Annotated in this window: 34 protein-coding genes; 13 read left to right on the top strand and 21 right to left on the bottom strand. The window is 69.1% G+C overall.

The features are described 5' to 3' along the window. Positions 1-551: 551 nt before the first annotated feature. From C3Y15_RS22390 to C3Y15_RS22375, 4 genes are read right to left on the bottom strand one after another with little or no spacing between them, the layout of a single operon-like run. Positions 552-1,295 (bottom strand): PqiC family protein, encoded by a 744-nt coding sequence (locus tag C3Y15_RS22390; protein WP_011883307.1) that lies wholly within the window; start codon positions 1,293-1,295, stop codon positions 552-554. Then, positions 1,292-2,911, bottom strand: coding sequence for an MlaD family protein (locus tag C3Y15_RS22385; protein WP_011883308.1), 1,620 nt, complete (start codon positions 2,909-2,911; stop codon positions 1,292-1,294). The genes C3Y15_RS22390 and C3Y15_RS22385 overlap by 4 nt, the downstream gene beginning before the upstream one ends. After that, the gene (locus C3Y15_RS22380) at positions 2,904-3,533 is read right to left on the bottom strand and encodes a paraquat-inducible protein A (protein ID WP_011883309.1); all 630 of its coding nucleotides are present in this window, start codon (positions 3,531-3,533) and stop codon (positions 2,904-2,906) included. Before C3Y15_RS22380 ends, C3Y15_RS22385 begins: the two co-directional genes overlap by 8 nt. Next, the gene (locus C3Y15_RS22375; protein WP_011883310.1) at positions 3,530-4,219 is read right to left on the bottom strand and encodes a paraquat-inducible protein A; all 690 of its coding nucleotides are present in this window, start codon (positions 4,217-4,219) and stop codon (positions 3,530-3,532) included. The genes C3Y15_RS22380 and C3Y15_RS22375 overlap by 4 nt, the downstream gene beginning before the upstream one ends. Positions 4,220-4,477: 258 nt before the next feature. Between C3Y15_RS22375 and C3Y15_RS22370 the strand changes: the two genes are divergently transcribed. From C3Y15_RS22370 to C3Y15_RS22360, 3 genes are all read left to right on the top strand, one after another. Next, entirely contained in the window at positions 4,478-5,038 is a 561-nt protein-coding gene (locus tag C3Y15_RS22370) for a cytochrome b (protein ID WP_124260092.1), read from the top strand. Between the two features lie 8 nt (positions 5,039-5,046). Continuing rightward, positions 5,047-5,607 (top strand): YceI family protein, encoded by a 561-nt coding sequence (locus tag C3Y15_RS22365; protein ID WP_011883312.1) that lies wholly within the window; start codon positions 5,047-5,049, stop codon positions 5,605-5,607. Between the two features lie 82 nt (positions 5,608-5,689). After that, on the top strand, positions 5,690-6,268 hold the full coding sequence (locus C3Y15_RS22360; protein ID WP_045578524.1) for a YceI family protein: 579 nt from the start codon (positions 5,690-5,692) through the stop codon (positions 6,266-6,268). On the opposite strand, the gene C3Y15_RS22355 is transcribed toward C3Y15_RS22360, so the two are convergent. Further along, a complete protein-coding gene (locus C3Y15_RS22355) occupies positions 6,258-6,446 on the bottom strand; it encodes a hypothetical protein (protein ID WP_124260091.1) in 189 nt (62 codons plus the stop codon). The genes C3Y15_RS22360 and C3Y15_RS22355 overlap by 11 nt on opposite strands. Between C3Y15_RS22355 and C3Y15_RS22350 the strand changes: the two genes are divergently transcribed. Beyond that, a complete protein-coding gene (locus tag C3Y15_RS22350; protein ID WP_034194441.1) occupies positions 6,433-7,710 on the top strand; it encodes an MFS transporter in 1,278 nt (425 codons plus the stop codon). The genes C3Y15_RS22355 and C3Y15_RS22350 overlap by 14 nt on opposite strands. Positions 7,711-7,717: 7 nt before the next feature. On the opposite strand, the gene C3Y15_RS22345 is transcribed toward C3Y15_RS22350, so the two are convergent. The 6 genes from C3Y15_RS22345 to queA form a co-directional block, all read right to left on the bottom strand. Then, positions 7,718-9,136, bottom strand: coding sequence for a S41 family peptidase (locus C3Y15_RS22345; protein WP_059694046.1), 1,419 nt, complete (start codon positions 9,134-9,136; stop codon positions 7,718-7,720). 359 nt (positions 9,137-9,495) lie between these two features. Then, entirely contained in the window at positions 9,496-10,446 is a 951-nt protein-coding gene (gene secF, locus C3Y15_RS22340) for a protein translocase subunit SecF (RefSeq protein ID WP_011883316.1), read from the bottom strand. An 18-nt stretch (positions 10,447-10,464) separates the two neighbouring features. Next, entirely contained in the window at positions 10,465-12,486 is a 2,022-nt protein-coding gene (gene secD / locus C3Y15_RS22335; protein ID WP_059474733.1) for a protein translocase subunit SecD, read from the bottom strand. A 106-nt stretch (positions 12,487-12,592) separates the two neighbouring features. Further along, positions 12,593-12,916, bottom strand: coding sequence for a preprotein translocase subunit YajC (gene yajC / locus C3Y15_RS22330; RefSeq protein WP_011883318.1), 324 nt, complete (start codon positions 12,914-12,916; stop codon positions 12,593-12,595). A 271-nt stretch (positions 12,917-13,187) separates the two neighbouring features. Continuing rightward, positions 13,188-14,381, bottom strand: a complete 1,194-nt coding sequence (tgt, locus tag C3Y15_RS22325) for a tRNA guanosine(34) transglycosylase Tgt (RefSeq protein WP_034194442.1) — start codon at positions 14,379-14,381, stop codon at positions 13,188-13,190. Positions 14,382-14,538: 157 nt separating this feature from the next. Then, positions 14,539-15,600, bottom strand: a complete 1,062-nt coding sequence (queA, locus tag C3Y15_RS22320) for a tRNA preQ1(34) S-adenosylmethionine ribosyltransferase-isomerase QueA (RefSeq protein WP_059888942.1) — start codon at positions 15,598-15,600, stop codon at positions 14,539-14,541. Positions 15,601-15,767: 167 nt separating this feature from the next. Here queA and recG point away from each other — a divergent pair, with 167 nt between their 5' ends. The 6 genes from recG (at position 15,768) to ubiA (ending at position 24,027) form a co-directional block, all read left to right on the top strand. Next, positions 15,768-18,119, top strand: coding sequence for an ATP-dependent DNA helicase RecG (gene recG / locus C3Y15_RS22315; protein WP_059624060.1), 2,352 nt, complete (start codon positions 15,768-15,770; stop codon positions 18,117-18,119). A 137-nt stretch (positions 18,120-18,256) separates the two neighbouring features. After that, positions 18,257-19,216 carry a LysR substrate-binding domain-containing protein gene (locus C3Y15_RS22310; protein ID WP_011883322.1) on the top strand — a complete coding sequence of 320 codons (960 nt, stop codon included), beginning with the start codon at positions 18,257-18,259 and terminating at the stop codon, positions 19,214-19,216. A gap of 492 nt (positions 19,217-19,708) precedes the next feature. Continuing rightward, positions 19,709-21,895 carry a catalase/peroxidase HPI gene (katG, locus tag C3Y15_RS22305; RefSeq protein WP_011883323.1) on the top strand — a complete coding sequence of 729 codons (2,187 nt, stop codon included), beginning with the start codon at positions 19,709-19,711 and terminating at the stop codon, positions 21,893-21,895. A 108-nt stretch (positions 21,896-22,003) separates the two neighbouring features. Continuing rightward, on the top strand, positions 22,004-22,153 hold the full coding sequence (locus C3Y15_RS31830; protein WP_011883324.1) for a hypothetical protein: 150 nt from the start codon (positions 22,004-22,006) through the stop codon (positions 22,151-22,153). Between the two features lie 123 nt (positions 22,154-22,276). Then, positions 22,277-22,765, top strand: a complete 489-nt coding sequence (gene dpsA / locus C3Y15_RS22300) for a non-specific DNA-binding protein DpsA (RefSeq protein ID WP_011883325.1) — start codon at positions 22,277-22,279, stop codon at positions 22,763-22,765. A gap of 389 nt (positions 22,766-23,154) precedes the next feature. After that, positions 23,155-24,027: a 4-hydroxybenzoate octaprenyltransferase gene (gene ubiA / locus C3Y15_RS22295; protein ID WP_059474730.1), complete on the top strand. Its 873-nt coding sequence runs from the start codon at positions 23,155-23,157 to the stop codon at positions 24,025-24,027. A gap of 123 nt (positions 24,028-24,150) precedes the next feature. Here the strand turns inward: ubiA and proC are convergent, their stop codons facing one another. From proC to C3Y15_RS22265, 6 genes are all read right to left on the bottom strand, one after another. Further along, positions 24,151-24,963 (bottom strand): pyrroline-5-carboxylate reductase, encoded by an 813-nt coding sequence (proC, locus tag C3Y15_RS22290; protein ID WP_014722473.1) that lies wholly within the window; start codon positions 24,961-24,963, stop codon positions 24,151-24,153. Positions 24,964-25,008: 45 nt separating this feature from the next. After that, positions 25,009-25,707: a YggS family pyridoxal phosphate-dependent enzyme gene (locus tag C3Y15_RS22285; RefSeq protein WP_011883328.1), complete on the bottom strand. Its 699-nt coding sequence runs from the start codon at positions 25,705-25,707 to the stop codon at positions 25,009-25,011. A gap of 142 nt (positions 25,708-25,849) precedes the next feature. After that, positions 25,850-27,076 (bottom strand): glycolate oxidase subunit GlcF, encoded by a 1,227-nt coding sequence (gene glcF, locus C3Y15_RS22280; protein WP_034194445.1) that lies wholly within the window; start codon positions 27,074-27,076, stop codon positions 25,850-25,852. Between the two features lies 1 nt (position 27,077). Continuing rightward, positions 27,078-28,166, bottom strand: a complete 1,089-nt coding sequence (gene glcE, locus C3Y15_RS22275) for a glycolate oxidase subunit GlcE (RefSeq protein WP_059736013.1) — start codon at positions 28,164-28,166, stop codon at positions 27,078-27,080. Positions 28,167-28,284: 118 nt separating this feature from the next. Further along, positions 28,285-29,778 carry an FAD-linked oxidase C-terminal domain-containing protein gene (locus C3Y15_RS22270; protein ID WP_011883331.1) on the bottom strand — a complete coding sequence of 498 codons (1,494 nt, stop codon included), beginning with the start codon at positions 29,776-29,778 and terminating at the stop codon, positions 28,285-28,287. Between the two features lie 37 nt (positions 29,779-29,815). Then, entirely contained in the window at positions 29,816-31,225 is a 1,410-nt protein-coding gene (locus tag C3Y15_RS22265; protein ID WP_014722475.1) for an FAD-linked oxidase C-terminal domain-containing protein, read from the bottom strand. A 140-nt stretch (positions 31,226-31,365) separates the two neighbouring features. On the opposite strand from C3Y15_RS22265, the gene C3Y15_RS22260 reads away from it, so the two are divergent. Then, positions 31,366-31,917, top strand: coding sequence for a cob(I)yrinic acid a,c-diamide adenosyltransferase (locus C3Y15_RS22260; RefSeq protein WP_011883333.1), 552 nt, complete (start codon positions 31,366-31,368; stop codon positions 31,915-31,917). An 89-nt stretch (positions 31,918-32,006) separates the two neighbouring features. Beyond that, a complete protein-coding gene (hmpA, locus tag C3Y15_RS22255; RefSeq protein ID WP_011883334.1) occupies positions 32,007-33,215 on the top strand; it encodes an NO-inducible flavohemoprotein in 1,209 nt (402 codons plus the stop codon). A 126-nt stretch (positions 33,216-33,341) separates the two neighbouring features. On the opposite strand, the gene aroG is transcribed toward hmpA, so the two are convergent. The 4 genes from aroG to C3Y15_RS22230 form a co-directional block, all read right to left on the bottom strand. Further along, complete coding sequence (gene aroG / locus C3Y15_RS22250; RefSeq protein ID WP_011883337.1) at positions 33,342-34,415, bottom strand: 3-deoxy-7-phosphoheptulonate synthase AroG; 1,074 nt, start codon at positions 34,413-34,415, stop codon at positions 33,342-33,344. A gap of 395 nt (positions 34,416-34,810) precedes the next feature. After that, a complete protein-coding gene (gene tldD / locus C3Y15_RS22240) occupies positions 34,811-36,277 on the bottom strand; it encodes a metalloprotease TldD (protein ID WP_011883338.1) in 1,467 nt (488 codons plus the stop codon). An 86-nt stretch (positions 36,278-36,363) separates the two neighbouring features. After that, a complete protein-coding gene (locus C3Y15_RS22235) occupies positions 36,364-37,191 on the bottom strand; it encodes a carbon-nitrogen hydrolase family protein (protein WP_011883340.1) in 828 nt (275 codons plus the stop codon). 51 nt (positions 37,192-37,242) lie between these two features. After that, positions 37,243-41,454, bottom strand: coding sequence for an AsmA-like C-terminal region-containing protein (locus tag C3Y15_RS22230; protein ID WP_069246142.1), 4,212 nt, complete (start codon positions 41,452-41,454; stop codon positions 37,243-37,245). 234 nt (positions 41,455-41,688) lie between these two features. On the opposite strand from C3Y15_RS22230, the gene glnE reads away from it, so the two are divergent. Continuing rightward, positions 41,689-44,458 (top strand): bifunctional [glutamate--ammonia ligase]-adenylyl-L-tyrosine phosphorylase/[glutamate--ammonia-ligase] adenylyltransferase (glnE, locus tag C3Y15_RS22225; RefSeq protein WP_134206866.1); only part of this gene is annotated, 2,770 nt, incomplete at its 3' end.

The following is a 44,458-nucleotide window of genomic DNA, read 5'->3' as shown; positions in this document are numbered from 1 at the left end:
GGTTCGGGATGCCGGCCGGAAACGCGGCGCGGCGCCGAGGGCAACGGTGACGCGGGTCGGGCAAGCCGGACGATGGGCGGACGGTCGCCACGCGCCGTGCGTGGGCCGTCGCGGGCCTGCGCTCGCGCGGCGGTCGGTCGGACCGGGGCGGTGCGCCATCGGCTGGCCCGCACGACAGGCGGCGCGGGTCGGGGACAGCGTAGGATCGTCAATTGGCCGCGAAAAGGCAAGCTGACCGCGTTGCGTGACGCCGGTTTTTGCCGATTTCGACGAGCGAGGCGAGGCGGGCGATGGCAGAGATCGGGCGTGGGCGGTGCGGCCGGCGGTCGTGATCGGTGATGCTGCTGGAACGGGTTACCGGGTCAGGTGGGCCGGACGAGTTACAGGGGACGCGCGGACCAGACGGGTTACGCAGTGAGCGACACGGGCGATATGGACTCCGCGAGCTTCACGAACGACACGAACGACGCGGCTACACACCCCATACGTCCATACGAGCCACGCACCCACACCCCCCATGCGCTCGCATCCACGCGCACCCCGCCGCCGGCTTACGCGCCCGACTTGCCGGTCGCGCCTGCGTCGCCGCCGGGCGCCGGATTGGCCGGGCAGGGCACGACCGGCACGGCCGTCGCGGCGACCGTCGTCTTGCCGCCTGCCACCGCGCTCGCTCCACTCGCCGCCACCCCACGCCGCGCGGCGATCGCGCGCACGCCGGCCGCGGCCTGCGAGGCAATCGCGTCGAGGGCGCGCCGATGGCCGGCCACCAGCGCATCGAAGCCGCCGGCGACCGGCTCCGCGACGCTCGTGCGGCACGTCATCACCGTCTGCGTGCCGACCGCGCGCACGCTCCACACGGCGTCGATCGCCGCCCGCTTGCCGGGCCACGACTCGAAGCGCTGCACGTTCACGCTGATCCGATACACCGGCACGCCGGCCGGATACGCGGAATTCGCGACGTCGATCGTGCCGAGCTGCGCGGCGAGATCGTCCGACAGCGCGCGGCGGATCTCGTCGGCCGGCGGCGCGGCCCAGCGCTCCTGCTCGAGCACGTCGACCTGCGCGGCGTTGCGCTGCACGACGAACTGGTTCCTCGCGACCTGCTCCGGTACGCCCACCGACGGCACCTCGATCAGGAATGCCGGATTGGCGGGCGCGGTGCGCACGGGCGCGGCGGCGTCGGCCGGGCTCAGCGTGTAGAAGCGCGCGGGCGGCGAGCTGCACGCGCCGAGCGCGAGCACGGCGAACAGCGCGGCTGCGCCGCTCGCGAGCACGTTCACGCGTGTCGTGGTCATGGTTGATCTCCTGGCTTGCCCTTGAGCAGCGATTCGGGATGGCGCTCGAGATAGTCGGCGAGCGCGTTCAGCGATTGCAGCGTGCGCGTGAGCTCCTTCAGCGCGCCGCGCACGTCGGACTGCAGCGGCGAATCCTGCTGCAGCGTCGCCTCGGCGGTCGAGAAGGTCTGCTTGGCGGCCGACAGCGTGTCGCGCGCTTCCGGTGCGACCTGCGTGTCGAGCTGCTTGAACAGCTTGTCGGCGTTCGTGAGCGCGCTGTTCAGGTTCGCGCCGATCTGGTCGAACGGCACCTTGTCGAGCTTCTTCGCGATGTCGGCGACCTGCAGCTGCAGCTCGTCGAGCGTGTTGGGCACGGTCGGCAGCTCGAGCGGCTGGCGCGTCGTGTCCATCTTCACGGCCGCCGCCTTCGGGAAGAAGTCGAGCGCGACGTACAGCTGGCTCGTCAGCAGATTGCCGGTGCGCAGCTGGCCGCGCAGCCCGTGCCTGACGAGGCGCTCGACGATCTCGCGACGGGCCGACTCGCCCTTGTTGCCGATCGTTTCGCGGAAGCGCGGGCCGAGCCGCTCCGGATACACGTTCATCGTGACCGGCATCAGGAAGTTCTTGGTCTTCGGATCGAAGTCGATGCCGATGTTCGTCACTTCGCCGAGCACGATGCCGCGGAAGTCGACCGGCGCGCCCACCGCGAGCCCGCGCAGCGACTGGTTGAAGTTCATCACGACCTGCAGCGGCTCGCCGTCCGGATCGCGCATCGCGTCGCCTTCGTCGGAGCCGAGGCGGAACGTCGTGTTGTTCGGCGCGGTCGCGCCGGTGCGCTGGTTCGGCGGCGTCTGGAATGCGATGCCGCCGAGGATCACCGTCGCGAGCGATTGCGTGTTCAGCTTCAGGCCGCTCGAATCGAGCCGCAGGTCGACGCCGCTCGCCTGCCACCAGCGCGAATTCATGCCGACGTACTGGTCGTACGGCGCATTGACGAACACGTTGAAGGTGACGCCCGTGCCGTCCTTGTCGAGCGAGAAGCCGACCACCTGGCCGACCTGCACGCGACGGTAATAGACCGGCGAGCCGATGTCGACCGAGCCGAGCGAATCGCCGCGCAGCACGTACTGCGTGCCTTTCTGGTCGCGGGTCACGGCGGGCGGCGACTCGAGGCCGATGAAGTCGCTCTGCGCGTCCGGGCCGCGCCCGGCGTCGACGCCGATGTATGCGCCGGACAGCAGCGTGCCGAGCCCCGACACGCCGGTCGTGCCCACGCGCGGCCGCACGATCCAGAAGCGCGAGCCCTTGATCGCGAAGTCCTCGGCCTCCTTCTTCAACTGCACCTGGACGAGCACGCGCGTGAGGTCTTTCGACAGCGTGATCGTCTTGACCGTGCCGATCTCGACGTCCTTGTACTTGACCTGCGTCTTGCCCGGCTCGAGCCCTTCCGCGCTGTGGAAGCTGATCGTGATTTCCGGGCCGCGCTCGCGCACGGACTTGATCACGAGGCCGATACCGATCAGCGCGGCGAGCAGCGGCACGAGCCAGACGAGCGACGGCAGCCAGCCGCCTTTCGTCGAGATTGCCGGGTCGGGCGGCCGGGGCGCGTCGTGCTGCGGGCCTTGCGGACTATTCATGGTGTTTCCCTGAGGTTTCGACTGGATCCCAGATCAGGCGGGGATCGAACTGCATCGACGCGAGCATCGTCAGGATCACGACCGAACCGAACGCGAGCGCGCCGGGACCGGCCGTGATGACGGCGAGCGAACGGAAATGGACGAGCGCGACGGTGAGCGTCACGACGAAGATGTCGAGCATCGACCAGCGGCCGATCCGCTCGACGATCCGGTACAGCAGCGTGCGCTGCAGCGGCCGCCACGTCGCGCGGCGCTGCGCGCTGGTCGCGAGCAGCGTCAGCACGCCGAGCTTGAGCATCGGCACGAGAATGCTCGCGACGAACACGATCACCGCGAGCGGCCAGTCGCCGGAGGTCCAGAAATAGATGACGCCGCTCATGATCGTGTCTTCCTGCGAGCCGACGATCGACGACGTGCGCATGATCGGCAGCAGGTTCGCCGGAATGTACAGGATCACGGCCGCGATCAGCAGCGCCCAGGTGCGCATGACGCTGTCCGGCGTGCGGAAATGCAGCGTGCTGCCGCAGCGCGCGCAATGCGCATGCGCATGGTCGAGCGTCTGCACGAGCCCGCAGGCGTGGCAGCTGGCGTAACCCTCGCGGGCGGCGGTCGGCGTCGTCATCGGCGCGGCGCCTCCGGCAGCGCGGCCGGGTCGGCGGCGGCGGGAGTAGCAGGAGCGGCGGGGGCGCCCGGCGAGCGGCCGGCGCGCAGGTCGTCGGCGATGTCCCACACGGTGCGCGGGTCGAACATCAGCACGACCGCGATCATCAGCGTGAGCGCGCCGAACGCGAACAGCGCCGCGTCGGGCACCACGCGCGCGAGGCTGACCATCTTCACGATCGTCACGACGATCCCGAGCATGAAGACCTCGATCATCCCCCACGGCCGCACGAGCTGGATCGTCCGCAGCACGAGGTTCAGGCCGGGCGGCACGACGCCGCGCCGGATCGGCAGCAGCACGTAGAGCAGCGCGGCCATCTCGACGAGCGGGAACAGCACGGTCGAGCAGAACACCATCACGCCGACGATCGCCATGTCCTGATGCCACAGCGCGTCGATCGCGCCGATCAGCGTCGTCTGCACGCGCGTGCCGTTCAGGTCCATTTCGAGGATCGGGAACGTCTGCGCGATGACGAACGTGACGAGCGCGGCGACCGCGAGCGCGGTGATGCGCTCGATCTGCGTGGTGCTGTTGCGATAGAGCAGCGCGTCGCAACGCGGGCAGCGCGCGATCTGGCGGCCGCTCAGACGCGGTTTATGCAACAGTGCGTCGCATTCGTGACAGGCAATCAGGTCGTATCGTTGCATGGAAAAGGCGGTGTTGCGACGGCTGGGCGGCGCGTCGACGGGGCCGGAACCCGCGCCAATCTTACCAAATCGGTTTTTCGGCGGTGTCAATGCCCGGGCGCGCGGTGACCGGCCGGTAACATGGCGCGAACGTGACAGCCGGCTGGCGTGCCTGTCCTCAGAGTCCGCGCGTCGAGAAAGGTTGCGGTAGCATGGCGCCCTTGACAAGCGTCGGACGAATATACCGGCGCGGCCGTTCGCTCACCTGAGGAACCCACGATGGCATCGAACTCGCTGCCGGCCACCCCGGTACGTTACACGCAAACCGCGATCGCGCTCCATTGGCTGATCGCGGTATTGATCGTCGGCGGCTTCGCGCTCGGCTGGGTGATGACCGACATCCCCGGCTTCACGCCGGCCAAGCTGAAGTACTACTCGTGGCACAAGTGGATCGGCGTGACCGTGTTCGCGCTGGCGCTGATGCGGCTGCTGTGGCGCGCGACCCACGCGGCGCCCGCGCTGCCCGGCGCTACGCCCGCCTGGCAGCGCGCCGCGTCGCACGGCGTCCACATGCTGCTATACGCGCTGATGCTCGCGATCCCCGTCACCGGCTATCTGTACAGCTCCGCGTCGAACATCCCGGTCGTCTACCTCGGCATCGTGCCGCTGCCGCGCCTGATCGACCCCGATCCGGTGCTGAAGGAGACGCTGAAGACGCTCCACGTGGCGTTGAATTACATTCTGCTTGCGCTGGTGTCGCTGCACGTGCTGGCGGCGCTCAAGCATCAGGTGCTGGACCGCGACAGGCTGCTGTCGCGCATGCTTCCCTTTGCCAAATGAAGGAACCCATGAAAGTGACTTTCTCCCGCTCCGTGCTGACCGCATTCGCCGCGGCGTCGCTCGCCGCGTCGGCCGCCGCGCACGCCGACGTCGACCTCGCGAAGAGCAAGGTGTCCGCCGTGTCGAAGCAGATGAACGTGCCGACCGAAGGCGCGTTCCGGAAGTTCTCCGCGCAGGTGAAGTTCGACCCGGCGAAAGCCGCGCAGGGCAGCGCGCAGGTGACGATCGACATCGCGAGCTTCGACCTCGGCGACAAGATGTACAACGACCAGGTCGCCGGCAAGGACTGGTTCGACGCCAAAACGTATCCGCAGGCGACCTTCGCGTCGAGCGCGATCGCGCCGGCCGGCGGCAACAAGTACAACGTGACCGGCAAGCTGACGATCAAGGGCAAGTCGGAGAACGTCACGGTGCCCGTGACGGTCACCCAGAGCGGCGCGACGCAGACCTTCGACGGCGTGCTGCCGATCAAGCGCTCCGCGTTCAACGTCGGCACCGGCGAATGGAAGGACACGTCGATCGTCGCCGACGAAGTGCAGATCAAGTTCCATCTCGTCGCGACGAAGTAAGCGGCGGGGTCCCGCATCACCCGTATCACGTGCCTCACCCGAATGCCGCGCAAGCGCGCGGCGCCGTTCCAAGGAGAAAAAGTTGAAAAAGCATCTGATCATCGCCGCGGGCGCGCTGGCAGCCTCGCTGTCGTTCTCGGCCTTCGCCGAAAGCGCGACTTACCAGTTCGACCCGAGCCACACGTACCCGAGCTTCGAGGCCGACCACTTCGGCGGCCTGTCGGTCTGGCGCGGCAAGTTCGACAAGTCGAGCGGCACCGTGACGCTCGACCGCGCGGCGAAGACGGGTACGGTCGACGTGACGACCGAAATCGCGTCGATCCACACCGGCAGCGCGAAGCTCGACGAGCACCTGCAGACGGCCGATTTCTTCGATGCGGCCAAGTTCCCGCAGGCGGTCTACAAGGGCGCGATCAAGTTCGACGGCGACAAGCCGGTGTCGGTGGTCGGCAACCTGACGCTGCACGGCGTGACGAAGCCGCTGACGCTGAAGATCGACTCGTTCAAGTGCATGCCGCATCCGATGCTCAAGCGTGAAGTGTGCGGCGTCGATGCCGTCGGCGAATTCAACCGCGACGAGTTCGGCCTCGATTACGGCAAGCAGTACGGCTTCAAGATGGCGACCAAGCTGCTGATCACGGCCGAAGCCGTCAAGCAGTAACGAGTAACGCGACCGCGGCCTTCGCGCCGCGCGCCGCCTGCGAGCCGCCGCGTTCCCGTTGCCGGGCGCGGCGGCTTTTTTGCGCGCCTATAATCGGCGGCATCGCGCGGCGCGGCCCCGCCCCGCACGCGTCGAATACGACGTAGAACGACAGGAGATCGCCGATGGATGCCGTCACGCAGTCCCGCTCCATTGCTTCGTCGCCGCGCGTGTGGCGCGCGGTGGTCGCCGCGTCGATCGGCAATGCGCTCGAGTGGTTCGATCTGGTGGTCTACGGCTTCTTCGCGGTGACGATCTCGCGCCTGTTCTTTCCCGCCGGCAACGACACCGTGTCGCTGCTGCTCACGCTCGGCACCTTCGGCGTGTCGTTCTTCATGCGCCCGCTCGGCGCGATCGTGCTCGGCGCGTACGCCGACCGCGCGGGCCGCAAGGCCGCGCTCACGCTGTCGATCCTGCTGATGATGGCCGGCACGTTCGTGATCGCGGTGCTGCCGACCTACCGGACGATCGGCGTCGCCGCGCCGTTGATCCTCGTCGCCGCGCGGCTGATCCAGGGCTTCTCGGCGGGCGGCGAATTCGGCAGCGCGACCGCGTTCCTGGCCGAGCACGTGCCCGGCCGGCGCGGCTTCTTCGCGAGCTGGCAGGTCGCGAGCCAGGGGCTCACGACGCTGCTCGCCGCCGCCTTCGGCACCGTGCTGAACGCGCAGCTCACCGCCGCGCAGATGGCCGCATGGGGCTGGCGCGTGCCGTTCTTCTTCGGGCTGCTGCTCGGGCCGGTCGCGTACTACATCCGCGCGAAGGTCGACGAGACGCCCGAATTCCTCGCGGCCGACGTCACGGCGAACCCGCTGCGCGACACGTTCGCGTCGCACAAGGCGCGGCTCGTCGCCGCGATCGGCGCGGTCGTGCTCGGCACCGTCGCGACCTATCTCGTGCTGTTCATGCCGACCTATGGCGTGAAGCAGCTCGGCCTCGCGCCGTCGGCCGCGTTCGCGGCGATCCTCGTCGTCGGCGTGATCCAGATGGCGTTCGCGCCGCTCGTCGGCCACTGGTCGGATCGCTATGGCCGCGTGCGCGTGATGCTGGCGCCGGCCATCGGCTTTCTCGTGCTGATCTATCCGGCGTTCGCGTATCTGGTCGCGCATCCGGGCTTCGGCACGCTGATCGCGCTGCAGGTGCTGCTCGCGTTCCTGATGACCGGCTATTTCGCGGCGCTGCCCGGGCTGCTGTCCGAAGTGTTTCCGGTGCAGACGCGCACGACCGGCATGTCGCTCGCGTACAACGTCGCGGTCACCGTGTTCGGCGGCTTCGGGCCGTTCATCATCGCGTGGCTGATCCGCGCGACCGGGACCAACACCGCGCCGAGCTTCTACCTGATGTTCGCGGCCGTGCTGAGCATCGCGGCGCTGGTCGTGTTGAGGCGGCGCTTCGGGTTTCGCTGAGCGCGCGTCAGTCGTCGCGGCGCTCGCATACCGGCTGGGCCGGCATCAGCTGCGCGGGCGCGGCGACGGTCTGCACCGGCCGCCCGGCGAGCGCGGCCAGCGCCTGGCGCAGCTGCCAGTCCGCGGCCGTGCCGAATTCGCGCTGCGGCAGCGCCGCGCTCTTCGACATCTCGACCTTCGCGCGCACGCGCGCGTCGCGCAGCTTGCGCCGGGCGTCGCGCACCGTGGCGAACGGATCGGGCGCGAGCCGGTCCGCATACGGCGCACGCGCGAGATCGACCTCGCGGTACCACAGCAGCACGCCGTCGACGTCCGAGTCGCGGCGCGGCGGGACGAGCCAGTCGGGCACGACGCCGTAGCCGTCCATCGGGCAGCCGTTCGGCCGCAGGTTGCGCGCGAACGTCAGATTGAGCCGCGTGCCGTCGATCAGATCGACGCCCGTCTGCGCGAGCCCCTTGCCGTAGGTCGGCATGCCGAGCAGCCGCGCGCGCCCGAGATCGCGCAGCGCGGCCGCGGTCGCTTCGGCCGCCGACGCGCTCTGGCCGTCGACGAGCACGACGAGCGGCACGGTGCGCCACCAGTCGTCGGCCTGCAGCGGCGCGAGCGGATCCTGACCGTGCATCACCGGCAGTTCGTAGTCCGGCCAGTTGGTCGTGATGCGGCGGCGGTTCCTGCCGTCGCGTTCGAGCGTCACCATCGCGGTGCGCTCGCGCCCGGCGAACAGCGCGGTGATGCCGATCGCCGCATTCAGCGCGCCGCCGCCATTGATGCGCAGATCGAGGATCACGCCTTTCACCGGCGGACCATTGCGGCGCGCGGCCTCGACCGCGTCGATGTAGTTGCCGACCGCGGGCTCGGGGAAGCTCGACAGCCGCGTGTACAGGATGTCGCCGGCGAGCCGCTTCGCGCTCGCCGGGTGCGGGCGGACGATCGCGCGCACCGGCGCGACGACGAGCGTCGCCTGCCCGGGGCCGCGCCGTATCGTCAGCTTCAGCGGCACGCCCGCGTCGCCTTTCGCGAGCTTCACGACGTCGGCGCTGTCGAGCCCGACCACGCTCTGGTCGTTCATCGCGACGACGAGATCGTCGGGCCGCACGCCGGCCTTCTCCGCGGGCGCGTCGGGAATCACGTCGATGATGTGCAGGCCGTCGGGCCGCGTCTCGAACACGATGCCGATGCCCGGCGTGCCGTCGCGCGCGCGACGCTCGTCGTCGAGCTGCTGCCGGCGCTCGGCCGCGTTGAAGAAGCGCGCGTACGGCAGCGTCTTGATCCCGGCGTGCACGGTCGCGTCGAGCAGCGCGCCGATGTCGACGTCGGTCAGATGCTGCTTCTTCAGCACTTCGATCGCCGATTTCAGTTCGCAGAGCTGCGCTTCCCAGTCGGGCGGACACGGTGACGGTAGCGGCGCGGCGGCGGGCGCGGGCATGGCGGTGGTTGCGGTAGTGGCGCTGGCCGGGACGGTTTGCGCGAGCGCCGCGGGCGCTAATTCGAATGCAAATGCAATGAACACCGCCGCGGTGATCGCACCGGTGCGCGACGCGACGACGCGACGAATGGCAGGCATGACGGGGTTCATGAGGAGCGCGGCTTCGGCGAGTGGGGGACGGGGCGGGGCGGTGTCGCGATTGTAGCCGACGCCCGCGCGGCGGCATCGCGATAGGCGACAGGCGGCAAGCGGCAAACCGCACGCCGATAAAAAAAGGCCGGTCCCTGAGGAACCGGCCTTTCGCTACTTCGGAAAGCGGCCGAAAAAGCCGCCGAAAAAGCCCCCAAACGCCGCGCCGCTCAAACCTGCGCGCCCGCGTTCGGATCGTCCGGATCGTGGGCCGTCTTCTTTTCCTTGACGAGGTCTTCGCGCTTGATGCCGAGCCACATCGCGAGCGAGCCCGCGACGAACACCGACGAGTAGATGCCGAACATGATGCCGACCGTCAGCGCGAGTGCGAAGTAGTGCAGCGTCGGGCCGCCGAAGAAGAACATCGACAGCACCATCATTTCCGTCGACGTGTGCGTGATGATCGTACGCGACATGGTGGTCGTGATCGCGTGGTTGATCACTTCCTGCACGCTCATCTTGCGTTCGCGGCGGAACGTCTCGCGGATCCGGTCGAAAATGACCACCGATTCGTTGACCGAGTAGCCGAGCACCGCGAGGATCGCCGCGAGCACCGCCAGCGAGAACTCCCACTGGAAGAACGCGAAGAAGCCGAGAATGATCACGACGTCGTGCAGGTTGGCGATGATGCCGGCGACCGCGTACTTCCATTCGAAGCGGAACGACAGGTAGATCACGATGCCGATCACGACGCACGCGAGCGCGAGCAGCCCGTCGGTCGCGAGCTCGCGGCCGACCTGCGGGCCGACGAACTCGACGCGCTGCAGCGTCACGTCGGGGCTCTGCGCCTTCAGCGCGGCCATCACCTGGTCGCTCTGCTGCGCGGACGTGAGACCTTGCTTGAGCTGCAGGCGGATCAGCACGTTGCGCGACGTGCCGAAGTTCTGCACCTGCGCATCGGCGTAGCCGAGCTTGCCGAGCGTGTCGCGCACGGGTTCGAGCTGCGCGGCCTGCTGGTACTGGACCTCGATCACCGTGCCGCCGGTGAATTCGACGGACAGGTGCAGCCCTCGGTGGAACAGGAAGAACACGGCGGCGATGAACGTGACCAGCGAGATCACGTTGAACACCAGCGCGTGCCGCATGAACGGAATGTCTTTACGGATGCGGAAAAATTCCATGGCTTCGTCTCCGGCGCCTTATTGGGTCGAGCCCGGTTTCTTCGGCGGCACGCCTGGCTGCGCGCGGTTGCGCAGCTGCGGCTTGCCGGCGCGCGGCCCATTGCCTTTCGCGGGCGCGGCGAGCTTCGCGGCGCGCGCGGTGTCGGTCGATTCGTCGGCTGCCGCGAACGTCGCGCCGGCCGCCGCGCCTTCCGGCTTCCACACCTGGCCGATCGCGAGCGACTTCAGCTTCTTGCGGCCGCCGTACCAGAGGTTGACGATCCCGCGCGAGAAGAACACCGCGGAGAACATCGACGTCAGGATGCCGAGGCAGTGCACGATCGCGAACGCGCGCACCGGGCCCGAGCCGAACGCGAGCAGCGCGAGGCCGGCGATCAGCGTCGTCACGTTGGAGTCGAGAATCGTCGCCCAGGCGTGCGCGTAGCCCGACTGGATCGCGAGCTGCGGCGGCTGGCCGGCGCGCAGTTCTTCACGCACGCGCTCGTTGATCAGCACGTTCGAGTCGATCGCCATGCCGAGCGCGAGCGCGATTGCCGCGATGCCCGGCAGCGTCAGCGTCGCCTGCATCAGCGACAGCACCGCGACGAGCAGCAGCAGGTTCACCGACAGGCCGATCACCGAGATCACGCCGAACAGCATGTAGTACGCGACCATGAACACGGCGATCGCGCAGAAGCCCCAGATCACCGAGTGGACGCCCATCTTGATGTTGTCCGCGCCGAGGCTCGGGCCGATCGTGCGTTCTTCGATGATGTCCATCGGTGCGGCGAGCGAGCCGGCGCGCAGCAGCAGCGCGAGGTCGGCCGCGGCCTGCGGCGTCGGCTGGCCGGTGATCTGGAAGCGGTCGCCGAGTTCGGACTGGATCGTCGCGACCGTCAGCACTTCGCCCTTGCCCTTCTCGAACAGCACCATCGCCATCGGCTTGCCGATGTTCTCGCGCGACACCGCGCGCACCGAGCGGCCGCCCGCCGAGTCGAGACGGATGTTGACCGACGGACGCTGGTGTTCGTCGAAGCCGGCCGACGCGTCGATGATGCGGTCGCCGGTGAAGATCACGTCCTTCTTCAGCAGCACGGGCGCCTGGTTGCCCTGCGTGAACAGTTCCTCGCCCGGCGGCACCGGGTCGTTCGGGTTCGGGTGCGTGTTGATCGGATCGGCGAGGCGCGCCTCGAGCGTCGCGGTGCGGCCGATGATGTCCTTCGCCTTCGCGGTGTCCTGCACGCCCGGCAGCTCGACGACGATGCGGTCGCTGCCTTGCTGCTGCAGGATCGGCTCGGACACGCCGAGCTCGTTCACGCGATTGTGCAGCGTGGTCAGGTTCTGCTTGAGCGCGGCGTCCTCGACGGACTTCTGCACGGCCGGCGTGAAGGTGCCGACCACTTGCGTGCCGCCGCCGCCCGGCTGGGTCGCCCATTGCAGTTCGGTGATCGACGCGGCGAGCGCCTTGAGCGCGTCTTCGGCCGTCTGCGCGTCGCTGAAATTCACGACGACGGACTGATCGACGCGGCTCACGCCGCCGTCGCGGATGTTCTTGTCGCGCAGCAAGGCGCGCGCGTCGGTCGCGTCGGAGTCGAGCTTCTTCGTCAGCGCGCCGGTCATGTCGACCTGCAGCAGGAAGTGGACGCCGCCGCGCAGGTCGAGGCCGAGGTACATCGGCAGCGCGTGGATGGCCGTCAGCCAGCGCGGCGACGCGCTCTGCAGGTTCAGCGCGACGACGTACTGCGGATCGTTCGGGTCGGTATTCAGCGACTTCTGCAGCAGGTCCTTGACGCGCAGCTGCGTATCGGTGTCCTTCAGGCGCACGCGGATGTTCGCGTTGGTCGCCGTGTTCTCGAAGGTCACGTCGTCCGGCTTGATCTGTGCGGACGCGAGCGCGGCTTCGACCTGGGTCAGCGTGGCCGAGTCGAGCTTGACCGTGGCCTTGCCGCTCGACACCTGCACCGCCGGCGCTTCGCCGAAGAAGTTGGGCAATGTGTACAGAAAGCCGATGGCGAGCGCCACGACCATCACGACATATTTCCAGATTGGATAACGATTCATGAGGGGGCCGAACGGATGGTTGGCGTGAAAGCGTCGCGTCCGGCGCCGCGCCGGCCCGCGCTGTCAGGCGGGCACGACGCGGGGAGCCGGACGCTCGTTGAAAGCCTTACAGCGACTTGATCGTGCCCTTCGGCAGAATGGTCGTGACCGCAGACTTCTGCACGGTGATTTCGGTGCCTTCGGCGATCTCGACGCCGATGTAGCCTTCGGAAACCTTCGTCACCTTGCCGACGAGGCCGCCGCTCGTGACGACTTCGTCGCCCTTCGCCATGGCCGCGAGCATGTTGCGGTGCTCCTTCTGGCGCTTCATCTGCGGACGGATCATGATGAAGTACAGCACCGCGAACATCAGGATGAGCGGCAGGAAGCTCATCAGGCTCGATTCGGCGCCACCGGCACCTTGCGCGAAGGCATTGGAAATGAACGGCACGTTGGTCTCTCCGTAGGGGAAGATCGAAAAATAAGCCGGTTATTCTACCACCGGCCCCAAGCGCAAACGGCGCAGCAAATGCGCTTTCGGATCAAGCTGTTAAAGCACGAACCGGCACCGCTGTCGCGCGTCTGGAAAGCTGATTGTAATATTCGCCGGCCGCGACTGCCGGTTGCGGCGCGCGAAACGGGTTGCGATACGGGCTGCGATACGGGCTGTTATGCCGGTCGTGATACGGGCCGCGCGCATGCACGGCCGGCGCGCCGTCCGTTCAGTCGACCCCGGTCGCGCGATCCTGCGCGAAGCGCTGGCGGAACGCGTCGAACGTATGCGTTTCGATCGCTTCGCGAATCTCGCTCATCAGCTGCAGGTAGTAGTGCAGGTTGTGGATCGTGTTCAGCTGCGCGCCGAGGATTTCGCCGACGCGATGCAGATGGTGCAGATAGCCGCGCGAGAAGTTCCGGCACGTGTAGCAGCTGCAGGTCGGATCGAGCGGCTTCAGCGAATTCTTGTGCGTCGCGTTGCGGATCTTCACGTCGCCGAAGCGCGTGAACAGCCAGCCGTTGCGCGCGTTGCGGGTCGGCATCACGCAGTCGAACATGTCGATGCCGTTCGCGACGCCGTCGACCAGGTCTTCCGGCGTGCCGACGCCCATCAGGTAGTGCGGCTTGTCGGCCGGCAGCTTCGGGCCGACGTGCCGCAGCACGCGCATCATGTCTTCCTTCGGCTCGCCGACCGACAGCCCGCCGATCGCGAGGCCGTGAAAGCCGAGCTCCGACAGGCCCGCGAGCGATTCGTCGCGCAGATCCTCGAACATCCCGCCCTGGACGATCCCGAACAGCGCGTTCGGATTGCCGAGCCGGTCGAATTCGTCGAGCGAGCGCTTCGCCCAGCGCAGCGACATGCGCATCGAATCGGCCGCTTCCTTGTGCGTGGTCGGCACGCCGTTGGTCGCGTACGGCGTGCACTCGTCGAACTGCATCACGATGTCGGAGTTCAGCACCTTCTGGATCTGCATCGACACTTCCGGCGACAGGAACAGCTTGTCGCCGTTGATCGGCGACGCGAACGTGACGCCGTCCTCGGTGATCTTGCGCAGGTCGCCGAGCGAGAACACCTGGAAGCCGCCCGAGTCGGTCAGGATCGGCTTGTTCCAGCCCATGAAGCGGTGCAGCCCGCCGTGCGCGTCGATGGTGTCGAGGCCGGGGCGCAGCCACAGGTGGAAGGTGTTGCCGAGGATGATCTGCGCGTTGATCTCGTGCAGCTCGCGCGGCTGGATCGCCTTGACCGTGCCGTACGTGCCGACCGGCATGAAGATCGGCGTCTCGACCACGCCGTGGTTGAGCTTGACGCGGCCGCGGCGCGCGTGGCCGTCGGTGGTCAGCAGCTCGAATTCGAGCCCGTTGGCCGGGCGTTCGTGCACGTCGGCGCTCGCGTGCGTGTCGTGGGATGAACCTTCGGTCATCGCGTGATTCTCCTTGCTACCGGAAAACAGTCCGGCGCATGTTGCGAAACGCCGCCCGGAAAGGGCGGCGGGAAAAAAGCGGTCGCGGCGGCGCGTGGCGCGCGCGGCGGTGAAACAGCGGTGAAACGGCGGTGAAGCGATGGCGAAGCGGCCGCGCTTACGCGTGCTCCGGCGTGTCGCGCCGTGTGAGCAGCATCGCGTCGCCGTAGCTGAAGAACCGGTAGCGCTCGTCGATCGCGTGCCGGTACGCGGCGCGGATCGTCTCGACGCCCGCGAACGCGGACACCAGCATCAGCAGCGTCGATTTCGGCAGGTGGAAATTCGTCACCAGCCGGTCGACGACGCGAAAACGGTAGCCGGGCGTGATGAAGATGTCGGTTTCGTCCTGGGTTGCCGCGAGCGGCCGGCCGGCGGCTTCGGCGCTGCGCGCCGCGGCTTCGAGCGCGCGCATCGACGTCGTGCCGACCGCGATCACGTTGCCGCCGCGCGCGCGGGTCGCGGCGATCTTGTCGACCAGCGACTGCGGCAGGTCGTACCACTCGCTGTGCATTCGGTGCTCGGCGATGTTCTCGACGCGCACCGGCTGGAACGTGCCGGCGCCCACGTGCAGCGTCAGCGTCGCGCGCTCGACGCCCATCGCGTCGAGCTTCTCCAGCAGCGGCTGGTCGAAATGGAGGCCGGCCGTCGGTGCGGCGACCGCGCCCGGGTTGCTCGCATAGACGGTCTGATAGCGCGTCTCGTCGGTCGCGTCGGCGTCGTGCTCGATGTACGGCGGCAGCGGCAGCCGGCCGTACTGCTCGATCAGCGTGAGGCACGGCTGCGGGAAGTGCAGCGTGAAGAACGGCTCGACGCGTTCGCCGACCGTCACGTCGAACGCGTCGGCCAGCCGCAGCGTCGTGCCGGCGCCCGGCGACTTGCTCGCGCGGATCTGCGCGAGCGCCGTGTGCGTGCCGGTCACGCGCTCGATCAGCACCTCGATCTTGCCGCCGCTGGCCTTCTGGCCGAAGAAGCGCGCCTTCAGCACCTTGGTATCGTTGAACACGAGCAGGTCGCCGCGCGCGATGCACGACGGCAGCTCGGCGAAGCGGCGATCGACGAGGCGCGCGGGCGCCACGGTGCCGTCGACCTCGAGCAGGCGGCTCGCGGTGCGCTCGGGCAGCGCGGTTTGGGCAATCAGCTCGGGCGGCAGATTGAAATCGAAATCGGAGAGCGTGAACATGCGGGCTGGTTCGGAACGGCCGGCGGGCGCCGCCGACAAGGCGGAAATGCGTGAATGGCGCGCGCGAGCCGCTATGATGGCGGGGTCCGCGGCCTGGCCGGCGTCGTTCGTTCGGACGACGTGAAAGCCGCTATTGTACTTGCCTTGTGAAGCACCCTGACGATCCGATGCCTGTGTCACCACGCCGTAGCGCCGCCACCGTTGCCGATTCAGCCGATCCCGCCGATCCGTTCGACGCGGACACCGCCGCGTCGCCCGGCCCGGGCGGCCAGCCGGAAGGTGCGCCGGCGCGCCGCGCGAGCCCGCGGCGCCGCGCCGACGGGCGGCTCGCGCAGCCGGCCGCCGCGCAGCAGGCCGATGCCGATGCCGCAGCGGCCGGCGACGGCGACGCAGCCGGCGCGGCCGCCACCGGCGCCGCAGCTCCGAAGCGCAAGAAGAAGCCGGCCGCCGACAAGCCCGTGAAGACGGCCGACAAGCTCGCCAAGCTCGGCCTTACCCGCTCGATCGACCTCGTGCTGCATCTGCCGATGCGCTACGAGGACGAAACCACGCTCACGCCGATCGACGAGCTGCTGCCGGGCGGCATCGCGCAGACCGAAGGCGTCGTGTTCGACAACGAAGTCGCATATCGGCCGCGCCGCCAGCTGGTCGTGAAGATCCGCGACGACGACGGCGCGCAGCTCGTGCTGCGCTTCCTGAATTTCTACGGCTCGCAGGTCAAGCAGATGGCCGTCGGCCAGCGGTTGCGCGTGCGCGGCGACGTGCGCGGCGGCTTCTTCGGGATGGAGATGGTGCATCCGGTCGTGCGCGTGGTCGAAGCCGATGCGCCGCTGCCGCAGGTGCTCACGCCCGTTTATCCGAGCACGGCCGGCGTGTCGCAGGCGTATCTGCGCAAGGCGATCGAAAACGCGGTCGAGCGCACGCCGCTGCCGGAGCTGCTGCCGCCCGAGATCGAGCGCGACTACCTGAAGCCGCTCGGCGTGCCGACGCTCGCGCAGGCCGTGCGCATCCTGCATCACCCCGGCGTCGATTCCGACGAGGCGGCGCTGATGGACGGCTCGCACCCGGCCTGGACGCGCATCAAGTTCGAGGAGCTGCTCGCGCAGCAGCTGTCGCTCAAGCGCGCGCACGAGGAGCGCCGCACGCGCTCGGCGCCGGCGATGCCGCGCCGCGCCGCGGACGACGCCGGCTCGCTGACCACCCGTCTGTACGCGGCGCTGCCGTTCACGCTGACCGGCGCGCAGTCGCGCGTCGTCGACGAGATCGCGCACGACCTGACGCTGCCGCACCCGATGCAGCGGCTGCTGCAGGGCGACGTCGGCAGCGGCAAGACGGTCGTCGCCGCGCTGGCCGCGACGCAGGCGATCGACGCCGGTTACCAGGCCGCGCTGATGGCGCCGACCGAAATCCTCGCGGAACAGCATGCGCGCAAACTGCGCGCATGGCTCGAGCCGCTCGGCGTCTCGGTCGCCTGGCTCGCGGGCAGCCTGAAGGCGAAGGAGAAGCGCGCGGCGATCGAAGCCGCGGCGCTCGGCACCGCGCAGCTCGTGATCGGCACGCACGCGATCATCCAGGACACCGTCGAGTTCGCGCGGCTCGGGCTCGTGATCGTCGACGAGCAGCATCGCTTCGGCGTCGAGCAGCGTCTCGCGCTGCGCGCGAAGGCGGCGAACGCGGCCAACGGCGCGCGCGACTTCCAGCCGCACCAGCTGATGATGTCGGCCACGCCGATCCCTCGCACGCTCGCGATGACGTACTACGCCGATCTCGAAGTGTCGACGATCGACGAGCTGCCGCCGGGCCGCACGCCGGTGCTCACGCGGCTCGTCGCCGACGCGCGGCGCGGCGAGGTGATCGCGCGCGTGCGCGAGGCCGCGCTGACCGGGCGTCAGGTCTACTGGGTGTGTCCGCTGATCGAGGAGAGCGAGACGCTGCAGCTGCAGACGGCCGTCGAGACCTACGAGACGCTCGCCGCGGCGCTGCCCGAGCTGAAGGTCGGGCTCGTGCACGGCCGGCTGTCGCCCGCCGACAAGGCGGCCGTGATGGACGCGTTCACGCGCAACGACGTGCAGCTGCTGGTCGCGACGACCGTGATCGAAGTCGGCGTCGACGTGCCGAACGCGTCGCTGATGGTGATCGAGCACGCGGAGCGCTTCGGCCTCGCGCAGCTGCACCAGCTGCGCGGCCGGGTCGGGCGCGGCACCGCGGCGTCGGTGTGCGTGCTGCTGTACTCGGGGCCGCTGTCGCTCGCCGGCCGCGAGCGGCTCAAGACGATGCGCGAGACGACCGACGGCTTCGAGATCGCGCGGCGTGATCTCGAGATCCGCGGGCCCGGTGAATTCCTCGGCGCCCGCCAGTCGGGCGCGGCGATGCTGCGCTTCGCGAACCTCGAGACCGACGGCTGGCTGATCGATCCGGCGCGCGACGCGGCGGCGCGGCTGATCGCCGCGTATCCGGACGTGGTCACGCAGCATCTCGCGCGCTGGCTCGGCGCGCGCGAACAGTACCTGAAGGCCTGACCGGTCGGCGCGGGGCCGGATCGAAAAGCACGCGTCGGCCCGGCGTCGACGGCCCGCGATACAGAGAAACTTTGCGAACCGGTGCCGGTAGGTGTATAAATTAAACCTATCGCATGCATATCCCTGATTGACCCACAATGACCCTGACTGAACTGAAGTACATCGTCGCGGTGGCGCGCGAGCGGCATTTCGGCCGCGCGGCCGAAGCGTGCTTCGTGAGCCAGCCGACGCTGTCGGTGGCGATCAAGAAGCTGGAAGACGAGCTCAACGTGCAGATCTTCGAGCGCGGCGCGAGCGAAGTGAGCGTGACGCCGATCGGCGACCAGATCGTCACGCAGGCGCAGCGCGTGCTCGAGCAGACCTTCGCGATCAAGGAGATCGCGAAGCAGGGCAAGGACCCGCTGGTCGGCCCGTTCCGGCTCGGCGTGATCTATACGATCGGGCCGTACCTGCTGCCGACGCTCGTCAAGCAGATGATCCAGCGCGTGCCGCAGATGCCGCTGATGCTGCAGGAGAACTACACGCTGAAGCTGCTCGAGCTGCTCAAGCAGGGCGAGATCGACGCGGCCATCATGGCGCTGCCGTTCCCCGAAACGGGCCTGATGGTCCGGCCGCTGTACGACGAGCCGTTCGTGGTCGCGTTGCCGGCCGGCCATCCGTGGGAGAAGCGCGAGGAAATCGACGCCGAGGACCTGAAGCAGGAAACCATGCTGCTGCTCGGCAACGGCCACTGCTTCCGCGATCACGTGCTCGGCGTGTGCCCGGAGCTGATGCGCTTCTCGCAGACGGCCGACGGGATCCAGAAGACCTTCGAAGGCTCGTCGCTCGAGACGATCCGCCATATGGTCGCGAGCGGCGTCGGCATCACGGTGCTGCCGCGGATGTCGGTCGCCGAGATCGGCCCGCGCGCGAACGGCCCCGACGCCGAGTTGCTGTCGTACGTGCCGTTCCACGAACCGGTGCCGGACCGTCGCGTCGTGCTCGTGTGGCGCAAGAGCTTCACGCGGATGCCGGCGATCGACGCGATCAGCGAGGCGATCGCCGCCTGCGAGCTGCCGGGCGTCGCGAAGCTCGACATGCCGGCGACGATGAACTGAGCACACGTGGCGTACGCCGTGCGCCGGCCGATGAACGGGGTTCCGAGGCCCCGTTTATTTTTCCCTATCGCATAGATAAAAGTTATCAAATTCAAAATGTCGATAGATGAAAATAGAATGGTCGACATGGATGCAGCAGGCCGGTCAAACGCGGTCTGCACGCTGGGTGCAAGGGTCAGGGGAGGATGTCATGATGCGATCGGTATTGGAGCACGCGCGGCGGAACATGCCGTTGCGCGATGAAGTCGTCAATCGTGCGCGGGCCGCGGCCCGCAGCCTGGGCCCGCTCGCGTATGCGTATCTCGCGGACCGCGCGTACGGCGGATGAGAGCCGCCGCGCAGGATCGGCGGGCCAGCCGCGCTGCGGCCACGACGCACGACATCCGATAGCAACACAGGTGTACGAGCCTGTTCCGTCTTATCCCCCGCAATGCTTCACTGACCGCGCCACGGCACGTGGGGGCCTACGAGCAAACAATGGAGAAGAAAAGCATGTCGACCGAATCGAAATGTCCGTTCAACCACACGGCGGCCGGCGGCACGTCGAACCATGACTGGTGGCCGAACCGGCTGAACCTCGAGGTCCTGCACCGGCATTCGGCGCTGTCCGATCCGATGGACGCCGAGTTCGACTACGCGCAGGCGTTCAAGCAGCTCGACCTCGCAGCGGTGAAGCGCGACCTGCATGCGCTGATGACGATGTCGCAGGACTGGTGGCCGGCCGACTTCGGTCACTACGGCGGCCTGTTCGTGCGGATGGCCTGGCATGGCGCGGGCACGTACCGGATCGCCGACGGGCGCGGCGGCGCGGGCGGCGGGCAGCAGCGCTTCGCGCCGCTGAACAGCTGGCCCGACAACGGCAACCTCGACAAGGCGCGCCGCCTGCTGTGGCCGATCAAGCAAAAGTACGGCCGCAACATCTCGTGGGCCGACCTGTTCATCCTGACCGGCAACGTCGCGCTCGAATCGATGGGCTTCAAGACCTTCGGTTACGGCGGCGGCCGTGCCGACACGTGGGAGCCGGACGACGTCTACTGGGGTTCGGAAAAGATCTGGCTGGAACTGAGCGGCGGCCCGAACAGCCGTTACTCGGGCGACCGCGATCTCGAGAATCCGCTCGCGGCCGTGCAGATGGGCCTCATCTACGTGAACCCGGAAGGCCCGGACGGCAAGCCCGATCCGGTGGCGGCCGCGCGCGACATCCGCGACACGTTCGCCCGCATGGCGATGAACGACGAAGAGACGGTCGCGCTGATCGCCGGCGGCCACACGTTCGGCAAGACGCACGGCGCGGGCCCGGCATCGCACGTCGGCGCCGAGCCGGAAGCGGCGGGCATCGAGCAGCAGGGCCTCGGCTGGAAGAGCACCTACGGCTCGGGCAAGGCCGGCGACGCGATCACGAGCGGCCTCGAAGTCACGTGGACGTCGACGCCGACCCAATGGAGCAACGACTTCTTCAAGCACCTGTTCAGCTATGAATGGGAGCTGACCAAGAGCCCGGCCGGCGCGCACCAGTGGGTCGCGAAGGATGCCGAGGCGGTGATTCCCGATGCCTTCGATCCGTCGAAGAAGCATCGCCCGACGATGCTGACGACCGACCTGTCGCTGCGCTTCGATCCGGCCTACGAAAAGATCTCGCGCCGCTTCTACGAGAACCCGGACGAGTTCGCCGACGCGTTTGCGCGTGCGTGGTTCAAGCTCACGCACCGCGACATGGGCCCGCGCTCGCGCTATCTCGGCCCGGAAGTGCCGGCCGAGGAACTGCTGTGGCAGGACCCGATTCCCGCCGTCGACCACCCGCTGATCGATGACGCCGATGCGGCCGCGCTGAAGGCGAAGATCCTCGCGACCGGGCTCACCGTGGCGCAACTCGTGTCGACCGCATGGGCGTCGGCATCGACGTTCCGCGGCTCGGACAAGCGCGGCGGCGCGAACGGCGCACGCATCCGCCTCGCCCCGCAGAAGGACTGGGCGGTGAACCAGCCGGCGGCGCTCGCGGCGGTCCTCGAGACGCTCGAAGGCGTGCAGAAGGCGTTCAACGACGCGCAGACGGGCGGCAAGAAGGTGTCGCTCGCCGACCTGATCGTGCTGGCCGGTGCGGCCGGCGTCGAACAGGCCGCCAAGCAGGCAGGCGTCGCGGTCACGGTGCCGTTCGCCGCGGGCCGGATGGACGCGTCGCAGGAGCAGACGGACGTCGACGCGATGGCCGTGCTCGAGCCGGTCGCCGACGGTTTCCGCAACTACCTGAAGGCCGCGTACAAGACGCCGGCCGAGGCGCTGCTGGTCGACAAGGCGCAGCTGCTGACGCTGACGGCGCCGGAGATGACCGTGCTGATCGGCGGCCTGCGCGTGCTGGGCGCGAACGCGGGCGGCGCGCAGCACGGCGTGTTCACCGATCGTCCGGGCACGCTGTCGAACGACTTCTTCGTGAACCTGCTCGACATGGGCACGGAGTGGAAGCCGGCGTCGGCGGCGAACGACGTGTTCGAAGGGCGCGACCGTGCGAGCGGGCAGCTGAAATGGACCGGCACGCGCGTCGACCTGATCTTCGGCTCGCACTCGCAGCTGCGCGCGCTGGCCGAGGTGTACGGCAGCGCCGACGCGAACGAGAAGTTCGTGCGTGATTTCGTCGCGGCCTGGAACAAGGTGATGAACCTCGACCGCTTCGACCTCGCATGAGCATCGTGACGCGATAGTCCGTCGCGTTGCAACGTGAAGCGGCCGGTCGCACGACCGGCCGTTTTTTCTTCCGATTCACCATCTGGTCTTGTCGAAGGAGAAACGACCATGACGCAAATGATCCTCAACATGCGCGCAGCATATACGCCGGCCGAGCTGGTACGGCGCGTCTTCGGGTTCGCGATCGTCATCGGCGGCGCGGCCGAGCTGGCCACGCAGGCGCTGCACGCGCTCGCGTCGCTCGGGGCGGGACACTGAGCGCAACGATTCGCTCATCGCGCTAGACTGGCAAGTCGCGCCCGGATGCCCGCGACGCGGCATGCGGCATGCGGATTGCGCGCGCTTTCGTCGGTTCAACGTTTCGAACAAGGAGTCTCGAAGATGGCCAAGAAAGGTAACGTCACGCAGATCAACATCGGCATCAGCGACAAGGACCGCAAGAAGATCGCGGACGGCCTGTCGCGTTTGCTCGCCGACACGTTTTCGCTGTACCTGAAGACCCACAACTTCCACTGGAACGTCACGGGTCCGATGTTCAACACGCTGCACCTGATGTTCGAGGAGCAGTACAACGAACTGTGGCTCGCGGTCGATTCGGTCGCCGAGCGCATTCGCACGCTCGGCGTCGTCGCGCCGGGCACGTTCGCCGATTTTGCAAAGCTGTCGTCGGTGCCGGAAGCGAACGGCGTGCCGGCGGCCGAAGAGATGATCCGGCAGCTCGTCGAAGGGCACGAGACCGTCGTGCGCACCGCGCGCGAGATCTTCCCGCTCGCCGATGCGGCGCGCGACGAGCCGACCGCCGACCTGCTGACGCAGCGACTGCAGACGCATGAAAAGACCGCGTGGATGCTGCGGTCGCTGCTCGCGTAAGGTGGTGGGGCGGGGGCCGTCGCCGGTCGGGTGCGGTCGTCGCTTGGTGGTCGCGGCTTACGGTCGGTTTCTGTAAAGCCGCGTGCCTACGGTCCGCCCGGTAGAGTCGGTTGCGTACTGTCGCTCGCGCATGAGCCGCCGCTTACTACCGGCCACGTAACGCGCGGCCGGCCTCGGCATCGTCATCGGCCCGCAGGCTACCCAGCGCCTACCCGCCGCATGCCGACCGGCCTGCGTCCCTGGATCCGGCCCCCGATGACGGCGCCGCGCCGCAACGGCCCGCGCGGCGCCGCCGACCCGCATCCTGCGGCGGCTCGCCGCCCACCGCGACATGACGCGGACCGCCGCTCGGCTCTAAAATGCCGGGATTCCCTACCCGGTGTTTCGCCATGCTTGCCCGCTTTCCCCTGTATCTGCGGCTCGTCCGGATGGACAAGCCGATCGGCAGCCTGCTGCTGCTGTGGCCGACGCTCAACGCGTTGTGGATCGCGTCGGACGGCCGTCCGCGCTGGCCGCTGGTCGCGATCTTCGCGCTCGGCACGCTGCTGATGCGCTCGGCCGGCTGCGCGATGAACGACTATGCCGACCGCGATTTCGATCGTCACGTGAAGCGCACGGCCGATCGGCCGCTGACCTCGGGCAAGATCCGCGCATGGGAGGCCGTCGCGATCGCGGTGGTGCTGTCGTTCGTCGCGTTCCTGCTGATCCTGCCGCTCAATACGCTGACGAAAGAGCTTTCGGTCGTCGCGCTGTTCGTGGCCGGCTCGTATCCGTTCATGAAGCGCTTTTTCGCGATTCCACAGGCGTACCTCGGCATCGCGTTCGGCTTCGGCATCCCGATGGCATTCGCGGCCGTGCAGGGCACGGTACCGGCGCTCGCGTGGGTGATGCTGGTCGCGAACGTGTTCTGGTCGGTGGCGTACGACACCGAATATGCGATGGTCGACCGCGACGACGACATCAAGATCGGGATCCGCACGTCCGCGCTGACGTTCGGCCGCTTCGACGTCGCGGCCATCATGCTCTGCTATGCGGTGACGCTCGGCATCTACGCATGGATCGGCGCGACGCTCGGCTTCGGGCTCGCGTTCTGGGCCGGCTGGGCCGCGGCGCTCGGCTGCGCGCTGTATCACTACACGCTGATCAAGGACCGCGAGCGGATGCCGTGCTTCGCCGCATTCCGGCACAACAACTGGCTTGGCGGCGTGCTGTTCGCCGGGATCGCCGCGCACTATCTGGTGGCCGGTGCGGCCGGTAACTGAACCGGCGTGAACCGGCCCGAACCGGCCTGAGCTGGCAGGCGCCGCGAAGGCGCGATGCAACAAAAAAGCGGCCGAGGCCGCTTTTTTGTTGGCGCACCGGGAAACCGGCGCAGGCTGCAGCGCTTACGCGCGGCCGAGCTCGTCGCCCATTTCCTGCGCGCGCGCGTGCGCAGCGAGCGCGCCGCGCACGATCGCTTCCTTCACCTGCTGCGCGTCGAACGACGCGAGCGCGGCGGCCGTCGTGCCGCCTTTCGACGTCACGCGCTCGCGCAGCACGCTCGCCGGCTCGCCCGACTGCGCGGCCAGCTGCGCGGCGCCGGCGAACGTCGCGACCGCGAGCGCGCGGCCCTGTTCGTCGTTCAGGCCGAGGCGGCGGGCGGCCTCCTGCAGCGCTTCGATGAAATAGAACACGTAGGCCGGCCCGCTGCCCGAGATCGCGGTGACCGCGTCGAGCTGCGCTTCGTCGTCGAACCAGACGATCTCGCCGACCGCGCCGAGCACGCTCGACGCCAGTTCGCGACCGGTCGCGTCGACGCCCGGCAGCGCCGCGAGGCCCGTCACGCCCATGCCGACCAGCGCCGGTGTGTTCGGCATCGTGCGCACGACACGCGTGTAGCCGCCGAGCCAGCGCGCGAGGTCGGCGCCGCGGATGCCGGCCGCGATGCTGATCACCAGCTGCGACTTCAGGTGCGGCGCGAGCGCCTGCGCGACCTCCTTCAGCACCTGCGGCTTCACCGCGAGCACGATCGCGTCGTAATCGGCGAGCGTCGCGTCGACGGCCGCGCCGGTGCGGATCCCGAACTGCTGCGCGGCACGCGCGCGCACGTCCTCGTTGACGTCGATGGCGTACAGGCCGTCGGCGGCGACGCCGCGCTTGACGAGCCCGCCGATCAGGGCCGCGGCCATGTTGCCGCCGCCGATGAATGCGATTTTCATGATGTCGGATTGAGCGAGTGAGTGAACGGAAAGGCGGCGCGGCGCTCAGTGCGAATAGTCGCGCGCGCCGAAGATCGCGGTGCCGACGCGCACGATCGTCGCGCCTTCGAGCACCGCCGCTTCGAGATCCGCGGACATGCCCATCGACAGCGTGTCGAGGGCCAGCCCGTGCGCGCGCAGCGTGTCGAACAGCGCGTGCAGCGCGCGATGCGGCGCGCGTTGCGCATCGGTATCGCCGGCCGGCTCGGGGATCGCCATCAGGCCGCGCAGCCGCAGCGCCGGCAGCGCGGCGACCGCGCGTGCGAGCTCGGCCACGTCGGCCGGCGCGACGCCGCTCTTCGATTCCTCGCCGCTGATGTTGACCTGGATGCACACGTTCAGCGGCGGCAACTGCGGCGGGCGCTGTTCGGACAGGCGTTGCGCGATCTTCAGCCGGTCGACCGAATGAACCCAGTCGAAGCGCTCGGCCACCGCGCGCGTCTTGTTCGACTGCAGCGGCCCGATGAAATGCCATTCGAGCGCGCTGCGCAGGTCGGCGAGCGCGTCGATCTTGTCGATCGATTCCTGGACGTAGTTCTCGCCGAACGCGCGTTGTCCGGCCGCGTGCGCGGCGCGCACGTCGTCGGCGGGGAAGGTCTTCGACACGGCGAGCAGCGAGACGGTCGCGGGATCGCGGCCGGCTGCGCGGGCGGCGTCGGCGATGCGGCGGTGAACGGAGTCGAGGCGGGCGGCGAGATCGGACATGACGGGCACGGAAGCTGGCACTGAAGCGGAGACGGCGCGCTGCGGCACCGCATGCGCCGCAGCAAAGCGCCCATTATACGGACGGCACGCGGACGGACGGCAGGCGGACGGCGCGCCGCGCCGCAGCGGGCCGCCGCTCGCGTCAGCCGTACAGCAGATGCTCGACGAGCTGCACCCAGTGCACGACCGGAATCTGCGTGCCGCTTTGCAGGTGCGCGATGCAGCCGACGTTGCCGGATACGATCATCTGCGGTTCGAGCGCCTGCAGCTTCAGCAGCTTCTGCTTGCGCAGCCGGTACGACAGCGACGGCTGGGTCAGCGAATAGGTGCCGGCCGACCCGCAGCACAGATGGCTGTCGACCGGCAGCCGCACGTCGATGCCGAGCGTCTCGAGCAGGCGCTCGACCTTGCCGCGCGACTGCTGGCCATGCTGCAGCGTGCACGGCGGGTGGTACGCGACGGTATGGATCGCGCGGCGTCGCGCGAGCGTCGCCAGCTCGGCCTCGGACGCGAGCAGCACGTCGGAGATGTCGCGCGTGAGCGCGACGATGCGCTGTGCCTTCTCCGCATAGGCCGGGTCGTCGCGCAGCAGGTGCGCGTATTCGAGCACCGTCGCGCCGCATCCCGATGCGTTCATCACGATCGCCTCGGCGCCTTGCTCGACATGCGGCCACCACGCGTCGATGTTGCGGCGCGCGTCGTCGAGCGCGTCGTCGTGATAGTTCAGGTGCAGCCGGATCGCGCCGCAGCAGCCGGCGTCCGGCGCGACGACCGTCTCGATGCCGAGCGCATCCAGCACGCGTGCGGTCGCGATGTTGATGTTCGGCAGCATCGACGGCTGCACGCAGCCGCCGAGCATCAGCATCTTGCGCGCATGCGGCTGCTGCGGCCACTCGAGCAGCCGCGTGCGCGGCGGCACCTTGTCGCGCAGCCGTTTCGGCAACAGCGGCCGCACGTGCTGGCCGAGCCGCATCATCGGCGAGAACAGCGCCGCGTTCGGCACGACGCTCGCGAGCAGCCGGCGCATCAGCCGCTGCTGCGCCGGGCGCTGCACCTGCGCCTCGACGTGCTTGCGGCCGATTTCGACGAGCCGGCCGTATTGCACGCCCGACGGGCAGGTCGTCTCGCAGCTGCGGCAGGTGAGGCAGCGGTCGAGGTGCTGCTGCGTGCTGCGCGTGACGGGCGCGCCTTCGACCATCTGCTTGATCAGGTAGATGCGGCCGCGCGGGCCGTCGAGTTCGTCGCCGAGCAGCTGGTAGGTCGGACACGTCGCGGTGCAGAAGCCGCAATGCACGCACTTGCGCAGGATCGCGTCGGCCTCGTCGCCGTCGGCCGTGTTGCGGATGAAATCGGCGAGGTTCGTTTGCATCTCAGAGATCGGGGTAGAGCCTGCCGCGGTTGAAGATGCGCGCCGGATCGAACGCGGCCTTCAGCCCGCGGTGGATCTTCATCAGCGGCGCGGGCAGCGGCGTGAACACGCCGGCGCTGCGGTCGTAGGAATCGCCCGCGCGGAACAGCGTCGCGTGGCCGCCGGCCTGCTTCGCGCTCATGCGCACCGTCTGCGCATCGGCGTCGGTGATCCACCAGCGCTGCGCGCCGCCCCATTCCATCAGCTGGTTGCCGGCCAGATGCATCGGCTCGGTGATCGACGGCAGCGACAGGCGCCACAGCGCATAGCCGGGCGGAATGCCGTTGAAGAACGGATCGGTGTGCTCGCGCAGGCCGGCCCAGAAGCGCTCGGCTTCGACCGCATCGACGACTTCGCCGCCGAGCAGCGTTTTCGCCGACTTGACCGCCGCTTCCGCGCCGGACAGCCGCAGCACCAGCGTGCCGTTGCGCCAGCCGCTCGCGCTCACCGGCAGCGGATGGCCGCCCCATTCGTTGAGCTTGCGCACCGCGTCGGTGGCCGTCATCTCGAACTTCAGCGTGACTTCGGCGACCGGCACCGGCAGCAGCTTGATCGACAGCTCGAGCATCAGCCCGAGCGTGCCGAGCGCGCCGGCCATCAGGCGCGACACGTCGTAGCCGGCGACGTTCTTCACGACCTGCCCGCCGAAGCGCAGCACTTCGCCGCGCCCGTTCATCAGCGTGACGCCGAGCACGAAGTCGCGCGGCGCGCCGCAGGCCGCGCGCCGCGGGCCGGCGAGACCGGCCGCGATGCAGCCGCCGACGGTGGCCGCGCGGCCGAAGTGCGGCGGCTCGAACGGCAGCATCTGGCCGCGCTCGGCGAGGACGGCTTCGAGCTGCGCGAGCGGCGTGCCCGCGCGCACCGTGACGACGAGCTCGGCCGGGTCGTACGACACGACGCCTTGAAACGCGCGCGTGTCGAGTATTTCGCCGTCCAGCGTCTGGCCGTACCAGTCCTTGGTGCCGCCGCCGCGGACCCGCAGCGGCCGCCCGTCGGCGCTGGCGGCGCGCACGCGCTCGGCCCATCCGGCGACGATGTCGTCCTCTTCCATGTTCCGTTGCTGCCTCGTTGTTGTCCGGTCGATTGTACCGGGGTGGCGCGAATCCACATCGCGACTATCCCTAACGCCCCGACGCGCGCACGCCGGGCCTCCGCACGGCGCGCGCCGCTCAGAAGCGCGGCAGGTCGGGATGCGGCAGCAGCCCGCCGCGCACGTGCTGACGGCCGTACTCGGCGCAGCGCGCGCGGGTCGGGATGCCCTTGTCGGGGTTGAGCAGCCCGGCCGGATCGAACGCGCGCTTGACCGCGAAGAACGCGTCGCGCTCCTGCGGCGAGAACTGCACGCACATCGAATTGAGCTTTTCGATGCCGACGCCGTGCTCGCCGGTGACGCTGCCGCCGAATTCCACGCAGCATTCGAGGATCTCCGCACCGAACTGCTCGGCGCGGTGCAACTGCTCGGGATCGTTCGCGTTGTAGAGGATCAGCGGATGCATGTTGCCGTCGCCGGCATGGAATACGTTGATGCAGCGCAACCCGTAGCGTGTCTCGAGCTGCTCGATGCGCGCGAGCAGCGGCCCGATCGCGCGGCGCGGCACGGTGCCGTCCATGCAGTAATAGTCGGCCGAGATACGGCCGGCGGCCGGGAACGCGTTCTTGCGGCCCGACCAGAAGCGCAGCCGCTCGCTCTCGTTGCGCGACACCTGGATGCGCGTCGCGCCGTGCTCGCGCAGCACGGCCGTCATGCGGACGATCTCCTCCGCGACTTCCTCGGGCGTGCCGTCGGATTCGCACAGCAGGATCGCCTTCGCGTCGACGTCGTAGCCGGCGTGCGTGAACGCCTCGACCGCCTGCGTGGCCGGCTTGTCCATCATCTCGAGCCCGGCCGGGATGATGCCCGACGCGATGATCGCGGCGACCGCCTCGCCGCCCTTCACGACGTCGTCGAAGCTCGCCATCACGAGCTGCGCGGTCTGCGGCTTCGGGATCAGCTTCACCGTCACTTCGGTGACGATCGCGAACATCCCTTCGCTGCCGATCATCACCGCGAGCAGGTCGAGGCCCGGCGTGTCGAGCCCGAGCGAGCCGAACTCGACGATCTCGCCGTCCATCGTGACCGCGCGCACGCGCATCACGTTGTGCACCGTCAGCCCGTACTTCAGGCAGTGGACGCCGCCCGAATTCTCCGCGACGTTGCCGCCGATCGTGCAGGCGATCTGCGATGACGGATCGGGCGCGTAATACAGCCCGTACGGCGCGGCGGCCTCGGAAATCGCGAGGTTGCGCACGCCGGGCTGGACGGTCGCCGTGCGCGCGTACGGATCGACTTCGACGATCCGAGTGAAGCGCGCGAGCGACAGCACGACGCCGTTCGCGATCGGCAGCGCGCCGCCCGACAGGCTCGTGCCCGCGCCGCGCGGCACGATCGGCACTTCCATGCGGCGGCAGATCTGCACGATGCGCTGCACCTGCGATTCGGTTTCCGGCAGCGCCACCGCGAGCGGCAGCCGGCGATACGCCGACAGGCCGTCGCATTCGTACGCGGCGGTGTCTTCGTCGCGGTACAGCAGGCAATGGGTCGGCAGCACGGCCATCAGCGCCTGCACGATTTCGCGCTGGCGCTGCGCGCGCATCGCGCTCGACAGTTCGACGGAAGCGTTCATTGAGTCTCCTGAGCGCGCGCGGCCGCGCGCCGCCGTGTCAGCACGTGAAGATCTTGCCGGGATTCATCAGGTTGCGCGGATCGAGCGCGAGCTTGATCGCCCGCATCGCGTCGATCGCGTTCTCGCCGTGCTCCTTCGGCAGGAAGCGCATCTTGTGCAGGCCGACGCCGTGTTCGCCGGTGCAAGTACCGCCCAGCCGCAGCGCGCGCTCGACGATCCGGTCGTTGATGCGTTCGGCTTCGTCGAGCTCGGCGGGCTTGTCGGGGTCGATCAGGATCGCGACGTGGAAATTGCCGTCGCCGACGTGGCCGACGATCGGGCAGGGCAGCGACGACGCGCGCAGGTCGGCTTCGGTTTCCTCGACGCAGGCGGCGAGCTGCGAGATCGGCACGCAGACGTCGGTCGTCACCGCGCGGCAGCCGGGCTTGAGCTGCAGCATCGCGAAGTACGCGTTGTGGCGCGCGGCCCACAGCCGCGTGCGGTCCTCGGGGCGCGTCGCCCATTCGAAGCCCTGGCCGTGGTTCTGGCCGGCGAGCGCCTGCACGAGCTCGGCCTGCTCCTTCACGCCGGCGTCGGTGCCGTGGAATTCGAAGAACAGCGTCGGCGCCTCGGCGAGCGTCAGGTTCGAATGGCGATTGATCGAGCGCACCGCCAGCGCGTCGACGAATTCGACGCGCGCGATCGGCACGCCGATCTGGATCGTCTCGATCACGGTGCGCACCGCGTCGCCCATCGTCGGGAACGCGCAGATCGCGGCCGACACCGCTTCGGGCAGCGGATGCAGGCGCAGCGTGATCTCGGTGATCACGCCGAGCGTGCCTTCCGAGCCGACGAACAGCCGCGTCAGATCGTAGCCGGCCGACGACTTGCGCGCGCGCGAGCCGGTCTTCACGACGCGGCCGTCGGCGAGCACGGCGCTCAGGCCGAGCACGTTCTCGCGCATCGTCCCGTAGCGCACGGCGTTGGTGCCCGAGGCGCGGGTCGCCGTCATGCCGCCGATGCTGGCGTCGGCGCCCGGATCGATCGGGAAGAACAGGCCGGTGTCGCGCAGCGCTTCGTTCAGCGCCTTGCGCGTGATGCCCGGTTCGACCGTCACGGTCAGGTCTTCCGCGTCGATCGACAGCACACGGTTCATCTCCGACAGATCGAGCGACACGCCGCCGCGCACCGCCAGCAGATGGCCTTCGAGCGACGAGCCGGCGCCGTACGGGATCAGCGGGACGCTGTAGAGCGCGCACAGCGACACGACGGCGCGCACTTCGTCGGCGTTGTGCGCGAACACGACGGCGTCGGGCAGTTGCGGATCGAACGGGGATTCGTCGCGGCCGTGATGGGCGCGGACCGCGTCGGCGATCGACACGCGCTCGCCGAAGGCGGCGCGCAGCGCATCGAGCATCGCGGGAGGAAGCGGGCGGCGCGTGGCGGCCGGCGTGGCGGGGTGATTCACGAGCGTCTCCTGACGGCTGCTTGTCGAACTTTTGGGTCATTCTACGCCGCAACGTCCGCTGCGACCCGCCCCGCCGGCTGCGATAATCGCGTTCCTACACAACCGGGCCGCGTCGCGGCCGCGCACGAGAGGACATTCGCATGGGCAACCGCTTGAGCAAGATCGCCACGCGCACGGGCGACGACGGCACCACCGGCCTCGGCGACGGCCGGCGCATCGGCAAGGACGACGCGCGGATCGTCGCGATCGGCGACGTCGACGAACTGAACTCGAATCTCGGCGTGCTGCTCGCCGAGCCGCTGCCGGACGACGTGCGCACCGCGCTCGTGACGATCCAGCACGACCTGTTCGATCTGGGCGGCGAGCTGTGCATCCCCGGCCACACGGTACTCGACGACACGCATCTCGCGCGCCTCGACCGATGGCTGGCCGACTACAACGCGACGCTGCCGCCGCTGCGGGAATTCATCCTGCCGGCCGGCTCGCGCGCCGCGTCGCTCGCGCACGTGTGCCGCACCGTGTGCCGGCGCGCCGAGCGTTCGATCGTCGCGCTCGGCCGTGCCGACACGTTGAACGATGCGCCGCGGCGTTACGTGAACCGGCTGTCCGACCTGCTGTTCGTGCTCGCGCGCGTGCTGAACCGCGCCGGCGGCGGCTCGGACGTGCTGTGGGAGCGAGGGCGCGTGCGCTGAGGCGCGCGCCTTCCCGCGCTGCGACAATTTGCCCGAGGGGCCGCGATTTTTAAACATGTATCGTTTGAGCATGTTTAACGGAGAACGACATGACTGACATCACCGCCGACCAGATGGCTCGTGTGAAGGCCACTGCCCCCGTCCTGGCCGTGCACGGCGCGACGATCACGAAGCACTTCTACCAGCGCATGTTCACGCGCCATCCCGAGCTGAAGAACCTGTTCAACCAGACGCACCAGAAGACCGGCAGCCAGCCGGAGACGCTCGCGAAGGCCGTCTATGCGTATGCGGCGAACATCGACAACCTCGGCGCGCTCGGCGGAGCGGTGTCGCACATCGCGCACAAGCACGCGAGCCTGAACATCCGTCCGGAGCATTACCCGATCGTCGGCGAGAACCTGCTTGCATCGATCGTCGAAGTGCTCGGCGACGCGGTGGACGCGCAGACGCTCGAAGCCTGGCGCGTCGCGTACGGCCAGCTCGCGCAGATCCTGATCGGCGCCGAGGCCGACCTGTACGCGGGCGCCGCCTGGAGCGGCTTCCGTCCGTTCAAGGTGGCCCGCAAGGTGCGTGAAAGCGACGAGATCACGTCGTTCTACCTGACGCCGGCCGACGGCGGCGCGGCGCCGACCTTCGAGCCGGGCCAGTACGTCACGGTGAAGCGCTTCGTCGGCGACCTCGGCGTCGACCAGCCGCGCCAGTACAGCCTGTCCGACGCGCCGCACGGCAAGTGGCTGCGCATCTCGGTGAAGCGCGAGTCCGGCCAGGCCGAAGCGGTTCCGGCCGGCAAGGTTTCCACGCTGATGCACGACGGCGTGGAGGAGGGCGCGATCGTCGAGGTGACCGCGCCGATGGGCGAATTCTCGCTGAAGCGCGGCGTCGATACGCCGGTCGTGCTGATCTCCGGCGGTGTGGGCCTGACGCCGATGGTGTCGATGGCGTCGACGCTGGTGGCCGAAGGCAGCAAGCGCGACGTGCGGTTCGTCCACGCCTGCCGCTCGGGCGCGGTGCACGCGTTCCGCGACTGGCTGAACGATACGGTGCGCGAACACGCGAATTTCAAGCGCACGGTGCTGTACGAGCTGGTCGGCCCGAACGACCGCGCGGGCGTCGATCACGACCTCGAAGGGCGCCTGACGCCGGAGCGCGTGCAGCAGTATGCGCTGGTGCCGGATGCCGACTACTACATCTGCGGCCCGATCGCGTTCATGAAGGCGCAACGCGACGCGCTGGTCGCGCTCGGCGTCGCGCCGGAACGTATCAACACCGAGATCTTCGGCTCGGGCGCGCTCGAGTAACGACCGCTTGGCCGGTGGCGGCCGATGCAGCGACGCAACGACAAAGCCCGGCGCGAGCCGGGCTTGTCTTATTGGGGCATCGATCGGGCCGCGCGCGGCATGCGCCGGCCCGCGGCCCGCTGGCCGTCAGTTGCCGCTGCCGCGTGCGACGCGGCGCGCCTTCACCGCTTCCGCGAGCCCTTCGAGCACCTTCACGCTGTCGTCCCACGCGATGCATGCGTCGGTGATGCTCTGGCCGTAGGTCAGCGCGCAGCCTTCCTTCAGGTCCTGGCGCCCCTCGACGAGGTGCGACTCGATCATCACGCCGACGATCCGCTCGTCGCCGGCGGCGACCTGACGGCCGATGTCCGCGCACACCGGGATCTGGTTCTCGTGCTTCTTCGAGCTGTTCGCATGGCTCGCGTCGATCATCAGGCGCGCGGCGAGGCCGGCCTTGCCGATGTCCGCGCAGGCGGCGTTCACGCTGTCCGCGTCGTAGTTCGGCGTCTTGCCGCCGCGCAGGATCACGTGACAGTCTTCGTTGCCGGCCGTCGACACGATCGCCGAATGGCCGCCCTTGGTCACCGACAGGAAATGGTGCGGCTGCGACGCGGCCTTGATCGCGTCGACGGCGATCTTCACGTTGCCGTCGGTGCCGTTCTTGAAGCCGACCGGGCACGACAGCCCCGACGCGAGCTCGCGATGCACCTGCGACTCGGTCGTGCGCGCGCCGATCGCGCCCCACGAGATCAGGTCGGCGATGTACTGCGGGCTGATCATGTCGAGGTATTCGGTCGCGGCCGGCAGCCCCATCTCGTTGATCTGCAGCAGCAGCTCGCGCGCGGTGCGCAGCCCTTCGTTGATCTTGAAGCTGTTGTCGAGATGCGGATCGTTGATCAGCCCCTTCCAGCCGACCGTCGTGCGCGGCTTTTCGAAGTACACGCGCATCACGATTTCCAGCTCGCCCTTGAAGCGCTCGCGCTCCTTCACGAGCCGCCCCGCGTATTCGAGCGCCGCCTTCGTGTCGTGGATCGAGCACGGCCCGATCACGACGATCAGCCGGTCGTCCATCCCGTGCAGGATCCGGTGCATCGAACGGCGCGACTCGTAGATCAGCTCGGACGCGGCCTCGGAGCATGCGAATTCGCGGATCAGGTGGGCGGGCGGCGTCAGTTCCTTGAGTTCGCGGATGCGGACGTCGTCGGTGTTGTGCGGGGGCATGCTGGTTCTCCTGGTTTTACGGGCGCCGTTCGGTCAGAGCGCGTGCGGCAGATTCATCGATTCGGGTGATTCGGTCGGCGCCGGCCGGTGCGGCGGGATCCGCTGCGACGGCCGGTTGGCGAAGGGCGAAAAAAAACCGCCGGGTTCGCCGGCGGTTTTTCGGGAATTTCGGTTGCGCTTTACGCGCCATCAACCCTCTCGATCCGCCAGCGGTCTGAGATGCCAAAAAAAGTAAAAATAAAACTTGGCGGACATGACGGAGATTCGGTTCGTCGAAAAAGTCGATTCGCAATTTATACCCGGTCGCCGCGCAGCTGGCAACCGGGGGCAGTCAAAAATGCGGGCAATCCGCGTGGTTTCGTCAAAATGCGCGGATTGTCTGCGCAGCGATGCGGTTATGCCGTACCGCCGACGGTCATCTTGTCGATCCGCAGCGTCGGCTGGCCGACGCCGACCGGCACGCTCTGGCCTTCCTTGCCGCAGACGCCGACGCCCGAATCGAGCGACATGTCGTTGCCGATCATGCTCACGTACTTCAGCGATTCCGGGCCGCTGCCGATCAGCGTCGCGCCCTTCACCGGGTAGGTGACCTTGCCGTTCTCGATCATGTACGCCTCGGACGCCGAGAACACGAACTTGCCGTTCGTGATGTCGACCTGGCCGCCGCCGAAGTTCACCGCGTACAGGCCGTTCTTCACCGACGCGATGATTTCCTGCGGATCCTTGTCGCCGTTGAGCATGTACGTGTTGGTCATGCGCGGCATCGGCAGCGCGGCGTACGACTCGCGGCGCGCGTTGCCGGTCACGGGCATCTTCATCAGGCGCGCGTTCAGCGTGTCCTGGATGTAACCCTTGAGGATGCCGTCCTCGATCAGCGTCGTGCACTGCGTCGGGTTGCCTTCGTCGTCGATGTTCAGCGAGCCGCGGCGGTTCGGCAGCGTGCCGTCGTCGACCACCGTCACGCCCTTCGCGGCAACCTGCTCGCCGATCCGGCCCGCGAATGCCGACGAGCCCTTGCGGTTGAAGTCGCCCTCGAGGCCGTGGCCGATCGCCTCGTGCAGCAGCACGCCCGGCCAGCCCGGCCCGAGCACGACGGTCATCGCGCCGGCCGGCGCCGGGCGCGCGTCGAGGTTCACCAGCGCGGCGTGCACCGCGTCGTCGACGTAGCGCGACAGCACGTCGTCGGTGAAATAGGCGTAGTCGAAGCGCCCGCCGCCGCCGCCGGAGCCGATCTCGCGGCGGCCGTTCTGCTCGGCGATCACCGTGACGGACACGCGCACGAGCGGCCGGATGTCGGCCGCGAGCGCGCCGTCGCTGCGCGCGACCAGCACGACGTCGTATTCGCCGGCGAGGCCCGCCATCACCTGCGTGACGCGCGGGTCGCGCCCGCGCGCCATCTGCTCGATGCGCTCGAGCAGCTTGACCTTGGCGGTCGCGTCGAGCGACGCGAGCGGGTCGGACGGCAGGTACAGGTCGCGGCCGGTGATGCCTTTCAGCGACGTCGCCGCCTTGATCTTCTGGCGGCCGCCGCCCGCCGCCGCGATCGCCTTGGTGGCCGCGGCCGCCTGGGCGATGGCTTCCGGCGACAGGTCGTCCGAATAGGCGAACGCGGTGCGGTCGCCCGCCACCGCGCGCACGCCGACGCCCTGGTCGATGCTGAAGCTGCCCGACTTCACGATGCCTTCCTCGAGGCTCCACGCTTCGCTGCGGGTGGCCTGGAAGTACAGGTCCGCGTAGTCGACGCGATGCGTGAAGATGTCGGCGATCGTGCGCGTGAGCAGGCTCTCGTCGAGGCCGTACGGCGTGAGGAGGATGTCCTTCGCCAGCGCAAGATTGCGGATGCCGGGTTCGATGATGTTCATGCGGGTATCGAGGTTTCTCAAAAAGTTGTCGGGTGCGTTCTGGACAGATGGGTTGGCCGGGCGGCGTTTCAAGCGGCGGCGGCGCTTCAGGCCAGCACGCGATGCCGCCACGCGGGCAGGCTCTGGCGCACGTCGGCGATGCGCTGAGGGTCGAGCGCGCCGGCCACGACGCCTGCGCCTTCGTCGCGGACCGCGACGATTTCGCCCCACGGATCGATCAGCATGCTGTGGCCCCACGTGCGCCGGCCGTTCTCGTGCTTGCCGCCCTGCGCGGCGGCCAGCACGTAGCACTGGTTCTCGACGGCCCGCGCGCGCAGCAGCGTTTCCCAGTGCGCGCGGCCCGTCGTATACGTAAACGCCGACGGCACGACGAGCAGTGCGCAATCGCCCATCCGGCGGTACAGCTCGGGAAAGCGCAGATCGTAGCAGACCGACAGGCCGACCCGCCCGAACGGCGCGTCGAACGCGACGACCGTGTCGCCCGCGCGGATCGTGCGCGCCTCGTCGAACGATTCGTCGCCTTTCTCGAAGTTGAACAGGTGGATCTTGTCGTAGCGGGCGGCCTCGCGGCCGCTCGGGTCGAACACGAGCGTCGTGTTCAGCACGCGGTCGGGCTCCGGCGCCTGCAGCGGCAGCGTGCCGCCGATCACCCAGACGCGATGCCGCTGCGCGGCCTGCGCGAGGAACTGCTGGATCGGCCCGTCGCGATAGGGTTCGGCGAGCGCGAGCTTGTCGGTGTCGCGGTGGCCCATGAAGCAGAAATACTCGGGCAGCAGCACCAGTTGCGCGCCGTCTGCCGCCGCCTGCTCGATCAGGTGGCCGGCGTCGGCGAGATTGCGCGCGACGTCCGGCGTGCTCACCATCTGCAGCGCGGCAACCCGGAAGGGCGTGGCGGAACGGGTCGGATCGGTCATCGCAGGATCGCTGGCTTCGTAAAAGGGGTGCGGTCCGGCGGCCTGCACGCGTCAGTGGCTTGCCGCATCGGCCGGACCGTGATCCATCTTACCCTGATCGCCCCGCACCCGCTCGATATGCGGATGCGCCCACGAGCCGGTGATCGCATAGTCGAGCGCGAACGCGTGCGACAGCGTCTGCGACAGCGCGTAGTTCGCCGCCAGCACGCCGACGCCGAGCAGCGGATTGACGATCGCGGCCGCGATCGCCGCGGTGCCGGCGCCGATCTTCGGCGCGACGTGCGCGTGCAGGTCCTGCGTCTCGGTGGCGAGATCGACCGCGCCGCGCACGGTCACGTTCGCGGGCGCCGTCGTCATCGAGAAGTCGTCGGTGCGGGCGATCCCGTTCGAGATCCGGCTGGTGCCGGTGATCTTGTCGAACGGCAGCCCCTTGCCGATCACGTCGCGGAAGTTCAGCGTCAGGAACCGCGCGAGGCTCTGCAGGCTCAGCACGCCGAGCAGTTTCGCGGCGCCCGGATCGACCTTCAGGATCTGGCCGTGCTCGAAGTCGAGCGCGACCTGGCCGCCGAGCGACGGCACCTCGACGGCCGTCGGGCCGCCGCGCCAGCCCACCTTGCCGGTCACCGTGCCGTGGCCGTTCTCGAGCGTGCGCGGCAGGCCGACGAGGTCGAGCAGCGCGCCCGCGTTGCCGACGTCGAGCTTGAAGTCGAACACGCTGCGCCGCGGCGCGTCGTTGTCGTCCACGCCGCGGGCCAGCGCACGGCGCGACGTGCGCCAGTTGCCGGTGGCCGTCAGTTTCGCGGCCGGATTGGCGAGCTCGAGCCGGTCGAGCTGCCACACCGGTACGCCGTCCTCGTCGATGTTGCGCGCGTTGACGACCAGCCGGCCGATGTCGTGATTGCGCGCGACGACCTGGTCGACGATCAGGTCCACCGACGGTATCGGCCGGTCGGTCGGCGTCGGCAGGTTCATCGCGCGGCCGACGAGGTCGTGCTCGGCGCTGTCGGGAATCACCAGCTTCGCGAGCCGTGCATTGAGCACGCCCGCGCCGTTGTGCCCGCCGCCCGGCGCCCACGACAGGTAGCCCGAGACCTGGTTCGACGCGATGTTCGCCTGCCACAGCTCGTCGACGTGCGACGCGCCGACGATCACGTTTCCCCAGTTGCGCTTGAGCAGCTTCAGCGTGCCGAAGTGCAGCGCGAAACGTTTCGGCGTGAAGCTGGCGACGTCGATGCGCGACCGCGCCGGCGCCTCCGGCGGCGGCTCCGGCGTGCGCGGCGTGTCGGGCTTCAGCGTGTGCGCGAGCGCGAGCCACGCGTCGGCATCCAGCTCGTCGACATCGACCGCCGCGCTCACGCCGTCCTGCGGCAGGTCGGGCATCCGGTGGATGCCCATCGCGCCGCGCAATGCGCGCAGCGGCTGGCCGCGCGTCGCGTCGAGCAGATAGGTGGCCGACACCGGGCCGAGCGTCAGGTCCGCGTGCTCGATGCGCTTGCCGCCGGCCGGCGTGGCCGGCTGCAGCGTGAAGCGAAACGGCATCGGCTCGCCGGCCGGTTTCGCGAACGGCGCCGGGAAGTTCAGCGCGACGCCCGTCAGGTCGGAGCGCGCGGTGATCTGCGGCAGGCCGCCCGGCGCGCCGCGCACGGCGACCTCGTACGGCGCGTCGCCGACCACGTGTTCGAGCAGCGCCGCGGCCGTGCCGCGCAGGTTCAGTCCGCGGGCGGCGTCGAGCGCGAGCTTGCCGTCGACGTCGACCGTGTACGGGCCGTGCGACTGGAAGCTGCCGTTCGCGTGCACCGGCCCGCCGAGGAAGCGCCCGGCCAGGTCGTGCAGCGACGCGCCGGCCTCCGTGAAACGCACGCTGCCGCGCAGCGCGGACAGCGGCGGCACGCCGTCGGTCGACAGCGTGTTGCCGCCGAACGCGAGCGCGCCTTCGACGTGCGTGTGCGGATGCGGCACGTGCTGCGGAATCGTGATCTTCAGCGCGAGCGACGCCGGGCCCTGCGCGTCGATGCGCTGGCCGATGTGGCCGCTCATCGTGCCGAGCGAGCTGTTGTCCGCGTAGTCGATCAGGTCGGCGAGCGGCCCGTGCGCGTGGCCGTCGATCACGAGCGGCGACTTCGACGGATTGCCGAGGTCGTCGATCCGGCCGTTGACGTTCGTCAGCGCGACGCGCTTGTAGCGCGCGCGTGCGATGTCGAAGCGCAGCTTGTTCTGCGCGAGCTCGAACACGCCGTCGATCCCGTCGAGCGCCGGCCACACGCTCGGCGTGCCGTTCGCGAGCTTGCGCGGCGGGTAGGGCGTCGGCTCGAAGCGCCCGCCGGTGAACGGCGCGACGATGTGGAACACGCCGGCATCCGGCTCGTGTTCGAACGGGAATTTTTCGAGCGGGCCGCGCGCGACGATCGACGCGCCCTTGGTCACGCGACCGTCCTGCAGCGCATGCCCGAGATACGCGCGCAGCCGCTCCGACATGCCGGTCGGCAGGTAGCGCGGGATGCGCGCCACCGCCGCGCGGGCGAACTCGGCGCGCAGGTCGAGCGAGCCGCGGCCGTGGCCGGGGTTCGTGTACGTGCCCGATACGTCGATCTCGGCATCGGGATTCGCGACGTACAGGTCGGGCAACGTCACGTCGACGCGCGCGTGTTTCTCGCCCGGCGCCGGCGTGATCACCCATTTGGCGTTGCCGCGCAGCCGGTCGAAGGTCAGGCGCGGTTCGTCGAACTCGCCGGGCACCGTGACCGCCGCGTTCACCGTGTCGAAGTGCGCGGCGCCGCCCGTCTCGGTCGCGTCGACGCTGCCCCACAGGTTCTCGACGCCCGGCCAGCCGGCGCGCGGATGGCCGCGCGGCGACAGCCCGGGCGGCGGCTCCTGCGCGGCGAAGCTGATGCCTTGCAGATCGCCGAGGAAGCGGTAGCGGACGATCGGCGCGGCGCCGGTGCGGCGTTCCTCGTCGGCGAGCTCGGCCCGCGCGGGCTTCGCGCGTTCGACCTCGATGTGATAGTTCGACACCATGCCGTGCGGGTCGAGCTTGATCAGCTCGTTGCGCAGCCGCGCCGGCAGCGGGAGCCCGCGGATGAATTCGCTGAGGATGCCGAGATCGACGCGGTCGCCGGCGACGCTCAGCAACTGCCCCTGATCGGCGGTCGGCACGCGGTAGCGGGCGGTCAGCGTCGACAGCGCGAGCGAGCGCGCGAGCGGCGTGCCGTCGGGCAGCGGCGGCTGGCCGAGCTCGGCGTTGAAGCGCGTCAGGTGCAGCGTGTAGTCGCGGCCGGCGTCGAGCGCGATGTCCCAGCCGAATCCGACCGTCGGCACTTCCAGGCGCGGCTGGGTCGGCCGCACGCGCAGCACGACGTCGGCGCCCTGCAGGTCGCCGCCCGCGGAGCGCAGGTGGCCGTCCTGAAAGGTCGCCCAGATCGCGTTGTCGATCCGGCCCGCGTGGGCCGTGAACGGCAGGTCGAGGTAGCGGCCGAGCGTCTGCAGGTCGACCGGGCCGGTGGACAGGTACGCGTTGCCGGTCCAGTTGGTCGGCTTGCCGATCGGCGCGAGCGGCTTGTGCGTGAAGCGCGCGCGGAAGTCGAGCGGGCCGAGCAGCAGCGTGCCGTTGGCCGGCGCCTGCAGCGCGACCTTGTGCTCGCGGCCGTGGTTCAGCACGGCGAGGCGGATGCCCGACAGCGCGAGCTCCGGTGCGTCGTGCTGGGCGTCGCGCCAGCGCAGCGTGCCGTTGCGCAGCACGATCGCTTCCTGCTTCAGCAGCCAGGTGCCGAACGTGTCGTTGCCGCCGTGGGTGGTCGCGACGCCGATGCCCGCGACGCTCAGCGAACCGTCGGCCGCGCGCGCGACGACGAGATCCGGATGGTCGACGATCAGGCTGGACAGCGCAGGCGACAGCCGCAGCAGCGAGATCCACGACAGCGCGGCCGTCGCATGCGGCACCGACAGCGCGATGCGGCCGTCACGGCCGCGAATGGTGAGGTTCGTCACTTCGACGCCCGGCTGCATGCCCGACCAGTGCGGGGACAGCCTGCCGATCGAAAGCTGCTCGTGGAGCTTGTCGGACACGGCGCGCTCGATGCGCGGCCGGAATTCGTCGATGCGCGGCAGCACCACGTAGCGCAGCCCGAGGAATGCGCCGGACGCGACGAAGTACACGCCGATGCCGACTGCCAGCGTCACCCTGAACACGCGGCGCAGGACCGGATGATCGTGCTTCGGAGGTCCCGCTTCGGGCGCAGCTACGGCGGATTCCTGACGGTCGGACATGCGGCGGAGGGGCGGCGATATGGTAGTTTTGCAGATTGACGTTGAAATGTATCACAGGGGTTCGTGCCGGCGGCCGTTGCGCGCATGCGGCACGGGCTTTCCGGCGCGCGGTGTGGGCGGCGGCGCACGCGCGGCCGCTCACACCGCGCCGAGTCCAACGGTCTGTCGGCAGCGGCGCGCGCACGCGCGACCCGCGGCAACGGGCCTTACCGCCACGCCCGCTTTTCGATGACGATGACCGACGCTTCCGCCCTGATCAGCACGTCCTATTCCCGCTATCTCGCCCGCGCGGTCGCCGCGCGCCCCGCGCTGGCCGAGCTGATCGCCGCGTGGGCCGACGCGCCGCTCACGCGCGCGCGGCTCGACGCGCGCCTCACCGAGTTGCTCGCGACGAGTTCCGGCGCGGCCGCGCCGGGCGACGACGAATTGAAGCGCGCGCTGCGGCAGTTGCGCGTCGAGGTGTTCGGCGCGGTGGCGGAGCGCGACCTGCGCGGCGTCGCGGACGTCGCCGAGGTCACGTCCGCGATGACCGACCTCGCCGAAGTGGCCGTGCAGCGCTCGCTCGCGCTGCTGTCCGCGGAGCTCGAGGCCACCTACGGCGAGCCGCGCGGCGCCGACGGCCAGCGCGTCGTGCTCGGCGTGGTCGGGATGGGCAAGCTCGGCGGCCGCGAGCTGAACGTGTCGTCGGACATCGACCTGATCTTCGTCTACGAGGACGACGGCGAGACGGCCGGCGGCACGCGCGCGCCGCTGTCCACGCAGGAGTACTTCACGCGGCTCGGCCGGCGCCTGATCGGCGTGCTGTCCGAGGTCACCGCCGACGGCTACGTGTTTCGCGTCGACATGCGGCTGCGTCCCAACGGCGATTCCGGGCCGCTCGTATGCAGCCTCGGGATGCTCGAGGAATACTTTTACGTGCAGGGGCGCGAATGGGAGCGCTATGCATGGATCAAGGGGCGGCTCGTGTCGGAAGGCGACAGCGACGCGGCGCGGCGGCTCGCATCGCAGCTCGAAGCAATCGTCAAGCCGTTCGTCTACCGCCGCTATCTCGATTTCGGCGTGATCGGCGCGATCCGGTCGCTGCATCAGCAGATCCGGCACGAGGCCGCGCGCCGCGCGTCGATGCGGCCCGACAAGGCCGACGACATCAAGCTCGGGCGCGGCGGCATCCGCGAGATCGAATTCAGCGCGCAGGTGTTCCAGCTGATCCGCGGCGGCCAGGACGCGGAGTTCCGCGTGCGGCCGACGCTCGCGGTGCTGCGCCATGCGCAGGCGCGCGGGCTGATCGGCGAGGACGTGCGCGAGCGGCTGACCGACGCGTACAACTTCCTGCGCACGCTCGAGCATCGGCTGCAGTATCGCGACGACGCGCAGACCCACGCGATGCCGGTCGATCCGGGCGAGCGGGCGGTGCTCGCCGCGTCGCTCGGTTTTGCCGACTACGCGGCGCTCACCGCCGCGCTCGATGCGCACCGGACCTTCGTCGAGGCGCAGTTCGACCAGATCTTCGCCGACAAGGGCAATGGCGGCGCGTGCGCGTCGGGCGAAGACGCTGCCGCCGCCTGGATATGGAGCGGCGCGCTCGCGGACGACGGCGACGACGAGACGCTGCTCGCGCGCCTCGACGGCCTCGGCTTCGCCGATCCGGCCGCGGTGCTCGCCCGGCTGCGCGCGATCTGGCAGTCGTCGCGCTATGCCGGTCTGCCGGAAAAGAGCCGGCAGCGCTTCGACAGCGTCGCGCAGCGCGCGCTCGAGGCCGCGCCGCGGATCGACGCCGCGCGCCGCGACGAGACGGTCGTGCGATTGTTCGATCTGCTGGAGACGGTCAGCCGGCGCGGCGTTTATCTCGCGCTGCTCACCGAGTACCCGGCCGCGCTCGATCGCGTGCTGTCGGTGCTCGGCACGACGCGCTGGGGCGGCGGCTATCTGATTCGGCATCCGCAATTGCTCGACGAGCTGCTCGACGACGAGGCGATCGCGAGCCCGTTCGACTGGCCCGCGTTCAAGGACGCGCTGCGCGCGCGGCTCGCCGCCGCCGACGGCCCCGAGCAGCAGATGGACCTGCTGCGGCACGCACAGCATGCGGAGGTGTTCCGCATCCTGCTGATCGACCTGGCCGGCCAGCTGTCGGTCGAGCACGTGAGCGACCGGCTGTCCGAGCTCGCCGATGCAGTGCTCGACGTGACGATCGAGGTCGTCTGGTCGCAGCTCGCGAAACGCCATCGCGACGTGCCGAAGTTCGCGGTGATCGCATACGGCAAGCTCGGCGGCAAGGAGCTCGGCTATGCGTCGGATCTCGATCTGATCTTCCTGTACGACGACCCGGACGAGCGCTCGGCGGACGTCTATACGACGTTTACGCGGCGGCTCATCACGTGGCTCACCACCGCGACCGGCGCGGGCGCGCTGTTCGACATCGACCTGCGGCTGCGGCCGAACGGCGAGGCCGGGCTGCTCGTCACCGATCTCGATGCGTTCCGCCGTTACCAGCTGCGCGAAGGCGATGCGGCGAATACCGCGTGGGTCTGGGAGCACCAGGCGCTGACGCGCGCGCGGTACAGCGCCGGCGACGCGCAGATCGGCGCGGCCTTCGAGGCGATCCGCCAGCAGGTGCTGACGACGCCGCGCGATGCGGCCGTGCTCGCGCGGGAAATCGTCGACATGCGCGACAAGGTGTTCGCCGGTCACCCGAACCACAGCGAGCTGTTCGACCTGAAGCACGATCGCGGCGGGATGGTCGACATCGAGTTCATCGTCCAGTACTGGGTGCTGCTGCATGCGTCGAGCGATGCCGAGCTGATCCGCAACACCGGCAACATCGCGCTGCTGCGCGAAGTCGCGCGGTTCGGGCTGATGGAGGCGGACGAGGCGGAGTGCGTCGGCGCCGCGTACCGCAAATACCGGAAGCTGCAGCACAAGCTGCGGCTCGACGGGATGGAGAAGGCGCGCGTCGACCCGGCGGTCGTGGCCGAGGAGCGGGCGGCTGTTACTGTCTCTTATACAC

This window comes from Burkholderia sp. B10, from assembly GCF_004368385.1.
Classification (GTDB): domain Bacteria; phylum Pseudomonadota; class Gammaproteobacteria; order Burkholderiales; family Burkholderiaceae; genus Burkholderia; species Burkholderia vietnamiensis.
This window is presented reverse-complemented; position numbering and strand designations above follow the sequence as displayed.

What these genes read in the sequence shown, in the direction of transcription:
- C3Y15_RS22380 (WP_011883309.1), bottom strand. Translation starts at nt 3,533, where the DNA reads ATGACGACGCCGACCGCCGCCCGCGAGGGTTACGCCAGCTGCCACGCC.
- proC (WP_014722473.1), bottom strand. Translation starts at nt 24,963, where the DNA reads ATGAAAATCGCATTCATCGGCGGCGGCAACATGGCCGCGGCCCTGATC.
- ubiA (WP_059474730.1), top strand. Translation starts at nt 23,155, where the DNA reads ATGCTTGCCCGCTTTCCCCTGTATCTGCGGCTCGTCCGGATGGACAAG.
- queA (WP_059888942.1), bottom strand. Translation starts at nt 15,600, where the DNA reads ATGTTCACGCTCTCCGATTTCGATTTCAATCTGCCGCCCGAGCTGATT.
- C3Y15_RS22310 (WP_011883322.1), top strand. Translation starts at nt 18,257, where the DNA reads ATGACCCTGACTGAACTGAAGTACATCGTCGCGGTGGCGCGCGAGCGG.
- dpsA (WP_011883325.1), top strand. Translation starts at nt 22,277, where the DNA reads ATGGCCAAGAAAGGTAACGTCACGCAGATCAACATCGGCATCAGCGAC.
- secF (WP_011883316.1), bottom strand. Translation starts at nt 10,446, where the DNA reads ATGGAATTTTTCCGCATCCGTAAAGACATTCCGTTCATGCGGCACGCG.
- glcE (WP_059736013.1), bottom strand. Translation starts at nt 28,166, where the DNA reads ATGGAAGAGGACGACATCGTCGCCGGATGGGCCGAGCGCGTGCGCGCC.
- C3Y15_RS31830 (WP_011883324.1), top strand. Translation starts at nt 22,004, where the DNA reads ATGACGCAAATGATCCTCAACATGCGCGCAGCATATACGCCGGCCGAG.
- secD (WP_059474733.1), bottom strand. Translation starts at nt 12,486, where the DNA reads ATGAATCGTTATCCAATCTGGAAATATGTCGTGATGGTCGTGGCGCTC.
- C3Y15_RS22235 (WP_011883340.1), bottom strand. Translation starts at nt 37,191, where the DNA reads ATGACCGATCCGACCCGTTCCGCCACGCCCTTCCGGGTTGCCGCGCTG.
- C3Y15_RS22285 (WP_011883328.1), bottom strand. Translation starts at nt 25,707, where the DNA reads ATGTCCGATCTCGCCGCCCGCCTCGACTCCGTTCACCGCCGCATCGCC.
- C3Y15_RS22375 (WP_011883310.1), bottom strand. Translation starts at nt 4,219, where the DNA reads ATGCAACGATACGACCTGATTGCCTGTCACGAATGCGACGCACTGTTG.
- hmpA (WP_011883334.1), top strand. Translation starts at nt 32,007, where the DNA reads ATGACTGACATCACCGCCGACCAGATGGCTCGTGTGAAGGCCACTGCC.
- C3Y15_RS22385 (WP_011883308.1), bottom strand. Translation starts at nt 2,911, where the DNA reads ATGAATAGTCCGCAAGGCCCGCAGCACGACGCGCCCCGGCCGCCCGAC.
- glcF (WP_034194445.1), bottom strand. Translation starts at nt 27,076, where the DNA reads ATGCAAACGAACCTCGCCGATTTCATCCGCAACACGGCCGACGGCGAC.
- C3Y15_RS22270 (WP_011883331.1), bottom strand. Translation starts at nt 29,778, where the DNA reads ATGAACGCTTCCGTCGAACTGTCGAGCGCGATGCGCGCGCAGCGCCAG.
- tgt (WP_034194442.1), bottom strand. Translation starts at nt 14,381, where the DNA reads ATGACCGAAGGTTCATCCCACGACACGCACGCGAGCGCCGACGTGCAC.
- C3Y15_RS22345 (WP_059694046.1), bottom strand. Translation starts at nt 9,136, where the DNA reads ATGCCCGCGCCCGCCGCCGCGCCGCTACCGTCACCGTGTCCGCCCGAC.
- C3Y15_RS22350 (WP_034194441.1), top strand. Translation starts at nt 6,433, where the DNA reads ATGGATGCCGTCACGCAGTCCCGCTCCATTGCTTCGTCGCCGCGCGTG.
- aroG (WP_011883337.1), bottom strand. Translation starts at nt 34,415, where the DNA reads ATGCCCCCGCACAACACCGACGACGTCCGCATCCGCGAACTCAAGGAA.
- C3Y15_RS22230 (WP_069246142.1), bottom strand. Translation starts at nt 41,454, where the DNA reads ATGTCCGACCGTCAGGAATCCGCCGTAGCTGCGCCCGAAGCGGGACCT.
- C3Y15_RS22370 (WP_124260092.1), top strand. Translation starts at nt 4,478, where the DNA reads ATGGCATCGAACTCGCTGCCGGCCACCCCGGTACGTTACACGCAAACC.
- C3Y15_RS22365 (WP_011883312.1), top strand. Translation starts at nt 5,047, where the DNA reads ATGAAAGTGACTTTCTCCCGCTCCGTGCTGACCGCATTCGCCGCGGCG.
- C3Y15_RS22260 (WP_011883333.1), top strand. Translation starts at nt 31,366, where the DNA reads ATGGGCAACCGCTTGAGCAAGATCGCCACGCGCACGGGCGACGACGGC.
- katG (WP_011883323.1), top strand. Translation starts at nt 19,709, where the DNA reads ATGTCGACCGAATCGAAATGTCCGTTCAACCACACGGCGGCCGGCGGC.
- recG (WP_059624060.1), top strand. Translation starts at nt 15,768, where the DNA reads ATGCCTGTGTCACCACGCCGTAGCGCCGCCACCGTTGCCGATTCAGCC.
- tldD (WP_011883338.1), bottom strand. Translation starts at nt 36,277, where the DNA reads ATGAACATCATCGAACCCGGCATCCGCAATCTTGCGCTGGCGAAGGAC.
- C3Y15_RS22390 (WP_011883307.1), bottom strand. Translation starts at nt 1,295, where the DNA reads ATGACCACGACACGCGTGAACGTGCTCGCGAGCGGCGCAGCCGCGCTG.